The 55,857-nt window shown below is 70.0% G+C and carries 57 protein-coding genes, 1 tRNA gene and 1 riboswitch (2 of these 59 cut by a window edge); of the genes, 33 read left to right on the top strand and 25 right to left on the bottom strand.

Annotation, left to right across the window (positions count from 1 at the left end; genetic code table 11):
- The 5 genes from V6V89_RS05960 to V6V89_RS05940 all read left to right on the top strand — a co-directional run.
- Positions 1-1,625, top strand: the 3' portion of a protein-coding gene (locus tag V6V89_RS05960; RefSeq protein ID WP_334617908.1) for a (Fe-S)-binding protein. Its footprint begins 475 nt before the window's first position; 1,625 of the gene's 2,100 nt are visible here — the last part of the coding sequence; its start codon lies off the left edge, out of view; the stop codon is at positions 1,623-1,625.
- A gap of 6 nt (positions 1,626-1,631) precedes the next feature.
- Complete coding sequence (locus V6V89_RS05955; protein WP_334617907.1) at positions 1,632-2,165, top strand: VanZ family protein; 534 nt, start codon at positions 1,632-1,634, stop codon at positions 2,163-2,165.
- Between the two features lie 46 nt (positions 2,166-2,211).
- Positions 2,212-3,522 carry a hemolysin family protein gene (locus V6V89_RS05950; RefSeq protein ID WP_334617956.1) on the top strand — a complete coding sequence of 437 codons (1,311 nt, stop codon included), beginning with the start codon at positions 2,212-2,214 and terminating at the stop codon, positions 3,520-3,522.
- Positions 3,519-4,523: a hemolysin family protein gene (locus tag V6V89_RS05945; RefSeq protein WP_334617906.1), complete on the top strand. Its 1,005-nt coding sequence runs from the start codon at positions 3,519-3,521 to the stop codon at positions 4,521-4,523. The genes V6V89_RS05950 and V6V89_RS05945 overlap by 4 nt, the downstream gene beginning before the upstream one ends.
- A gap of 108 nt (positions 4,524-4,631) precedes the next feature.
- Positions 4,632-5,591, top strand: a complete 960-nt coding sequence (locus V6V89_RS05940; RefSeq protein ID WP_334617905.1) for a C40 family peptidase — start codon at positions 4,632-4,634, stop codon at positions 5,589-5,591.
- A 29-nt stretch (positions 5,592-5,620) separates the two neighbouring features.
- Here the strand turns inward: V6V89_RS05940 and V6V89_RS05935 are convergent, their stop codons facing one another.
- Positions 5,621-7,576 carry an N-acetylmuramoyl-L-alanine amidase gene (locus tag V6V89_RS05935; RefSeq protein WP_334617904.1) on the bottom strand — a complete coding sequence of 652 codons (1,956 nt, stop codon included), beginning with the start codon at positions 7,574-7,576 and terminating at the stop codon, positions 5,621-5,623.
- Between the two features lie 209 nt (positions 7,577-7,785).
- On the opposite strand from V6V89_RS05935, the gene V6V89_RS05930 reads away from it, so the two are divergent.
- Both V6V89_RS05930 and V6V89_RS05925 read left to right on the top strand, forming a co-directional pair.
- Positions 7,786-8,175 carry a LamG-like jellyroll fold domain-containing protein gene (locus V6V89_RS05930; RefSeq protein ID WP_334617903.1) on the top strand — a complete coding sequence of 130 codons (390 nt, stop codon included), beginning with the start codon at positions 7,786-7,788 and terminating at the stop codon, positions 8,173-8,175.
- Positions 8,176-8,313: 138 nt separating this feature from the next.
- Positions 8,314-8,449, top strand: a riboswitch (cyclic di-AMP (ydaO/yuaA leader).
- 12 nt (positions 8,450-8,461) lie between these two features.
- A complete protein-coding gene (locus V6V89_RS05925) occupies positions 8,462-9,433 on the top strand; it encodes a C40 family peptidase (RefSeq protein ID WP_334617902.1) in 972 nt (323 codons plus the stop codon).
- Between the two features lie 126 nt (positions 9,434-9,559).
- On the opposite strand, the gene dcd is transcribed toward V6V89_RS05925, so the two are convergent.
- Positions 9,560-10,138: a dCTP deaminase gene (dcd, locus tag V6V89_RS05920; protein ID WP_334617901.1), complete on the bottom strand. Its 579-nt coding sequence runs from the start codon at positions 10,136-10,138 to the stop codon at positions 9,560-9,562.
- Positions 10,139-10,192: 54 nt separating this feature from the next.
- Between dcd and V6V89_RS05915 the strand changes: the two genes are divergently transcribed.
- Positions 10,193-10,780, top strand: coding sequence for a pyridoxamine 5'-phosphate oxidase family protein (locus tag V6V89_RS05915; protein ID WP_334617900.1), 588 nt, complete (start codon positions 10,193-10,195; stop codon positions 10,778-10,780).
- Here the strand turns inward: V6V89_RS05915 and V6V89_RS05910 are convergent.
- Positions 10,722-11,660 (bottom strand): zinc metalloprotease, encoded by a 939-nt coding sequence (locus tag V6V89_RS05910; RefSeq protein ID WP_334617899.1) that lies wholly within the window; start codon positions 11,658-11,660, stop codon positions 10,722-10,724. The genes V6V89_RS05915 and V6V89_RS05910 overlap by 59 nt on opposite strands.
- 319 nt (positions 11,661-11,979) lie before the next feature.
- Here V6V89_RS05910 and V6V89_RS05905 point away from each other — a divergent pair.
- Positions 11,980-12,053, top strand: a tRNA-Gly gene (locus V6V89_RS05905).
- A 482-nt stretch (positions 12,054-12,535) separates the two neighbouring features.
- On the opposite strand, the gene V6V89_RS05900 is transcribed toward V6V89_RS05905, so the two are convergent.
- The 4 genes from V6V89_RS05900 to V6V89_RS05885 form a co-directional block, all read right to left on the bottom strand.
- Positions 12,536-12,799 (bottom strand): PIN domain-containing protein, encoded by a 264-nt coding sequence (locus V6V89_RS05900; RefSeq protein ID WP_334617955.1) that lies wholly within the window; start codon positions 12,797-12,799, stop codon positions 12,536-12,538.
- A gap of 6 nt (positions 12,800-12,805) precedes the next feature.
- Positions 12,806-12,940 (bottom strand): hypothetical protein, encoded by a 135-nt coding sequence (locus tag V6V89_RS05895; protein ID WP_334617898.1) that lies wholly within the window; start codon positions 12,938-12,940, stop codon positions 12,806-12,808.
- Positions 12,937-13,173: a hypothetical protein gene (locus V6V89_RS05890; RefSeq protein WP_334617897.1), complete on the bottom strand. Its 237-nt coding sequence runs from the start codon at positions 13,171-13,173 to the stop codon at positions 12,937-12,939. Before V6V89_RS05890 ends, V6V89_RS05895 begins: the two co-directional genes overlap by 4 nt.
- Before the next feature lie 215 nt (positions 13,174-13,388).
- Complete coding sequence (locus V6V89_RS05885) at positions 13,389-13,934, bottom strand: phosphoribosyltransferase (RefSeq protein ID WP_334617896.1); 546 nt, start codon at positions 13,932-13,934, stop codon at positions 13,389-13,391.
- A gap of 134 nt (positions 13,935-14,068) precedes the next feature.
- On the opposite strand from V6V89_RS05885, the gene V6V89_RS05880 reads away from it, so the two are divergent.
- From V6V89_RS05880 to V6V89_RS05865, 4 genes are all read left to right on the top strand, one after another.
- Complete coding sequence (locus tag V6V89_RS05880) at positions 14,069-14,614, top strand: septal ring lytic transglycosylase RlpA family protein (RefSeq protein ID WP_334617895.1); 546 nt, start codon at positions 14,069-14,071, stop codon at positions 14,612-14,614.
- 67 nt (positions 14,615-14,681) lie between these two features.
- The gene (locus tag V6V89_RS05875) at positions 14,682-15,809 is read left to right on the top strand and encodes a PP2C family protein-serine/threonine phosphatase (protein ID WP_334617894.1); all 1,128 of its coding nucleotides are present in this window, start codon (positions 14,682-14,684) and stop codon (positions 15,807-15,809) included.
- A 361-nt stretch (positions 15,810-16,170) separates the two neighbouring features.
- Entirely contained in the window at positions 16,171-18,111 is a 1,941-nt protein-coding gene (locus V6V89_RS05870) for an acyl-CoA dehydrogenase (RefSeq protein ID WP_334617893.1), read from the top strand.
- Between the two features lie 34 nt (positions 18,112-18,145).
- Positions 18,146-18,427 carry a DUF6458 family protein gene (locus V6V89_RS05865; protein WP_334617892.1) on the top strand — a complete coding sequence of 94 codons (282 nt, stop codon included), beginning with the start codon at positions 18,146-18,148 and terminating at the stop codon, positions 18,425-18,427.
- 48 nt (positions 18,428-18,475) lie between these two features.
- On the opposite strand, the gene V6V89_RS05860 is transcribed toward V6V89_RS05865, so the two are convergent.
- A complete protein-coding gene (locus V6V89_RS05860) occupies positions 18,476-18,973 on the bottom strand; it encodes a SixA phosphatase family protein (protein ID WP_334617890.1) in 498 nt (165 codons plus the stop codon).
- A 72-nt stretch (positions 18,974-19,045) separates the two neighbouring features.
- Between V6V89_RS05860 and V6V89_RS05855 the strand changes: the two genes are divergently transcribed.
- Complete coding sequence (locus V6V89_RS05855) at positions 19,046-19,348, top strand: DUF6458 family protein (RefSeq protein WP_334617954.1); 303 nt, start codon at positions 19,046-19,048, stop codon at positions 19,346-19,348.
- A gap of 2 nt (positions 19,349-19,350) precedes the next feature.
- On the opposite strand, the gene trhA is transcribed toward V6V89_RS05855, so the two are convergent.
- A complete protein-coding gene (gene trhA / locus V6V89_RS05850; RefSeq protein WP_442935076.1) occupies positions 19,351-19,977 on the bottom strand; it encodes a PAQR family membrane homeostasis protein TrhA in 627 nt (208 codons plus the stop codon).
- A gap of 131 nt (positions 19,978-20,108) precedes the next feature.
- Here trhA and V6V89_RS05845 point away from each other — a divergent pair, with 131 nt between their 5' ends.
- The 3 genes from V6V89_RS05845 to V6V89_RS05835 are packed head-to-tail and all read left to right on the top strand — an operon-like array spanning position 20,109 to position 22,319.
- Positions 20,109-20,720 (top strand): 5-oxoprolinase subunit B family protein, encoded by a 612-nt coding sequence (locus V6V89_RS05845; protein WP_334617888.1) that lies wholly within the window; start codon positions 20,109-20,111, stop codon positions 20,718-20,720.
- A complete protein-coding gene (locus tag V6V89_RS05840; RefSeq protein WP_334617887.1) occupies positions 20,717-21,562 on the top strand; it encodes a biotin-dependent carboxyltransferase family protein in 846 nt (281 codons plus the stop codon). The genes V6V89_RS05845 and V6V89_RS05840 overlap by 4 nt, the downstream gene beginning before the upstream one ends.
- The gene (locus V6V89_RS05835; protein ID WP_334617886.1) at positions 21,546-22,319 is read left to right on the top strand and encodes a LamB/YcsF family protein; all 774 of its coding nucleotides are present in this window, start codon (positions 21,546-21,548) and stop codon (positions 22,317-22,319) included. Before V6V89_RS05840 ends, V6V89_RS05835 begins: the two co-directional genes overlap by 17 nt.
- Here V6V89_RS05835 and V6V89_RS05830 read toward each other — a convergent pair.
- The 7 genes from V6V89_RS05830 to pdhA all read right to left on the bottom strand — a co-directional run bounded on the left by V6V89_RS05830 (position 22,290) and on the right by pdhA (position 32,251).
- Complete coding sequence (locus V6V89_RS05830) at positions 22,290-24,134, bottom strand: NHL domain-containing thioredoxin family protein (protein ID WP_334617885.1); 1,845 nt, start codon at positions 24,132-24,134, stop codon at positions 22,290-22,292. The two genes, V6V89_RS05835 and V6V89_RS05830, sit on opposite strands and share 30 nt — an antisense overlap.
- 102 nt (positions 24,135-24,236) lie before the next feature.
- Positions 24,237-25,370: a lytic polysaccharide monooxygenase auxiliary activity family 9 protein gene (locus V6V89_RS05825; protein ID WP_334617884.1), complete on the bottom strand. Its 1,134-nt coding sequence runs from the start codon at positions 25,368-25,370 to the stop codon at positions 24,237-24,239.
- A gap of 157 nt (positions 25,371-25,527) precedes the next feature.
- The gene (locus V6V89_RS05820; protein ID WP_334617883.1) at positions 25,528-28,182 is read right to left on the bottom strand and encodes an LppU/SCO3897 family protein; all 2,655 of its coding nucleotides are present in this window, start codon (positions 28,180-28,182) and stop codon (positions 25,528-25,530) included.
- 280 nt (positions 28,183-28,462) lie between these two features.
- Entirely contained in the window at positions 28,463-28,600 is a 138-nt protein-coding gene (locus V6V89_RS05815) for a hypothetical protein (RefSeq protein ID WP_334617882.1), read from the bottom strand.
- Positions 28,601-28,863: 263 nt separating this feature from the next.
- A complete protein-coding gene (locus V6V89_RS05810; protein ID WP_334617953.1) occupies positions 28,864-30,126 on the bottom strand; it encodes a dihydrolipoamide acetyltransferase family protein in 1,263 nt (420 codons plus the stop codon).
- 5 nt (positions 30,127-30,131) lie between these two features.
- Positions 30,132-31,121: an alpha-ketoacid dehydrogenase subunit beta gene (locus tag V6V89_RS05805; protein WP_334617952.1), complete on the bottom strand. Its 990-nt coding sequence runs from the start codon at positions 31,119-31,121 to the stop codon at positions 30,132-30,134.
- The gene (gene pdhA, locus V6V89_RS05800) at positions 31,118-32,251 is read right to left on the bottom strand and encodes a pyruvate dehydrogenase (acetyl-transferring) E1 component subunit alpha (RefSeq protein WP_334617881.1); all 1,134 of its coding nucleotides are present in this window, start codon (positions 32,249-32,251) and stop codon (positions 31,118-31,120) included. Before pdhA ends, V6V89_RS05805 begins: the two co-directional genes overlap by 4 nt.
- A 437-nt stretch (positions 32,252-32,688) precedes the next feature.
- Here pdhA and V6V89_RS05795 point away from each other — a divergent pair, with 437 nt between their 5' ends.
- A complete protein-coding gene (locus V6V89_RS05795; protein WP_334617880.1) occupies positions 32,689-33,228 on the top strand; it encodes a hypothetical protein in 540 nt (179 codons plus the stop codon).
- Between the two features lie 69 nt (positions 33,229-33,297).
- Here the strand turns inward: V6V89_RS05795 and V6V89_RS05790 are convergent, their stop codons facing one another.
- The 4 genes from V6V89_RS05790 to V6V89_RS05775 all read right to left on the bottom strand — a co-directional run bounded on the left by V6V89_RS05790 (position 33,298) and on the right by V6V89_RS05775 (position 38,362).
- On the bottom strand, positions 33,298-34,500 hold the full coding sequence (locus tag V6V89_RS05790) for a hypothetical protein (RefSeq protein WP_334617879.1): 1,203 nt from the start codon (positions 34,498-34,500) through the stop codon (positions 33,298-33,300).
- Between the two features lie 63 nt (positions 34,501-34,563).
- Complete coding sequence (locus tag V6V89_RS05785) at positions 34,564-34,971, bottom strand: hypothetical protein (RefSeq protein ID WP_334617878.1); 408 nt, start codon at positions 34,969-34,971, stop codon at positions 34,564-34,566.
- A complete protein-coding gene (locus V6V89_RS05780) occupies positions 34,968-36,623 on the bottom strand; it encodes a GTPase (RefSeq protein ID WP_334617877.1) in 1,656 nt (551 codons plus the stop codon). Before V6V89_RS05780 ends, V6V89_RS05785 begins: the two co-directional genes overlap by 4 nt.
- Positions 36,620-38,362, bottom strand: coding sequence for a GTPase domain-containing protein (locus V6V89_RS05775; RefSeq protein WP_334617951.1), 1,743 nt, complete (start codon positions 38,360-38,362; stop codon positions 36,620-36,622). The genes V6V89_RS05780 and V6V89_RS05775 overlap by 4 nt, the downstream gene beginning before the upstream one ends.
- A 1,284-nt stretch (positions 38,363-39,646) precedes the next feature.
- Between V6V89_RS05775 and dnaK the strand changes: the two genes are divergently transcribed.
- From dnaK to V6V89_RS05750, 5 genes are all read left to right on the top strand, one after another.
- Positions 39,647-41,548, top strand: a complete 1,902-nt coding sequence (dnaK, locus tag V6V89_RS05770) for a molecular chaperone DnaK (RefSeq protein WP_334617876.1) — start codon at positions 39,647-39,649, stop codon at positions 41,546-41,548.
- Positions 41,545-42,255, top strand: a complete 711-nt coding sequence (gene grpE / locus V6V89_RS05765) for a nucleotide exchange factor GrpE (protein ID WP_334617875.1) — start codon at positions 41,545-41,547, stop codon at positions 42,253-42,255. Before dnaK ends, grpE begins: the two co-directional genes overlap by 4 nt.
- Positions 42,256-42,287: 32 nt before the next feature.
- Positions 42,288-43,457: a molecular chaperone DnaJ gene (gene dnaJ / locus V6V89_RS05760; RefSeq protein ID WP_334617874.1), complete on the top strand. Its 1,170-nt coding sequence runs from the start codon at positions 42,288-42,290 to the stop codon at positions 43,455-43,457.
- A 27-nt stretch (positions 43,458-43,484) separates the two neighbouring features.
- Positions 43,485-43,922 (top strand): heat shock protein transcriptional repressor HspR, encoded by a 438-nt coding sequence (locus V6V89_RS05755; protein ID WP_334617873.1) that lies wholly within the window; start codon positions 43,485-43,487, stop codon positions 43,920-43,922.
- Positions 43,923-44,010: 88 nt separating this feature from the next.
- Positions 44,011-44,214 carry an antitoxin gene (locus V6V89_RS05750; RefSeq protein WP_334617872.1) on the top strand — a complete coding sequence of 68 codons (204 nt, stop codon included), beginning with the start codon at positions 44,011-44,013 and terminating at the stop codon, positions 44,212-44,214.
- An 89-nt stretch (positions 44,215-44,303) separates the two neighbouring features.
- On the opposite strand, the gene V6V89_RS05745 is transcribed toward V6V89_RS05750, so the two are convergent.
- From V6V89_RS05745 to V6V89_RS05735, 3 genes are all read right to left on the bottom strand, one after another.
- Positions 44,304-44,735: a hypothetical protein gene (locus V6V89_RS05745; RefSeq protein ID WP_281891913.1), complete on the bottom strand. Its 432-nt coding sequence runs from the start codon at positions 44,733-44,735 to the stop codon at positions 44,304-44,306.
- A gap of 117 nt (positions 44,736-44,852) precedes the next feature.
- On the bottom strand, positions 44,853-46,061 hold the full coding sequence (locus V6V89_RS05740) for a cation:proton antiporter (RefSeq protein ID WP_334617871.1): 1,209 nt from the start codon (positions 46,059-46,061) through the stop codon (positions 44,853-44,855).
- Positions 46,062-46,065: 4 nt separating this feature from the next.
- Positions 46,066-46,566 (bottom strand): cation:proton antiporter regulatory subunit, encoded by a 501-nt coding sequence (locus V6V89_RS05735; protein WP_334617870.1) that lies wholly within the window; start codon positions 46,564-46,566, stop codon positions 46,066-46,068.
- A 23-nt stretch (positions 46,567-46,589) separates the two neighbouring features.
- On the opposite strand from V6V89_RS05735, the gene V6V89_RS05730 reads away from it, so the two are divergent.
- The 8 genes from V6V89_RS05730 to V6V89_RS05695 all read left to right on the top strand — a co-directional run bounded on the left by V6V89_RS05730 (position 46,590) and on the right by V6V89_RS05695 (position 53,560).
- Entirely contained in the window at positions 46,590-47,165 is a 576-nt protein-coding gene (locus tag V6V89_RS05730; protein ID WP_334617869.1) for a DUF1707 domain-containing protein, read from the top strand.
- Positions 47,166-47,232: 67 nt separating this feature from the next.
- Entirely contained in the window at positions 47,233-49,824 is a 2,592-nt protein-coding gene (clpB, locus tag V6V89_RS05725; protein WP_334617868.1) for an ATP-dependent chaperone ClpB, read from the top strand.
- 18 nt (positions 49,825-49,842) lie between these two features.
- Positions 49,843-50,202: a hypothetical protein gene (locus V6V89_RS05720; RefSeq protein ID WP_334617867.1), complete on the top strand. Its 360-nt coding sequence runs from the start codon at positions 49,843-49,845 to the stop codon at positions 50,200-50,202.
- Positions 50,203-50,360: 158 nt separating this feature from the next.
- On the top strand, positions 50,361-51,122 hold the full coding sequence (locus V6V89_RS05715) for a hypothetical protein (protein WP_334617866.1): 762 nt from the start codon (positions 50,361-50,363) through the stop codon (positions 51,120-51,122).
- A gap of 31 nt (positions 51,123-51,153) precedes the next feature.
- On the top strand, positions 51,154-51,756 hold the full coding sequence (locus V6V89_RS05710; protein ID WP_334617865.1) for a hypothetical protein: 603 nt from the start codon (positions 51,154-51,156) through the stop codon (positions 51,754-51,756).
- Positions 51,753-52,535 (top strand): SDR family NAD(P)-dependent oxidoreductase, encoded by a 783-nt coding sequence (locus V6V89_RS05705; protein WP_334617864.1) that lies wholly within the window; start codon positions 51,753-51,755, stop codon positions 52,533-52,535. The genes V6V89_RS05710 and V6V89_RS05705 overlap by 4 nt, the downstream gene beginning before the upstream one ends.
- A gap of 50 nt (positions 52,536-52,585) precedes the next feature.
- Positions 52,586-53,119: an orotate phosphoribosyltransferase gene (gene pyrE / locus V6V89_RS05700; protein WP_334617863.1), complete on the top strand. Its 534-nt coding sequence runs from the start codon at positions 52,586-52,588 to the stop codon at positions 53,117-53,119.
- A 63-nt stretch (positions 53,120-53,182) separates the two neighbouring features.
- Positions 53,183-53,560 carry an ArsR/SmtB family transcription factor gene (locus tag V6V89_RS05695; RefSeq protein ID WP_173040617.1) on the top strand — a complete coding sequence of 126 codons (378 nt, stop codon included), beginning with the start codon at positions 53,183-53,185 and terminating at the stop codon, positions 53,558-53,560.
- Positions 53,561-53,629: 69 nt separating this feature from the next.
- On the opposite strand, the gene V6V89_RS05690 is transcribed toward V6V89_RS05695, so the two are convergent.
- Positions 53,630-54,370 carry a DedA family protein gene (locus V6V89_RS05690; protein ID WP_334617862.1) on the bottom strand — a complete coding sequence of 247 codons (741 nt, stop codon included), beginning with the start codon at positions 54,368-54,370 and terminating at the stop codon, positions 53,630-53,632.
- 51 nt (positions 54,371-54,421) lie between these two features.
- Positions 54,422-54,631, bottom strand: a complete 210-nt coding sequence (locus tag V6V89_RS05685) for a hypothetical protein (protein ID WP_334617861.1) — start codon at positions 54,629-54,631, stop codon at positions 54,422-54,424.
- Positions 54,632-54,733: 102 nt separating this feature from the next.
- On the opposite strand from V6V89_RS05685, the gene V6V89_RS05680 reads away from it, so the two are divergent.
- Positions 54,734-55,123: a phage holin family protein gene (locus tag V6V89_RS05680; RefSeq protein WP_334617860.1), complete on the top strand. Its 390-nt coding sequence runs from the start codon at positions 54,734-54,736 to the stop codon at positions 55,121-55,123.
- A gap of 86 nt (positions 55,124-55,209) precedes the next feature.
- Positions 55,210-55,857 carry the 5' portion of a class II fructose-bisphosphate aldolase gene (fbaA, locus tag V6V89_RS05675; protein ID WP_334617859.1) on the top strand. It continues 378 nt past the right edge of the window, so 648 of the gene's 1,026 nt are visible here — the first part of the coding sequence; the start codon lies at positions 55,210-55,212; its stop codon lies off the right edge, out of view.

The following is a 55,857-nucleotide window of genomic DNA, read 5'->3' as shown; positions in this document are numbered from 1 at the left end:
AGTTCGTCATCGTCGCGGTGCTGATCTGCGGGTTCCTCATCCGCGGGTTCAAGGAGGCGACCGGGCACGGCGAGTGGCCGGTGTGGGCGGCGCCGGTCTCGCACGCGCTCGGCGAGGTGCTGCCGGCCTCGGAGGCGGCGCTCAGCATCACCGCCCTAGTAAAGATCATCATCTCGATGACCTGGCTGATCACGATCGCGCTCAACGTGACCATGGGCGTGGCGTGGCACCGGTTCGCCGCGTTCTTCAACATCTTCTTCAAGCGCGAGCCCGCCCGCCCGGCCGGCTCCGGCCTCGGACCGCTGCGCCCCATGATGTCCGGCGGCAAGCCGCTGGACTTCGAGGAGGCCGACCCGGAGAAGGACCAGTTCGGCGTGGCGGCGGTCGAGCAATTCACTTGGAAGGGCCTGCTCGACTTCACCACCTGTACCGAGTGCGGCCGCTGCCAGTCGCAGTGCCCAGCCTGGAACACGGGCAAGCCCCTGTCGCCGAAGCTGCTCGTGCTCTCGCTGCGTGACCACGCGTACGCGAAAGCCCCGTACCTGCTGGCGGGGGACGATCACAGCAATGTGGACGCCCTCGCGCTGGCCGAGTCCCAGCGCCCGCTCATTGGCGGCCCCGACGACGGCGGCGTCATCGACCCCGACGTCCTCTGGTCGTGCACCACCTGCGGCGCCTGCGTCGAGCAGTGCCCGGTCGACATCGAGCACGTCGACCACATCGTCGACATGCGCCGGTACCAGGTGCTGATCGAGTCGTCGTTCCCGTCCGAGGCGGGGGTGATGCTGCGCAACCTGGAGAACAAGGGCAACCCGTGGGGCGCCCCGCAGAACACCCGCGAAGACTGGACAAAGGGCCTCGCCTTCGAGGTGCCGCGGGTCGGCGAGGTCGACGACTTCGAGTACCTCTTCTGGGTCGGCTGCGCCGGCGCGTTCGAAGACCGGGCCAAGAAAACCACCCGCGCGGTGGCCACGCTGCTGCACGAGGCAGGGGTCAGCTTCGCGATCCTCGGTGAGGGCGAGACCTGCTCCGGCGACCCCGCCCGCCGCATCGGCAACGAGTTCGTCTTCCAGATGCTCGCCCAGCAGAACGTGGAGACGCTCAACGAGGCGGGCGTGAAGAAGATCGTTGCGTCCTGCCCGCACTGCTTCAACACACTCGGCAACGAGTACCCGCAGCTTGGCGGCCAGTACGAGGTCGTGCACCACACCCAGTTGCTGGCCCACTTGGTGTCGAGCGGCAAGCTCACGCCGGTGCAGCCGGTCGACGGCGGCATCACCTACCACGATCCCTGCTACCTGGGCCGGCACAACCGCGTATTCACCCCACCCCGCGAAATCCTTCAGCAGGCCGGCACCGTCACCGAGATGCCGCGCAACAGCGAGCGGTCATTCTGCTGCGGCGCAGGCGGTGCTCGCATGTGGATGGAGGAGCGGATCGGCAAGCGCATCAACGTCGAACGCGTCGAGGAGGCCCTGTCGACGGGTGCCAAGACGATCGCCGTCGGCTGCCCGTTCTGCTACACGATGATCGGCGACGGCGTCACCGGCAAGGGCGCGGCCGACGAGGTCGAGGTCGTCGACGTGGCGACCGTGCTACTCCGCTCCGTGCAGCAGCAGGGCTGACCACCGGTGATCGGCTGGGCCAAGGCGTTCCTCGCCGAACCGTGGCCCGCGCTCACGCTCTTCTTCCTGGCGACCGCCGCGGTGGCGGTGTTCCGGCCACTCTCCCGCAAGCTGGGCTGGCCGGCACTGCCCACCCTCGGCGCCCTGCTCGGCCTGGCCGCGATCGCGACGCTCACCCTCCCACCGGCACCGGGCACCACCGAATCATCCGGACTCGCCGCCTGCGGCCGGGCACTCGCCGACCTGGAAGCGTTCGCCCGCGGATTGGTCGCCACCAACGATCGTGGCGAGCGCGTCGGCAACGTCCTGATGTTCATGCCGTTCACGTTCTTCGCCACCCTGGCGAGCCGCCGGCCCGGGCTGGTGGCCCTCGTCGGCGTCCTGCTTCCCGTGGCCATCGAGGTCGCCCAGTCGGCGCTGGATCTGGGCCGCGACTGCGCCGCGCGCGACTGGGCCAACAACGCCATCGGCGCGGTGCTCGGCATCGCCTTCGCCGTGGTGATGCTGCGGCTGATCAAGGTGGGTCGCGTGGGACAATGACGGCCGAGGTGAACCGATCATCGACGGCCTGTTACTGACCGCGCTCCTGCCGCTGGTCGGCTTCGTGGCGCTCACCGCTGGCAACGCGTTCTTCGTCGCGGCCGAATTCGCGCTGGTCACCGTCGACCGACCCGAGATCGACAAGCGCGCCGACGAGGGCGACCGGCGGGCCCGCACCGTCCGCAAGGCACTGCGGGAGCTGTCCTTCCAGCTCTCCGGCGCTCAGCTCGGCATCACCATCACCGCCCTGCTCACGGGCTACCTCGCCGAGCCCGCCCTGGCGAAGCTGTTCAGCCCGGTGATCCGGCCGCTCGCGGGCGACGCCACCGACAGCGTCACGCCCGCCCTGGCGCTCGGCCTCGCCACGCTGCTGTCGATGCTCTTCGGTGAGCTGGTGCCCAAGAACGCCGCCCTCGCCCGCCCCATGCCGGTGGCGCTGTCCACCGCAGCACCCATGCGCACCTTCTCCATAATGTTCCGCTGGCTGATCCGCGTGCTGAACGGCTCCGCGAACTGGCTGGTGCGCCGCCTCGGCGTCGAGCCCCAGGAGGAGCTGGCCAGTGCCCGCTCCCCGGAGGAGCTGGGGCTGCTCGCCGCGATCTCGGCGAGGGCAGGCGCGCTGCCGGCCGACACCGCGATGCTGCTGCGGCGCACGATCCGGTTCGGAGAGAAGCGGGCGGCCGAGGCGATGACGCCCCGTGTCGACGTGGTCGCGCTCAAGGCGGACGCCACGGTGGCCGAGCTGATCGCGGCCGCCCGGGAGACCGGCCACACACGCTTCCTCGTGTACGAGGACACGCTCGACCTGGTCACCGGCGTCGCCGGGGTGCCGGACGCGCTGGGCGTACCGCCGATGCGCAGGTCGACCACGACGGTGGCCGCGGTGGCGCGCGAGCCCGTCTACGTGCCGGAAAGCCTGGACCTCGACAGCGTGCTGGCCGCCCTACGCGCGGCGGACGCCGACCTGGCGATCGTGGTCGACGAGTACGGCGGCACCGACGGTGTCGTGACCCTGGAAGACCTGGTCGAAGAGCTGGTCGGGGAGATCGCCGACGAGTTCGACCCGGACTTGGTCGAAGACACCGGCCCGGTCGAGCTGACGGCCCTCGGCGGCCAGCAGAGCTTCCTGGTCGACGGTGTGCTGCGCGAAGACGAACTCCAGGAGCAGACCGGCTTCCGGCTGCCCGAGGGCCCGTACGAGACGCTGGCTGGCTTCCTGATGGCCCGGCTCGGCCACATCCCGGTCGTGGGCGAGACCGTCGAGGAGAACGGCTGGGAGTTCACGGTCGTCGAGATGGACCGGCACCGCATCGAGCAGGTCCGCGTGGTGGCTTCCGAGGAGGCGCACGCACTATGAGCGGCTTAGTGATCACCGTGGCTCTCCTGCTCGGCAACGCTTTCTTCGTCGGGAGCGAGTTCGCGCTGATCGCGTCCCGGCGTACCGTCATCGAACCGCTCGCCGAGACGTCGCAGCGGGCTCGCTGGGCCTTGTCCGCGATGAACCAGATCCCTTTGATGATCGCCGGCGCGCAGCTGGGGATCACGGTATGCGCGCTGCTGCTCGGCGCGATCTCCGAGCCCGCGCTCGCCCACTTCCTGGAAGGGCCGTTCCACGCGCTCGGCATCCCCGACGGCGCGCTGCACCCGGTGGCGTTCGTGCTGGCCCTCGGCGTGGTCGTGTTCCTCCACACGGTGATCGGCGAGATGGTGCCGAAGAACATCACGCTCGCCGGCCCAGAGGTGTCCGCGCTGTGGCTCGGCCCGGCGATGCTGGCGTTCTGCCTTGCGACCAAGCCGCTGCTGGTGGCGATGCGCTGGGCCTCCCGGATGGTACTGCGGATCTGGCGGATCGAGGCGACCGACGCGGTGAAGACGGTGTTCACCGCCGAGGAGCTGGCCGGGCTGGTCTCGCAGGCGCGCACCGAGGGCCTGCTCGACGCCGAGGAGCACGCCCGGATCACCGGCGCGCTGGCGCTCAACGAGCGCACCGCCGCCGACGCGATGCGGCCGTGGTCGAGCGTCACCACGGTCGCCGACGACGTGTCGCCCGCGTCGCTGGAGGTGCTCGCCACCCGCACCGGCCGGTCGCGCTTCCCCGTCGTACAGCGCGCCAACCGCCGGGTACTGGGCTTCGTGCACATCAAGGACGTCCTCGGGTACGAGGGCGCGCAGCGGATCGCGCCCGTGCCACCGGAGATCTTCCGCCCGCTGCCGGTGGTGCCGCCCGACCGCACTCTCGCCGAGCTCCTGCTGGCGATGCGGCGCGAACGCCGTCACATCGCACTCGTGAGTGACGGCCGCACTCCGCTCGGTGTGGTGACGCTCGACGATGTGCTGACCGCCGTCGTCGGCGCTTGATTTCTGTCGCTGATCTTCCATAGGGTGGCCAGCGGCCGATGTGGACCCGCTCGCCTCCCTTCCCCCCTCCGGAGGCTCCCTCGGCCACACCCCCAAGGAGCCGGACTCTTGTCTCTGCGCGGCCTTGTACTGCTGGCAACCGCGGTGTTCGCCGGACTGTTGCCCGCCACCGCGGCGCACGCCGCACCCACCGTCGACGAGATCGAAAAACAGATCGACACCCAGTGGGAGCAGCTAGAACCCGTCATCGAGCAGTACAACAAGGTGCACAACCAGCTCAAGGCGAACCAGAAGAAGGCCGCCGAGCTGGAGAAGAAGATCCAGCCGCTGTCGCTCCAGGCCGACCTGGCGATGCTGCGGATCGGCTCGATCGCCTCCCGGTACTACATGACTGGCCCGGGCTCCGACCTGAACGCGCTGCTGACCAGTGGCTCGACCACCACGTTCGTCGACCAGCTCACGATCCTCGACCGGCTGGCCGCGCAGGAGCACGCCCAGGTTGCCGACGTGATGGAAGCGCGCGACAAGTACGCGTCGGAGAAGGAGAAGCTCGACGCGCTCATCGAGCAGCAGAAGCAGCAGGACACCGAGCTGGCCGCCCGCAAGAAGAAGATCGACGGTGAGATCGGCCGGCTTCAGGACCTGCGCGAAAGCGCGTACGGATCCTCGTCGTCCGGCGGCGCGCTGCGGATCGGGCCGTGCCCCGCCGAGTACATCGGTGGGAAGGCCGGCACGGCGGTCAAGACTGCGTGCGCGCAGATCGGCAAGCCGTACGTGTGGGGCGCCGACGGGCCGGGGTCGTTCGACTGCTCGGGGCTGACCCAGTTCGCGTGGGGCAAGGCCGGGGTTGGCCTGTCGCACCACGCCGCCACCCAGTGGAAAGAGGGTGCGGTGGTGAGCCGCGCCAACGCCCGCCCCGGCGACCTCGTCTTCTTCTACAGCGATCTGCACCACGTCGGCATGTACGTGGGCGACGGCATCATGGTGCACGCGCCGCGTACCGGCAAACCGGTGCAGATGGCGCGCATCGACACTATGCCCGTCGTGGGCTTCCGGCGCCCGAGCTGAGGGGGTGGGGCCTCGCGGCCCCACCCAAATCAGAGGAACGACGGCAGGATCTGCACGTCCGCCAGGTTCACGAACATGATCCGGTGCCCGAACTGGATCTGCACATACTTCGTCTCGCCCCGGATCACCGTCCAGTCACCAGGTGACGAGCCGTCGAACGTCACCGCCCGGTAGTACTCGCTCGGCAACACATTGCCGACGGCGTACCGTTGCCCGGCCGCGAACGTGTACTGCAAGGGTGTGATCGCCTGGTAGGGCACGCCGGTCGGGTACGCCGCCTGCTCCGGGTACGCGCGCCCGTAGACGGGGATCGTCGCCTTGCCCGGCTTGGGTGTCACGACCAGGCCGGTCGACCACTTCGCCGCGGGAGCCGAGGGCGGGTTGTAGAACCAGCCCTTCTGCCCCAGGTACCAGATTGCCGTCCAGTCGCCCTGCCGGTCCGCGACCGCGTACGTCTGCCCCGCCGACACACGCGACCCGTGGTCCGACACCTGCATCGTCGTGTCGGCGCCGTTCGGCCGCAGCCCGATGTCCCTGAGCAGTGGCGCAGCCGGGTCCGGGGCGGTGTGCAGGATGACGGCCGAAGAGCCGCGTACCGGACACGGGTTGTTCGCCCCACCGGAGCATCCGGTGAATGCCGGCTTGTTCGTCGCGAAGTGCGGGTCGATCGTCACGAGGCCGGTCCGCGCCGTCCCGAACTGCCGGAACGGCGCCTTGAGCAGGTCGAAGTAGTGCGACCAGTCCCAGTACGGGCCCGGGTCCCAGTGCATGCCGCGCACCGTCGACGGCAGCGTGCCCGGCACGTTGTCGTGGCCGATGATGTGGTTGCGGTCGAGCGGGATGCCGAGGCGCGTCGCCAGGTGCCGCACGAGCTTGGCCGACGTGCGGTACATCGCTTCGGTGTACCAGGTGCCCTGCGCCGCGAAGCCCTCGTGCTCCAGCCCGATCGCCTTCGCGTTGACGAACCAGTTGCCCGCGTGCCAGCCGACGTCCTTCGCCTTGATGTGCTGCGCGATGTGCCCGTCGACCGACCGCAGCGTGTAGTGCCAGCTCACGTACGTCGGGTCGAGCACCAGGTCGACCGACGGCTGGAAGTAGCCCTCGGTGTCGTGGATGACGATGTACTCGATCTTCTGCTGCTTGGGACGGTTGCCCTTGTCGTGGTTGCCGTAATCGGGGTTGCCGTTGGCATCCGTCCACGCCTCGTACGGCGCCGGGATCCACTCGCAGGAGATGTCGACCGGGCACTCCAGGCCGTCCGGCCGTGCCAACTTGCGCAGGTGGAGCCGGTCCAGCCAGCCGCGCGCCGGCGTGATGCCACGGCCGGCGAGCGTGACGCGGTGGCCGTCGTCGGTCACCCTGGTCGCGCCGTCGCGGATCGTCGTGTAGACCTCGTCGGCGAAGGCCGCCGCGGCGTCGGCGCTGTCCGCGCCGCTGTACTTGGCCACGGCGCCATACCAGGCCGCCGGATCGCTCGCGCTCCCCGTCGGTCCAGCTATGGCTTTCTGGTACGCGGACAGCAGCGCCGCGCCACCCTTGATATTCGTGTTCGGGTCGGCGCGCAGGGCTTCCTCGGCGGCGCCGGTGAGCGCGGCGGCCCGGTCGAGGCTCTGGAGCGCCTCGGTCGCTGGCGGCGCGACACCACCGGAGTCGACCCGCTTCACTGGCCGTGCCTCGTCGCCGCGCGGGTCCTCCTCGTCGGAGTCGTGGTGATTGCCCGGCAGCGAGGACACGTACGCCGCGTCGGTCAGGTGCATCGGGCCGAACCCGCCGCTGGTGCTAGGTGTGCCGGCGTTGGTGTCCCACCGCGACTCCAGGTAGGAGACGCCGAGCAGCACCGCCTCCGGTACCCCGTACTCGGCCGCCGCGGCGGCATACTGTTCCTGCCGGATGCTCCCTGGTGCCGCCGTGGCGGGCGACGGGCCGGTCGCCACCAGCGTCGCGGCGCCTACCATCACCGCGCCTATCACCGCGCCTACCATCATTGGGCCTACCACCATTGGGCGTACCACCACTGGGCTGACCGCGATCCGCGTTGCTAGACGGTGCATCGAACCTCCTATCGATGGCCTTGCGATCACACTGGCCCGGCCGGCCGTTGGCGTCAATAGGTTCCGTCACGTGCAGCGCAGACGTAAAAAATCTTCACCGAGTGGGATTGCCGTCGGTCTTCGCAAATCTCCACAATCGAGCGATGTCGCCCAAGATACACGTGCTACTCCTGGCCGGTGACGGCGCCAACGTGATGCAGAAGGGGTACTCGACCGGCGGCGTCACGCAGCTCAAGCTCCAGGTTGACGGGAGCGCGGGCCACCCGAGCTGCGTCGTGGCCAGCAAGGCCCAGATCTACCGGGTGATCGCCCCGGTCACCGTGGCGGACGGCCGATGGCATGTGCTCGCCTGCACCCGTACCAGCACCAATCTGTCCATTTCGGTGGATGGTGCCGCGCTCGGCCGCATACCGGTACCCGCCGACGTGTCCATTGTGAATTCCGAACCACTTCGAATCGGTGCGAAGAACTTGTCGCCTAACAACGATCAGTACGCCGGGCTGCTCGATGACGTATTTCTAGTCATTGACTGACGTCGTTTCGATATACGTTCCGCTACGGGGTCGTATACGCACCGAAGAAACACGCCGTTCCGCTTGCGCACGCCGACACGCCGCTCCTACCCTTGGGGATCGTCGAGCCGGAGGCTGGCCTTCCACCGTGGAAGACCACGGTTCGATCCGTCGAATCGGTCGTCTCCGAGCCGGGGACCCAACCGCACCTCGGGGTGAATCCGCAGTCATGCGGTAGGGCGTTCTTCCCGCCCGAACCCGTCAGCTAACCCGGCAGGCGGTTCAGGGAGAAGGAGTGCGGACTCCGGTGGCTCGTCATGCCGCACGTCGTTCCGTCGTCACCATTCTCGTCACCTGCGCCGTCGTGCTCGGCGGCGGCACCGTGGCTCGGGCCGAGCCTTCCGCCGCGGAAATCGAGAAGCAGATAGATGTCGCCTGGAACCAGCTCGAACCCGTGATCGAGCGGCACAACGCCACCCGACTCGACCTTGACAAGAAGAAGCGGCAGATCGCCGCGCTCACCAAAAAGATCGAGCCGCTACAGGTGCAGATCGACGTCGCCATGGCGCGCGTGGGCGAGTTCGCCGCCGAGCAGTACAAGGGCGGCAACCTCTCGACGATCAACGCGCTGCTGACCACCGGCTCGCCCACCACCTTCGGCGACCACCTGGTGATGCTCGACCAGTTCGCGCGGCGCTCCCAGGCCGACATCCAGGCCGTGGTCGACCTGCGCAATCAGTACTCCAAGCAGAAGGAGCCCCTCGACCAGCTCGTCGCCCAGCTCAGCACGACCGAAGCGGAGCTGGCGGCGCGGAAGAAGCAGATCGACGGCGAGATCGAGAAGCTGGAAGACATGCGCCTCAGGGCGTACGGCAGCGGTGGCACCACAGGCGCGCTCGCGCCTGTGCCCTGCCCGTACACCTACCCGGGCGGCGCCGCAGGCACGGCGGTCAAGTTCGCCTGCGCTCAGATCGGCAAGATGTACCAGTACGGTTCCGGCGGCCCCGGCACCTTCGACTGCTCCGGCCTGACCTCCGCGGCGTGGGCGAAGGCTGGCGTCTCGCTGCCGCACAACGCCGCTGCGCAGCGGCGCGCGACCGACGACGTGAGCCGAAGCAACCTACGAGCCGGCGACCTCGTCTTCTACTACAGCGACCTGCACCACGTCGGCATGTACGTCGGGGGTGGATGGATCGTGCACGCCTCCCGCACGGGTGAGCCGATCCGGATGCGCAAGCTCGACGCCGCGCCGGTACACAGCTTCGGTCGCCCTGGCTGACATCGCACCCCGTGGCCGCGCCGTCGCGTGTTCCCCCGTCACGCGACCGCCCCGGCCAGTAGAGGCGCCCTCCCATCCATCCGGGATGGGAGGGCGCCCCTCTTTCCGCTTTGCGGGGGTGGCGTACTACCGGGTCGGCCAGACCCGCCAGCTCCGCCACGACCGGCTCGGGGTCGGCCCGCGCTGCCCCTGGTAGCGCGATCCGTACACCTCGGCACCGTACGGGTGCTCCGACGGCGACGAGAGCCGGAAGATGCAGAGCTGGCCGATCTTCATGCCGGGCCAGAGTGTGATCGGCAGGTTGGCGACGTTGGATAGCTCCAGCGTCACGTGACCGGAGAAGCCCGGGTCGATGAAGCCGGCCGTCGAGTGGGTGAGCAGCCCCAGCCGGCCGAGGCTGGACTTGCCCTCCAGGCGGCCGGCGAGCTGGTCGCCCAGCGAGATGACCTCGAGCGTCGACGCGAGCACGAACTCGCCGGGGTGCAACACGAACGGCTCGCCGTCCGGCACCTCCACCTCCGAGGTGAGGTCGTCCTGCTGCACCGACGGGTCGATGTGGGTGTATAGGTGGTTGTTGAACACCCGGAAGTGGCGGTCGAGGCGCACGTCGATGCTGGACGGCTGGATCAGCGCCGGCTCGAACGGTTCGAGCGCGAGCTTGCCCGCCTTGATCTCGGAGACGAGGTCACGGTCGGAGAGCAGCATTGACACACCATAGGGGACTACCTTGATCGAACATATGTTCGATACAATGGTGGCATGGCATCCTGGTCCGAATTCGTCGCCGACGAGCCCCGCCTGGCCGACTCGATCCGCGCTCTCATGCAGCAGTACGGTCCTGGCCTGGGCTACCTGGCCACCGTCCGATCCGATGGCGGGCCACGGGTGCACCCGGTGTCCCCCGTGATCACCGACGACGGCCTGTACTGCTTCGTGATCGACTCGCCGAAGCGGCGTGACCTGGAGCGCGACGGGCGATACGCACTGCATTCGTTCCCGCCTGAAGACAGCGACGACGAGGCCTACCTGGCCGGCCGCGCCCGCGTCGTCACCGACCGGGCCAAGGTCGCCCGCCTGGCCGACCACCTGCGCGCCGCCTCGCACGTCGACTGGCGGCTGTTCGAGTTCACGGTCGACGTCGCCATGCTGGCTCGCCACGGCCGTAACGGCGCCACTCCGTTCGCCGAGCCGGTCGAGCGCCCGGCCGTCCAGGTCTGGCTCGACCCGGACGGCGTCGTGCCACCGACGCCCCGAGGCCGAGGCCGCCACCGCCGCAACGCGCCGACGGCTACGCTGCGCGATAAGCAGCCCATGCACTCGACATGCGGGTCGCCTGACCCGGTGTGAATTCGAACATGCACGAGTCCGCCGTGTAGTCCATGAAGTTGTGGATCGGATCCTCACCTGGATCGTCCACACACGTGTCCCGCCCGACGGGGCAATTCGACGCCCACGTGGCCTCCGCTGGCGTGTCGGCCACCTGGTCGCCGCCCGCGCACCCGTCCTCGAAGGTGTGGTACAGGTTCAGCCAGTGCCCGATCTCGTGGGTGGCGGTGTCGCCCTCCGCGTAGATCCCCGCGGTGCCACCCGGCAGCGACTCGGCGAGCAGCACGACACCATCGCTCGGGTGCGGGGCCGCCTGCGGATACGTCGCCCAGCCGAGCAGGCTGTCGCTCAGGTCGCCCGTGTAGATGTTGAGCGTCTCCATCCCGCCCTGTCGCAGCGCGCTCTTCATCTCGAACTCGGCGGTCGACTCATACACGATCGGGTACCACGCCGGGTTGACCACCCGATTGATCTCCATCAACTCGAACGCGAACGCCGTCTCCGCCCCACCCGTCGCCCCGGAGTACGCGTCGTTGAGCACCTGGATCTGCTGCTGGACCATCGAATCCGGCACACTGCCGCCGGCACGCGTGCTGTCGCTGGAGATCACATGCACCACGGTCGGCACCGTCACCGTCGCGAAGGTGAGGGCCTTGCCCGACTTGGCCCGCTCCTCCAGTCTGGCGATCAGCTCTCGCTCCCGCTCGGCCACCTGCCCAGGCGCCAGATCATTGGGATCCTGCGCACCAGGCGTGCCCGGCCTGATCCGCGCGTCGCCGCTCTGGCCACACGTCCCGCTCCCGGCCGTGCCGGCCTCGGCAGAGGTTGGTGGTCCGGCACTGACGAGCAGGGCGAAGGCCGCAAGCCCAGCCCAGATCGGCGAAGATCGATGTAGCGGCATTTGCCGACTATATACTCACATCAATCAATGACCAATCCTCCGCCATCACCCACCCATCCACCCACCCACCCACCCACCCCGCCTCCCCGCCTCCCCACCCACCCGCCTCCCCGCCGAGTCTCCCCGCCGATCAAGGGCGAATGCACTTGCTTTGATCTCAAAACCACGTGCATACGCCCTTGATCGACGCAATCTCCCTTGATCGCCCCCCACTGGAACGCCCCTTGTGGCGTCCGAAGCTGGCGTGGGCGCGGGTGGCTCGCCGCGCGGCAACCTGCGTGCGGGTCGGTTGACCAACCAGGTACAGTGGTGTCCGCTTGCGGGTGTAGTTCAATGGCAGAACATCAGCTTCCCAAGCTGACAGTGAGGGTTCGATTCCCTTCACCCGCTCCACCATGAAGGCCCTGGTCAGGACGTCGGTCAGCCAGAGCCTTCGATGTTCCAAGATCTACGATCACGATACGTTGCCATTGACGTGCCATTAGCTCCGGTGCACCGCGAGCACACCGGTCGCGCCGTCGTCCGCATCGTCGGGCCGGATGCCGCCTCCTTCCTCTTGCTCGCGCCCTTCTTTCCGCCTTCCGGGTGGCCTTCTTCGACTTCTTCCGCTCGGCCCGGCGAGGTTGCCCGCCAGATCGGCCGCCCGATCTCCGTCGTGAACACGAACGCCTCAGTATCGTCGTCGACCTCGGCGGCGAGGTCCTGTCCGTCCCGCGGACCGACGCCCCAGGCATAGCCGAGCAGACCGGCACCGGGACCGCCAGCGTTGGTCGGGTCAGTCGCGGTCTTACGTCGTGGCGGCCCCGGTGCCGGCCCGCTCCCTGGTGGGTGGGTCGACGGCACACGGGACGGACAGGCGGGAGGCGTGTACGTGGCTACGCCACGTCGACGAGCTGGAGACCGTCATATGCCGCGAAGTCGGCGAAGTCCTTGGTGTTGAAGGTGGCCAGAGGCAGGCCCTCCGCCAGACAACAGGCGGCGATCCAGGTGTCGTTTACCGGCCGGGGACGACCGCGGAGTTGAGCGCGCGCCTGAAGGTCACCCCAGGTTGTGGCGACCCGCTCGTCGTACTTCAGGACCGTGACGTGCCGCCGCCAGGTCACGAGCGCCGCACGTCGCTGTGGTCCCCAGCTTCGGATCGCGGTCTACTTGGTCAGCTCACCAAGGGTCACGAACGTCATGCAGGGCGTGCGGGTCGCCAGCCAGGCGTGCAGGCGATCAGGAAGGCGACCGAGGAAGCTCGCGGACGCGACGTCCGTGTCCAGGACGACGAAGCTCACGCCATGCCGGCCCGGCGGGACGCGTACAGGTCGGCGAGGAACTCGTCCAGCTCCTCGTCCGACTCGAACATGCCGGGCACGATCAGTTCATCAGCCGAGGTGAGCGGTCGGACGCCCTGTCGGTGAGCCTGCTCCTCCACCGGAACGTGTTCCTCGTCGGCCGGTCGCTGGGGCAGCCACTCGGCGTTGCTCGACGTCATGACGCTCACCTCCGCCGCTGGACGCTCGTCCATCTTCTCACCTTCGCCGGCTGGCGACAGTCCCCCAGTGGCGGACCCGATCGGATCAGCGCCGTGCCATTGGCGTGCCATTAGCCCAGGCCAGGCGAGGTCAACCCAGGCCACCCAGGACCACCGCGACCAGGTGGTCACCTCATCCAGGGGCCGGTTTCCGACGATTCCCAAGCTGACAGTGAGGGTTCGATTCCCTTCACCCGCTCCAGTTTTCGTTACAGCGACTCCGCGTCCACGAGGGCGCGGAGTTTCAGTTTTGTGGCCAGCGCGGGCGCGCACTCCGACACGATCGCGGCGCAGCCGACAGGCACCGCACCCAGGGTGCGTGCCAGGTCGTACAGCGCCTTTACCTGGGCGCCAGTCGAGACCCAATCGTCGATCACCAGTACCCGATCATCTGGGCCGAGGTGGCGGCTGCGTACCCCCAACTCGAGCTTGCGCCCCCGGTAGTCGCGGCCGGCGCGTGCCCACGTCACCGGTTCGGCGATCAGCCGGTCTGCCTCCGACTTGACCGCGGGCACGAAGCCGACACCCAGCGAAACGGCTACCAGTGGCCCGAGGAGATAGCCCGTGACCTCGGGGGAGACGACGGCGGTGGGACGGTCGGCGCGAAACAGGTCGGCGAGCGCGGGGCCGAGGCCGTTGAGGGTCGCCGGGTCGCGCCACCAGGCGGAGGTGTCGCTGACCAGGTGGGTGCTGTCCGGGCCGACGTCGATCCAGCGGAACGAGTCGATCAGGCGTTTCTTCAGGTCGTCGTGCACTACTCCATCCTCCGCCAATGGCATAACCGATCCACACGGCGTCGTTCGATCGGATGAACGTTTCCCAACATAACCGCACCAAAGGGATAGATCACTTTGACAGCTCAAGCCGGGCAACCGCTACGGTCCGCCGGGTGACCGGAAGGCATCACCGTAGATCCCGGCGTGCTCCCCTCGTCGCAGTGGCCGCAGTCGTCGGCTCGCTGCTGGTCGGCGGAGGGCTCGGCGCGGCCAAGCTGACGGCATCGAACGGGGCAGCAACCCCGCCGGCGCTGGCGACTTCCCCACCCACCGCCGCCGCACCGGCAACCCCAACACCGACCAAGGCGCCACAGCGTGCCTCCCGAGGCAGCGCGCGCGGCGCGGAAAAGAGCAGCCCAAGCCCCACGCCGAAGGGTGTGACGGGCACCTGCGGGGCCTCTTACTACGACGAGCCGCAACCCACCGCGAACGGCGAGCAGTTCGATCCCGAGGCGCTCACCGCCGCGCACAAGACGTTGCCGTTCGATACCCGGGTGCGGGTCACCAACCCGTCCAACGGAAAGTCGGTCGTAGTCCGGATCAACGACCGCGGTCCCTACATTGACGGCCGATGCATTGATCTTTCGAGGGCGGCCTTCCGGACGATCGCCCCCCTCGGTCTGGGCCACGTCACGGTGGCGTACGAGATCCTCCGGTGACCACCGCCCGGCCAAATCCGAATCAGACGACGGGTCAACTTCGTTCAGTCGTGGCCGTCGATCAGGCATGCTGTTCGGCGTACCCATACATTTTCTGCCGCCGGGCCGCCGCCCGCTGAGCCAAGGATCCCGCGCCGGTCTCGGCGCGGCCCTCGTGCTGCTCGCGCTCGTGGCGGCGATCGAGTTGGCCGACGGCTCCGAGGCCCGTTATATCGGTCTCATCGTGGCCGCGCCGTTCCTGACGGCGGCGTTCGCGTCGTGGCGGATCGTGCTCGCGATCGGCGTGCTGGCGACGGCGCTGGGCGGCGCGTTCGCCCTGATGGGTGAGCAGAACAGGCTGGCCAACGCGATCATCGTCGTGGGCATCGCGGTGGCGACGGGCATCGCGTCCGCGGTCGCGGTGATCCGGGAACGGCAGGCGGAGCGGATCGCGGAGCTGTCCCGGCTCGCGTCGGTGGCACAGCAGGCGGTACTGCGACCGCTGGGTCCCAAAGTCGGCACGCTGGCTGTGGCCGGCCGGTACATCTCGGCGACCGCCGCGGCCGACATCGGCGGTGACCTCTACGAGGCGCTCGACACGCCCTACGGCGTTCGCATGATCATCGGAGACGTGCGCGGCAAGGGGCTCGACGCGGTGCGTCTGGCCAGCATCGTGCTCGGTTCGTACCGGCACGTGGCGTACGAGCGGGCCGATCTCCGCGCGATCGTGGCCGACCTGGACCGGGCGGTGGCCCGCAGTGTCGGCGACGAAGACTTCGTCACAGCGGCTCTCGTGGAGGAGCGCGGCGGCACCCTCACGATCGTCAACTGTGGGCACCCGGCTCCCCTGCTGCTGAGGCGGGGTGAGGCGATTCCGCTGGAGCCGCCGGCCCCCGCGCCGCCGCTGGGGTTCATGCCGGTGGTCCGGCCGCGCGTGGAGCGGTTGGAGCCTGGCGACCGGTTGCTGCTCTTCACGGACGGTCTGGGCGAGGCGCGCCAGGAAGGGGAGTTCTTCCCTATCGCGGACCGGGCGTGGCGGTTGCTCGGCCACGGCACGGTCGGCGACGGGCTGGTCTCCCTGGAGACGGCGCTGGTCGAGTGGGTGCATGGGCGCCTCGACGACGACATCGCGCTGGTGCTGATGGAGTACGCCGGCGCCCGACCTGTCACCGCGGCCGCGGTGCCAAGCTGGGAACTCGGGGCGTCCGATACGTAAGGGACGCAGCTGCACTGTTGGCGCTCGCTCCGCCCGCGCGGTGGCGGCCGATGTAGCGGCGTGGCATACGCGGTTCGGGGGCGAGCCTGTGCAAAACGGTGGCGAGTGACATCGATTCCTCCCCGGTCTTGGCCCGTGATCGGTCGGGCATCGGTCCCAACGACAGGGGTCCATGGCGGTGACGGCAACTGTCGGCGTGCCGACTTGATCTGGTCCGGATTACCGACTATGTGGCCTTTGTCCGTCGGGTTGTGGTCACGGTCACTTCCGCGATTACCTTGTCGCTGTCTACTGGCCGGTAATAGAATGAAAGTTACTGACCGGTAACACCTGCCCGAAAGCGATGCGGGGGCCAGCGAGCATGACGCACTACAAGAGCAACGTCCGGGACCTGGAGTTCAACCTCTTCGAGGTCTTCGGTGCGGATCAGATCATCGGCCAGGAGCCGTACGCTGATCTCGACGTGGACACCGCGCGGAGCATCCTTTCCGAGGTCGACCGGTTGGCCAGGGAAGACCTGGCGCCGAGCTTCGTCGCCGGCGACCGGACGCCGCCCGTCTTCGATCCGGCCACCCACTCGGTGACCGTTCCCGAGGAACTGCGCAAGTCCTTCAACGCGTTCATGGACGCTGAGTTCTGGCGGCTCGACCTGCCCGAGGCGCTCGGCGGCACCAACGCTCCCCGCGCGCTGTGGTGGTCACTCGCCGACCTGGTGCTCGGCTCGAACGCGCCGATCTGGATGTACGCGTCGGGCCCCTCGTTCGCGCACACGCTGTGGCGCGAGGGCACGCCGGAGCAGCAGGAGTGGGCGAGGCTCTTCGTCGAGAAGCGCTGGGCGTCCACGATGGTCCTGACCGAGCCCGACGCGGGCTCCGACGTCGGCGCTGGCCGCACGCGCGCGATCCCGCAGCCCGACGGCAGCTACCACATCGAGGGCGTAAAGCGGTTCATCACGAGCGGCGAGCACGACCTCTCGGAGAACATCATCCACTACGTGCTCGCGCGCCCCGTCGGCGTCGAGGGTGCCGGCGGCCCGGGCACGAAGGGCCTGTCGCTCTTCGTCGTGCCGAAGTTCCACTTCGACCCGAAGACCGGCGAGCTGGGCGAGCGCAACGGCGTCTTCGCCACCAACGTCGAGCACAAGATGGGCCTCAAGGTCTCGACGACGTGCGAGCTCACCTTCGGCGAGCACGGCACACCGGCCAAGGGATGGCTGCTCGGCGACGTGCACGACGGCATCCGGCAGATGTTCCTCATCATCGAGTACGCCCGCATGATGGTCGGCACGAAGGCGATCGCCACCCTCTCCACCGGCTACCTGAACGCGCTCGAGTACGCCAAGAACCGTGTCCAGGGTGCCGACCTGCTCCAGATGACCGACAAGGCAGCGCCTCGGGTCACCATCACCCACCACCCGGACGTGCGCCGTTCGCTGCTGCTGCAGAAGGCGTACGCCGAGGGCCTGCGTGCGCTGGTCTGCTACACGGCCACCTGGCAGGACCGGATCATCATCGCCGAGGCGGCCGGTGACGAGCAGACCGTCAAGCGCGCCAAGAGGATCAACGACCTGCTGCTGCCGCTCGTCAAGGGCGCCGGCTCGGAGCGGGCGTACGAGCTGCTGGGTCACGAGGCGCTGCAGACCTTCGGCGGCTCCGGCTACCTGCAGGACTACCCGCTCGAGCAGTACGTGCGCGACGCGAAGATCGACACCCTCTACGAGGGCACGACCGCGATCCAGAGCCTCGACCTGTTCTTCCGGAAGATCGTGAAGGACGGCGGCAAGGCCCTGATGACGGTGGCCGGTGAGATCCAGTCCTTCATCGAGTCCGAGGGCGGCGTCGAAAACTCCGAGTCGCGGGCGCAGGCTGGTAGTGAAGCCGGCGGAACCGCCGCAGCGCAGGGTGGGCGACTCGGAGCATTCGACGGCCAGCTCAAGGAGGAGCGCCTCGCGCTGGGCAAGGCGCTCGCCGAGGTGCAGCAGATCCTTGGCGTGATGACCGGCTGGCTCGGCGAGGCCCAGGGCGACGACCCGCGGGCGCTGTACAAGATCGGCCTGAACTCGCGCCGCCTGCTGCTGGCCCTGGGCGACCTCGTCGTCGCCTGGCTGCTGCAGCGCCAGGCCGAGGTCGCGCTCCGCGCGCTGGCCGGTGAGACCTCCGCCGCCGACAAGTCCTTCTACGAGGGCAAGGTGGCTGCGGCTCGGTTCTTCGCCCACGAGGTGTTGCCGCGTATCGGCGCCGACCGCAGGATCATCGAGTCCAGCACCCTGGACGTGATGGATCTGGCGGAGGACGCCTTCTGATGCGAAGCCGCCCGTCCGGGGTTCTAATGGGACCGTGGGCATCGGTGGCGGCATCTTTTTGATCGCGCTCGGCGCGGTCATGACGTTCGCCTTCGAGGTCGAGCCCTGGTGGCTCGACCTCGATGTCGTCGGTGCCGTGCTCATGCTGGCCGGCGCGACGGTGTTGCTCGTCACGCTCTGGTATTGGCAGCGGCGCAGGACTTCGGCGGCGGTCGTGCCGCCCACGGCTCAGGAGAGCCGCCTCCCGACACCGCCCGACCCGATCGCGAATCGCCCGACGCCGCCGGAGCCACCGCTCCCGCCGCCGCCCCTGTGAGCGCTACAGGGCGCGCGAACAGCGAGGCATAGGACTTCGGCGTGACGCTCAGCCTCGGGCGGTGTGGGTGCTCGTGAGGGGGGCTGAGCCCGGGTCACACTCGGCCCACGATCCCTCGAACCGGTGAACCGCCAGCCCGCTGGTGCGCAACCCGTCAGAGTCGGTGTCCGCGCCGGGGTCCAGCAGTTCGGACAGCTGCGACACCGTCGGGTTGTGCCCGATCACCAATACGGTCGAAACGCCGTCGTCGGCGGCGCGGATCAGGTCGAGCAGGTCAGCCGCGCGCCCGTCGTAGGCGCGCCCCTCGTACCGCACTTCGGGTGAGGTGTCGCCGAGGGCCACCGCCACGCCGTGCCACGTCTGCCGGGTGCGCTTGGACGGTGAGCAGATCACCAGGTCGGGCAGGAGCCGGCGGTTGAAGAGCCAGGCGCCCGCCGCGTTGGCGTCCGCGTGCCCGCGGGCGGTGAGTGGCCGGTCGACGTCGGCGGTGTGGTTGGGGCGGTCGGCCTTGGCGTGGCGCAACAGCACGATGGTGCGTTCCGTCATGCCCACAGCTTGCCTGATTGAGGAGCAAAACCCGTGGGTAAGCAGATTGCGACACCAGTCAAGGAGGACGACATGGGTATCGGCGGGAGCATCTTTCTTATCGCCTTGGGTGCGATCTTCGCGTTCGCCGTCGAGTTCGATCTGGGTTGGCTCGACATCAACGTCGTCGGCTGGGTCCTCATGCTGGCGGGCATTTTCGGTTTGATCCTGACCCTGTGGTTCTGGCAGAACCGCCGCCGCGCCGTCGTGACCCCACCGGCCACCGTCGTGCAGGACCGCGTCGTCGAGGACCGCCAGGTCGTCCCGCCGGCGGACGCGACCCGGATCGAGGAGCGCCGGGTGGTGCGCCGCCCGACGGGTCGGCTGTACGAATAGACCTACGAAGCGAACAGGGCGAAGTAGATCCCGATGTGGTGGGCGATCGCGGCGACCAGCGTGCTGGCGTGGAAGAACTCGTGGTGCCCGAACACCTCCGGCCACGGGTTCGGGCGGCGCAGCGCGTAGAAGATGGCCCCGAGCGTGTACGTCACGCCGCCCACCACCAGCAGGACGAGCGCCGCGCCACCGCCGTTGCGGTAGATGTCGGGCAGTACGGCGACGGCGACCCAGCCGAGCCCTATGTAGAGCGGCGCGGACGCCCACCGCGGCGCGTGCGGCCAGACCAGCTTCAGCGCCACCCCGATGACCGCTCCGATCCAGACGGTGGCGAGCAGCATGCTGGCGAGCCGCGTCGGCAGGAGCAGCGCGCAGAACGGCGTGTAGGTGCCGGCGATGAACACGAAGATCATGGAGTGGTCGAGGCGCCGCATGATCGCGTACCCGCGAGGAGACCAGACCCTCCGGTGGTAGAGCGCGCTGGTGCCGAACAGCCCGCACACCGTCAGGCTGTAGATGGCGCAGCTCACGAGCGGCGCGATGCCCGGGCGGGTCGCGGCGATCGAGGTCAGCACGATGCCGCAGGCAGCGGCCACGAAGAATGCGTACGCGTGCAGCCAGCCGCGCATCCGCGGCTTGCCGAGGTCGACAGGCTTGAGGCGAACGGGCACGTCGGCGGTCACGCAAACTAGGTTACGACACCGTAGGTTACTTGTGGGTAGTGAGCTTGCCGATATTCGCTGATGCCAAGATGACGGGCATGCGGATGACCGAGGTGGGCCGGGCCGCTTTATTGATCGAGTGCGCCGACGGGGAGCACGTCGAAGCGTGGCGAGCCGAGCTGTGGCGGCGCCGGGAACGCGGCGAGCTGTCGGCGATTGAAATCGTGCCGGGCGCCCGCACCGTGCTGCTGGACGGCGTCACCGATCCCGCCGAGACCGCGCGCCGGATCGCGCAGTGGCCGCCACCCGCTGCCACCGCCTCGGCGGGCGGGCCGCAGGTCACCATCCCGGTCGTGTACGACGGAAGCGACCTGCCGTGGGTCGCCGAACAATGGGGGCTGTCCGCCGAGGACGCCGTCGACCGCATCGCGAGCACCGAGCTTCGGGTGGCGTTCTGCGGCTTCTCTCCCGGGTTCGCGTACCTCGCCGGGCTGCCCGCCGATTGGGCGGTGCCCCGGCTGTCCGACCCGCGTCCCAAGGTGCCGGCCGGCTCGGTGGGACTGGCTGGGGAGTACGCCGGGATCTACCCGACATCCTCGCCCGGCGGCTGGCGCCTCATCGGCCGCACCGAGCAGGTGCTCTTCGACGTCGACCGCGACCCGCCCGCGCTGCTCGTCCCCGGCACTCGCGTGCGGCTGGTGCCCGCGTGATCGACATCCTGCGCGCCGGGCCGCTGACCACCGTGCAGGATCTCGGCCGCCCCGGCTGGGCGCACCTCGGCGTGCCACGCTCCGGCGCCCTCGACGCGCCCGCGCTACGCCTGGCCAACCGGCTGGTCGGCAACGCCGAACACGCCGCCGGGCTGGAGATCACCGCCGCCGGCTGCGCCGTGCGGCTCCGGGCGGCCGGCACGGTGGCGCTCACGGGAGCGTTCGCGCGGGTCACCGTCGCGGGGCGTCCAGCTGGTTATGGGGTACCGCTGGCGGCGCCTGCCGGAGCGGTGGTGAACGTGGGGCGGGCCGAGTACGGCGTCCGGTCCTACCTGGCCGTGGCGGGCGGGATCGCGGTGCCGCCGGTGCTGGGCAGCCGGTCGACCGACACGCTCTCCGGGCTCGGGCCAGCGCCGTTGCGGGACGGCGACGTGCTTCCGGTCGGCCCGGCGGCCGCACCCTCCACCGTGGACTTCGTGCCGTGGCTGCCGCCTCCCGCCGCGCTGGATCTTCGGGTGCGGCTGGGGCCGCGGCGGGACTGGTTCACATCGGGCGCCGTCGAGGCGCTGCTTGGCACTCAGTACACGGTCAGCGCGGTGAGCAACCGGGTCGGAGCGCGACTGGCGGGCGCGACCCTGCCCCGCGCTCGCGAGGGCGAGCTGCCCAGCGAGGGCGTGGTGCTCGGCGCCGTGCAGGTACCGGCCAGCGGCCAGCCGTTGATCTTTCTGGCAGATCACCCGACTACCGGGGGTTACCCGGTCATCGCCGTCGTGGACGATGTTTCGCCCCTCGCGCAGGCCGCTCCCGGTACTACGGTGAGGTTCCATGGATCTGAACGCTGACCTCGGCGAGGGCTTCGGCGTCTGGCGGCTCGGCGACGACGAGGCCCTGCTCTCGGTGGTGACCTCGGCGAACGTCGCCTGCGGCTTCCACGCCGGCGACCCGCCAGCCATGCGCCGGGTGTGCGCGGAGGCGGCCGCCCGCGGCGTAGCGGTGGGGGCGCAGGTCGGCTACCGCGACCTCGCGGGCTTCGGGCGCCGGCGCATCGAGTACGCGTTCGGCGACCTGCGCGACGACGTGCTCTACCAGATCGGGGCGCTGGACGGGTTCTGCCGCGTCGCCGGCTCCCGGGTGCGATATGTGAAGCCGCACGGAGCGCTCTACAACGTCGCCGCGGTGGATGAGGTGCAGGCCGCCGCGGTGGTGGCGGCTGTCGTCGACTACGACCGGTCGCTACCGGTGCTGTGCCCGCCCGGTTCGGTGCTGGCCCAACTCGCGGCCGGCGCGGGGCTGCGCGCGGTCGGGGAGGGCTTCGCCGATCGCGGCTACCAGTCCGCGGGCACGCTGGTGCCCCGGTCGGCGCCGGGCGCATTGGTCACGTCACCGGACGAGGTGGCCGAGCGCGTGGTCCGGATGGCGACCGCCTCCGAGGTCGTCGCGGTAGACGGCACGGTCCTCCGCCTACCGGTCGAGTCCATCTGCCTCCACGGCGACACCCCAGGTGCGGTAGACCTGGCCCGCCACGTGCGATCCGCTCTGGCCGCGGCGGGCGTCGCGGTCACGCCCTTCTCACGGGGTGTCGAGGCCCCTCAGGATTAGGGGGAGGCGAGCTGCGGCGCCCTCGATGACGCGTACGGGGACGCCCCAGTCCTGGCGGGTCAGGTGGCAGGCGGCGTGCTCGGCCTCGGCGTCGCACGTGGCCGCCTGGGCGACCACCTGGAGCACGCCGGTCGGAACCGCCTCGTTGAGCACCAGCGTGCGGCGCAGGCCGGTGGTGGTGCCCGCGCCGTCCAGCAGCAGCTCAGGCGGCGAGGCCGACACCACCAGCCGGGTCGACGGGCCGAACGACTCGTCGAGCTTCTGCCCCGGCGGCGGCGTGAACACGACCTCCAGGGTCACCTCGCCGGGCGCCAGGTCGGTTGGCGGCCGCTCGGTGCGGTGCCGCTCGCCGGCTACCGTGACCGCCCCGGACGACGACACCGCGCCCGGCGCCAACCGGACCAGCCGGTGCGCGGCCGACTCCACCACGATCACGCCGCCGTCGGCGTCCAGCACCACGTCGCTGGGCTCGGCCAGCCCACTCGCCACAGTGGACACCCGTGCGGTCTCCGGGTCGTACCGCCGCACGGCCCCGTTGTAGGTGTCGGCGACCAGCGCCGAGCCGTCGGGCAGGGCGCAGACGCCCAGCGGGTGCTGGAGCAGCGCCTCGGCGGCTGGCCCGTCCACGTGCCCGAAGTCGAACAGGCCCTGCCCCACCGCGGTGTGCAGCGCGCCGCCTTTCACGTAGCGCAGCGCGGAGGTCTCGCTGTCGGCCAGCCACAGTCGAGTGCCGTCAGATGAGACGGAGAGGCCGGACGGCTGCGCCAGCCACACGTCAGGCAACGGCCCGTCGCGCAGTGCCTCGACGGTGGTGCCGGCGTACACGCCCACGGTCCGCTTGATCGGGTCGAACCACCAGAGCTGGTGGATGCCTGCCATCGCGACGATGACGCGGCCGTCGTACCAGGCCACGTCCCAGGGGGACGACAGGTCGGCGGCCAGCGCGTCGTGCGCGTGGTCGTCTACTGTGGACCGCCACGGGCGGCCACTGCCGGCTATCGTGGTCACCTCGCCGGTGTCCAGCCGCACTCCGCGCAACAGGTGGTTGACGGTGTCGGCGACAACCACGTCGTACCCGGCGATGTCCGCCTCGTGCGGGGGTAGCAGGCACAGGCCCTGCGGCTCGGAGAAGCTCGCGCCGCCGGCGGGACCGTCCGCCCGGCCCCGCTCCCCGGAACCGATCCGGCGCACCACCGTCTCGCCGTCCGCCGCCAACTCGACCAGCGAGTGCCGCGCCGAGTCGGACACCAGCAGGTTGCCGCTCGACAGCCGCATGGCCTTACCCGGGAAGCGCAGCGCTGTCTGCGCGTCGGCGGGCGGCACGTACGGGCCGTCGCCACGGTGCAGCGTGCCCTTGGCATCGTGGGTGGCGATCAGCTCGTCGATCAGCCGGCTCAGCCCTTCGGCGTGACCCTCACCGGCCATCGAGGCGACGACGTAACCTTCCGGGTCGATCACCGCGAGCGTCGGCCACGCCTTGGCGGCGTACTGCTGCCACGTCACCAGATCCGGGTCGTCGAGCACCGGGTGCGCCACCCCGTACCGCTCGACGGCCGCGGCCAGCGCGGCGGCGTCCCGCTCGTGCTCGAACTTCGGCGAGTGCACCCCGATCACGACGAGCACGTCGCCGTACTTGTCTTCCAGCGGACGCAGCTCGTCGAGCACGTGCAGGCAGTTGATGCAGCAAAACGTCCAGAAGTCGAGGATCGTGATCCGCCCGCGGAGGTCGGCGAGGGTCAGCTCCTTGCCGCCAGTGTTCAGCCAGCCGCGTCCACGCAGCTCAGGTGCTCGGACCCGGGATCGTGGTGATGCCATCGGACCATTGTTCCCTATGCATGGGGAAGCAGCGCTTTGCGTGGATCGAGGGCAAAGGCGGGTGCGCCTTTGCCCTCGATCACAGGGGGAGGGTGAATCTGGTCAGGTGGCGGTGCAGGAAAGGGTCGGGGCCGCGTTGCTGCCGTTCCACGAGCCCAGGAACCCGAATGTCGTGCTTCCTCCGGCGCCCAGGTTGCCGTTGTAGCCGACGTTCCGTGCGGTCACCGCCGATCCGCTACTGGTGATCGTGGCGCCCCACGACTGGGCGATCTGCTGCCCGTTGCTGTACGTCCAGTTCACCGTCCAGCCGGTGATCGCGGACGAGCCGGCTGTGACGCGTACCTCACTCTGGAAGCCGCCGGTCCACTGGCCGGTGATCGCGTACGTGGCCGAGCAGCTGCGGGTGCCGGGTACCCCGGTCGTGGGCCCGTTGGTCGGCGACGCCGGCGGGCTCGATGGCGGTGTGGTGGGCGGCGTGGTCGGCGGCGTGGTCGGCGGCGTGGTCGGCGGCGTCGTGGGCTCCGAGGACCCGCCGGGGAAGCGCACGTCGCTGCAGAAGTAGTACGACTGGTCGGAGTGGCTGGCCTGCCAGATCGCGTACACGATGTGGCGACCGGTGCGGCCCGGGGCGCTCACGCTCGTCGAGATCGAGACGCCGTTGAGCACCGGGTCGGTCTCGGTCTGGCCGACGCCCGGCAGGATGCGGCCGGTATCGCGTACCAGCTCAAGATCGGCCCAGCGCAACCGTTGGGTCAGCGGGTTGAAGCCCTGCCGGCTGACGTAGATCCGGATGTAGTCGGCGCCGTGCCTGGCCTGGTCGTGCATGGTCCAGGTGAACGTGTTGTTCAGATCCGTGGCGCGCCAGTTGCCGGGGTTGTCCAGCGCGGCGTATCGGGTGCCGCCGGTCTGGCCGCCGCTGCACAGCTGGCCGTCGGGGATGGCGCCCTGGTGGTTACCGGCGACGCCCTCCCGGTACAGCGAGTTCCAGTTCCACATGGCCGTCGAGTCGGCCTGCCAGGCTTGCCAGCACATCGGGTCTTGGGTGGCCATGTTGGGGTTCTGGAAGTCGTTCCCCCACCGTTTCCAGCAACCGTAGTTGCGTGACATCGGGTTGATCGTCGAACCGTGTGCGGACGCCACGTTCGCCATGAACGTGGTCAGGAGCACGATGACCGCGGCCGCGATGGCGAGCGTGCGGTAGATGAGCGGTCTGCGTGCGTGTGCGAGGGCGGACATGTGACCTCCAGCGCGATGGCAGCAACGAGGAGCGAGGTGCGCGGGGCTTGCCCTGGCTCCCGCGCCCGGCTACGTGGCTCCCGCACCGGTCTGTCCAGAGATTCACATGTGCGAATTCATGTTGTCAATAGTTTGGCAACACAACTAAGGAATCCTTTTAACTCCCGGAGGCCGGCGCCAGGCAGAGCACCTGATCCTTCCCGCCGTCACCGGCGATCACGATGTGCGGCTGGCTCTGGTCTTCGCACTTCGCCTTGCTGTCCACCTTGGACACCACCTTGAAAGCGCTGGCATCGCCGCACTGGGCGGCCACCGCCCCGTTGCCGGACTGCTTCACGCACGAGCCGACCTCCGGGTTGAACGCCGAGTCGGACCCACCACTGAGCAGCCACACGAGGCCGAGCGGCACCGCGAGGATCAGCACGGCCGCGACCAGCACCATGGCCAGCACCCTGCCGTTGCGCTCCCGGGCCGGCGCGGGCGGCGGCTCGGCGGGCGGCTCCTCCGACTTGAAGACGTCGAACCGGCCCTGATCGGCCTCGGCCTCGGCGGGCGGGAAGCCCTGTGCAGGCCCCATCTGCGCGGTGCCGTGCGGCAGGCTCATCTGGCTCGTCGCGTTGGGCCCGGCCTGCGGGCCGAAGCCCTGAGGCCCACCCTGCCCGAACCCTTGCGCTCCGCCAGCCTGCGCCGGGCCGTCCGGTCCGAAGCCCTGCTGCCCGAAGCCCTGCTGCCCGAAGCCCTGCTGCCCGAAGCCCTGCTGCCCGTACGGCGCGCCGTACTCCTGAGGGACCCCGTGCGGCTGGGCGTACGCGGCTGGCTGGCCGGCGCCGAACCCGCCCTGCTGCATGCCGGACTGCGGGCCATGGCCCTGGCTGGGCGGCGAGACAGGGGCAGGTGCGAAGCCGGACTGCGGGTACGGCTGGCCGGCGCTCCGGTCTTCGTTGGGCGGTGGGCCCTGGAAGATACCGGTCGGCTCGGCGTACGGGTCAGCCGGTGAATGCGGCACCTGGGGCGGTGAGACCCGCGCGCTCGCGGCCGTGGCGATCGGCGGGGCAGCCGGCGGGTACGCGTCTTCGGGTGGCTCGGCTGCGGCCGGACGCCCGTACACCCGGGGCTGTGGGGTGCTCATCGGCGGCGGCGGTGCCAGGTCTGACGGCGGGGAAACCCGGCTGGTGGTCGGGACCGACGCGCTGGCCGACACCGGCCGGTGCCCGCCCGCCTGCTCCGAGACCTGGGGTGACGGTGCGGCTGGCTGCGGCACCGAGACCCGGCCGCTCGCGGACCCTTCCTTCGGCGTGCGCGGCTGCGGCACCGGTGGGGCGACCTCCGGCGGGGCATCCTGGCCGCCCTGTGCGGAAGGACCGCCATGGCTCACGTAGTCGAAACCGTTGGCGAAAGCCGGGCCGGCCGGGGCGGCCGGTGGCGAGCCGTACGGGTCGGCGGCGGCGCGGGGCGTGAAGAGGCTGCCGCTGCTCGGCTCGTCGAAGTCGGGCGGCGGTTTGCCGAGGCTGGCGCCCGGGACCCTGACCTGCTGGCCGGCGAACGGGCCACCCGGACCGGTCGGGTCCGACGGCGGCGGGGCCTGCTCGTACCGCTCGGGCTCGTAGTGCTGGGGCCGCTGCTGAGGCTCCGGCTCGTGGGGCTGCGGGTAGCCGGCCTCGTTTGGCGGTGGCGGGTAGGCCGCCGGGAAGTTCTGCTGTGGCGGAGGCGGCCACGCGCCGGCCGGTGCCCAGGCCTCTGGGGGCAGGCCAACCGGCTCGCCGGCCGGCGTCGGGGGAGCCACCGATGCCCGGGCGCCATACGTCGGCGCCTTGGCCGGCGGGACCTGCGATGCGGGCGGGCCGGTGTCGAAGGAGGGTGGCTCGGCGGGTGACTGCGGCCGGGCGGCGAAGGGCTGCTCGTCTGCGAACGTGCCAACCTGCGGGTGCCCGCCGAAGGGCGCGGGCTCGTCGCTCGGCTGCTGACGGCCGAGGGACGCTCCGTAGATGCCGGGCTCGCCGCCGCTCTGCGGCCGGGCGGGCGACACGGGCTGCACCGGGGAGCCGGTCGGCGCCGAGGCGCTGAAGCTGGCCCGGGAGCCGTAGCTCGGTGGCTCGGCTGGCGACTGCGGCCGTGCGGCGAACGGCGACTCGCTCGGGAAGGCGGAGTCCGCGCCATAGGGGGGCGGCCCGGCTGGGCTTTGCGGCCGTCCGGCGAAGGGCGTCTCGGCCGGGAAGGCCGAGTATTCGTTGCCGTAGGCGGGCGGTTGTGCGGGGCTCTGTGGCTGGGCCGAGAACGGCTCCGCTGGGCTCTGCGGGCGCGCCGCGAACGGGGGCTCACCTGAGAAGTCGGAGGACTCCGAGCCGTACGCGGGGGGCTGGGCAGGAGACTGCGGCCGCGCAGGGAAGGGCGGCTCGCTGGGGTACCCGGAGGGCTCGCCGCCGCCCTGCGGGTGCGGCTGCGGGTAGGGCGACGCCGAACCGCTGGCTGGCGGGTAGGGCGAAGTGGAGCCGCTCGCTTGCGGGTACGCCGGGGACACCGGCTGTGCCGGAGAGCCGGATGCCGGCGGATAGGCCGTTGGCGGCGGGTAGGCCGTTGGCGGCGGGTAGGCGGCGGGCTGGGACGACCAGTCCGCGGAGAAGGCGGGTGCGGGAGACGCCGGCTCATTGCCGTTGCTCGCGGGAGCGGGGCCCCAGGGGGTCGGCGGCTGGCCGGGGGGCGGCGGGGCGCCCCACTCGCTGTCGTGCGCCACGCCGTACGGGGCGGTTCCGCCGGTGCCCGGGGCAGCGTCGGCCGGCTCCGGGGCGTGGTGCTGCGGCCCCTCGGACGTCATGGTGCGCCTCCTCATCGCATCTCGGCCGTACCGCCCCCTTTGTGGGGGCGCGGCTGGCCTGGCTGCCGGTGCGGCGAGACCGGCCGGTGCAGGTGGTGCAGCCCCTGACCAGCGGCCCGCCGGCGATCTCCTCGATCGACACCGGCGGGTGCGCTGCGCGAGGGCGGCGACCCCGCCAACCGTACCGGGCGCTCAGGGACGTAGGAATCCCGGTGTGCGACGCCATAGACACGAAAGACCCGCCCGGAGCAGCCGGGCGGGTCGCGAGGTAGTGGCGGCGTTACCCGTAGTAGCGCTGCGCCATGATGCGGATCTCATCGCGGACGGCCGGCGAGTTCGTGGCGCGCAGTGCGCGCTCGATGGCTCGGTTGCGGCGCGAGGCCTCGCGGCGGCTGCGGTACCGATCGATCATCTTCATGGTGGTCTGGTTGCTCCCCTCCTGGTTCGTTTCAATTAAACCCCGCAGCGGGGAGCATCGCCAACGATTATAAGGTGAGTTGAGCCACGTGCCGAAGGATCGAAGGTTAGCGAGCGGGAACGTCGATCAAGAAAATCCCGCCGATCAAGGGCATATGCACGTGGATCAGAGATCCAAGCACGTGCGTTTGTCCTTGATCGGCGGGACTCGGTGGGGCTCGGTGGGGCTCGGTGGGGCTCGGTGGGGCTGAGGCGGAGCGGCGGCTAGGTCCAGGCCAGCAGGGCGGCCTCGGGGTCTTCCAGGAACGTGCCTATGTCGCGCAGGAACAGGGAGCCGAGCTCGCCGTCGATGATGCGGTGGTCGAACGACAGGCCGAGCGTCGTGACCTGGCGCACCTTGATCTTTCCTTTGTGCACCCATGGCATATCGCGGATCGCACCAAATGCGAGGATTGCCGATTCACCCGGGGGAAGTATCGGCGTGCCCGTGTCGACGCCGAACACCCCCACATTCGTGATCGTGAACGTGCCGCCGCTCATGTCGGCCGGCGACGTCTTGCCCGCTTTGGCGGTCTGCACCAGACCGGTCAGCGCGTCGGCCAGCTCGCGCAGCGACAGCTGCCCGGCATCCTTGATGTTCGGCACCACCAGGCCGCGCTCGGTGGCCGCCGCGATGCCCAGGTTGACGTACGGCTTGACGATGATCTCGTCGCCGGCCCAGGTGGAGTTGACCATCGGGTGGCGCCGGATGGCCAGCAGCACCGCCTTGGCCGCCAGCAGCAGCGGCGAGACCCGCACGTCGCGCCAGTCTCGCAGCGTGCGCAGCCGGTCGAGCGCCTTGACCGCCCGGGTCACGTCGACGGTCAGGAACTCGGTGACGTGCGGCGCGGTGAACGCCGAGGCCACCATGTTGTCGGCCGTGAGCTTGCGCACGCCCTTGACCGGTATGCGCTGCTCGCCGCCGACCGTGACCGGTGCCGGACGCGCCGGGGTGGCGGCCTGCTCCACGTCATCTCGGGTGATCGAGCCCTGCGGGCCGGTGCCGGCGAGCGTGGCGAGGTCTACGCCGAGATCGCGAGCAAGCTTGCGCACCGGTGGCTTGGCCAGGATGAGAGGCCGTTCGGGCACGGATTCCACGGTGGCGGGCTGGGCGGTGGGCGTACCATTTGCGCTTTTTCTCGGGCGTCTTGTGGCCGCGCCCGAGCGCGGACCGTAACCCACCAGGACCGGGGTCCGTGCCGGCGCTTCCGCCGGCGCCGGCTCCTCCGCGGGCGGCGCCGAAGGGTCGGTGTCGATCGCGATGATCGGGGTGCCGACCTCGACGGTCGTGCCCTCCTCATGGAAGATCGCCTGCACCTTGCCGGCCCACTTCGCCGGGATCTCCACCGCCGCCTTGGCGGTTTCGACCTCGACGATCGGCTGGTTCAGCTCGATGGTGTCGCCGACCTTCACCAGCCACTTGAGGATCTCGCCCTCGGTGAGACCTTCACCGAGGTCGGGCAGGTTGAACTCCTTGATCCGGGACACGCCGCTCACCACCCGAAGGTGCGGTCGACGGCGTCGAGCACCCTGTCGAGGTCGGGCAGGAAGTCCTCCTCCAGCCGGGCGGCCGGGTAGGGCGTGTCGTAGCCGGTCACCCGCAGCACCGGCGCCTCCAGCGAGTAGAAGCACTCTTCGGTAATGCGGGCGGCGATCTCGGCACCGAGGCCCACATTGGACGGTGCCTCGTGCACGACCACGCAGTGGCCCGTGCGGCGCACCGACTCGAAGACCGCGTCGAGGTCCAGAGGCGAGAGCGAGCGCAGGTCGAAGACCTCCAGCTCACGGCCGTCGCCAGCCGCGGCGTTCGCCGCGTCGAGCGCGGTGCGGACCATCGGCCCGTAGGCGAGCACGGTCGCGTCGGTGCCAGGGCGTGCGAGGCGGGTGGCGTGCAGCGGGTACGCGCCAGCGAGGTCGGTATCGACCTCGACGTCACCCTTTTCGTAGTACCGGCGCTTGGGCTCCAGGAAGACGATCGGGTCGTCGGAGGCCACCGCCTGCTGGATCATCACGTACGCGTCTTCCGGGGTCGCGCAGGCGACGACCTTGAGGCCGGCGGTGTGCGCGAAGTACGCCTCGGGCGACTCGGAGTGGTGCTCGACCGCGCCGATCCCACCGCCGAACGGGATGCGGATGACCATGGGCATCTTGACGCGGCCCTGCGAGCGGTAGTGCATCTTCGCCACCTGCGACACGATCTGGTCGTACGCGGGGTAGACGAAGCCGTCGAACTGGATCTCACACACCGGCCGGTAGCCCCGGATCGCGAGGCCGACAGCGGTGCCGATGATGCCGGACTCGGCGAGCGGGGTGTCGATGACCCGCTCCTCGCCGAAGTCCTTCTGGAGGCCGTCGGTGATGCGGAAGACGCCGCCGAGCTTGCCGACGTCTTCGCCCATGATCAGTACCTTGGGGTCCGCCTCAAGGGCGCGGCGCAGGCCCAGGTTGAGCGCCTTGCCGATGGTGAGCTTCTCGGCCATCAGTGTGCGCTCCCCTCGAACGACTCCATGTATTCGGCGAAGCCCTTCCGCTGCGCGTCGACCAGGGGCGACCCGTGCGGGTAGACGTGCTCGAAGATGGAGAGCGGGTCGGGATCCTCCATGGCGAGCACGCGTTCACGCAGGGCAAGGGCCTCGCGGCGCGCCAGCTCGTCGACCTCGGCGAAGAAGTCGTCGCCGGCGATCTGCTGCTTGGTCACGAACGCGCGTACCCGGGCGATCGGATCCCTGGCCTGCCAGGACTCGACCTCACCGGCCATCCTGTACCGGGTCGGGTCGTCGGTGGTGGTGTGCGCGCCCATCCGGTACGTGTACGCCTCGATCAGGGTCGGGCCCTGGCCGTGACGCGCATGGTCGAGAGCGGTCCGGGTGACCGCGTACGAGGCGAGCACATCGTTGCCGTCGACCCGTACGCCCGGGAAGCCGAAGCCGGAGGCCCGCTGGTACAGCGGCACCCGGGTCTGCTTCTCGATCGGCTCCGAGATCGCGTACTGGTTGTTCTGGCAGAAGAAGACGACCGGCGCGTTGAAGACGCTGGCCCAGATGAACGCCTCGTTGACGTCACCCTGGGCGCTGGCGCCGTCGCCGAAGTACGCGATCACCGCCTCGCCGTCGTCGTTGCCGACCTTGCCATCCTTGGCGATGCCCATGGCGTACCCGGTCGCGTGCAGCGTCTGCGCGCCGATGACGATCGTGTACATGTTGAACCGGAACTCGACCGGATCCCAGGCTCCGTGGTCGACGCCCCGGAAGAGGCTCAGCGGCATGATCGGGTCGATGCCACGGCAGTAGAGCACGCCGTGCTCGCGGTAGGTGGGGAAGGCCATGTCTTGCGGGCGCAGCGCCCGGCCGGATCCGACCTGCGCCGCCTCCTGCCCGAGCAGGCTGGCCCAGATGCCCAGCTCACCCTGGCGCTGGAGCGCGGTCGCTTCGGAGTCCAGCTTGCGGACCACCACGAGATCGCGGTACAGCCCCCGGTATTCGTCGTCGGTGAAGTCGACGGTGTACTCGACGCCGTCGGCGCCCGTCACCTTGTCGATCCGCTCGCCGTCCGGGGTGAGTAACTGGACGAACTCCGGCGCGGATTCCCCGCCGGCGCCCCTGCCCTTCGTCATTGGTCTCTCCCTGTCGTCGGTGCGGCGCCGCCGGGGGTGTCCCGGACCGCGCAGCCTGTCGCGCCTGCCTCGGCAGGCCCCTATTTGCCGCGTCTAGCCCGGGTGTGGGTTGCCGCGCGGCGATCGTGCGTGGGGCCGACGCCAGCGCGGCCTGCTCACCGCTGGTGGGCGGAGATTACGGCCGCGTTGCCGTCGCGTCCATATTCGCAGAGGTGGTGAGGGTGGCCACAGTGTGACCTCGACAATCCCCGAGCGCGGTGGGTCGGAAACTTGGCATTCCGACACGCTCTGCGGCGCTAGCGAAGTTTGGGGTATTACGCCACGCTACCGCGGTGCCTGAGTACGCACGCCACCGTTGGACGGCCGGTCTCCATCGAGGGCCTGGGCTCGTCGGACCCGTTCGCCGGGACGCGGTGGTTGTGATCATGCTCGCAACCATGGCCTCCCTGCCCATACTGGTCGCGATCGGTGCGGGCACCCCGACGGACGTCGGGCGAGCCGCGGGCTCCGGCGCACCGGAGAGCGCCATGCCGTTCATAGCCCTGCCGCCGACCGGGCCGGTGATCGTCTCCCCGGCACCGACGCCGAGTGCGGAGCCGCCGGCGGTTGGCGCGGCGCCCGGTGTGGTCGCCGATCGGCGCTCGGGCGACCGGCACCGCCGGCGGTCGGGCGACAACGGGAGGCGGTCCGACGGCAGCCGGCCACCCGCCCGCCCGGTGGCGCCGACGGAGTCCGGTCCCGCGCCCCGCCCGCCCGTGCCAACCTCGCCCCCGCCCGAGCCGACCTCGCCCCCGCCCGTGCCAACCTCGCCCCCGCCCAAGCCCACGCAGCCACCGTCGCATCCGCCGACGTCCTGGTGGCCGCCGGTGCCGCACCCGACGCTGCCGCAGCTGCCCCGGCCACCCCGCCCGCCCTCCCACGTCCCACCGTGGCCGGTGGAACCCGTATGGCCGGCCTTTGTCGTACCGGCCGGCTAGCGCCCCGCAGTATGGACGTACATTTTCAGGTCACCTACGAGTTCTGCGTGGCTTGATCCCTCGCTTCGCTCACTTGTCGCGGTGCGCTTCGATCCACCTGTCGAGGGCATCCGGGTCGTTGGGGTCGACGCCGTCCGCGATCAGCTGCGCCACGGCCGCCGTCGCGGGGCTGCGCCGCTCGCCGGTCGTGTACAGCCGCACGAACTCGGGGATCATCTCCTCGATCGCGGCGTCTGTCTGCGACTGGGCGATCATCGGGAGCCCGCGCTGCCGGCTCGCGTACGCGGCCCATGCGCGCGTCACCCTCGGCAACATCGCCGCGTCGTCCATGTCGAGCACGGCGCGACGGTGCACCCAGTCAAGCAGGAAGAGGCTGGCCACGGCCGGGCTCCACCGCATCGGGTCGGGCTCGGCGAAGCTGGCCGCGTAGTCCAGCACGAGGCTGAGGCAGAAGTGCAGCGAGGGCAGCTCGGCCTCGCTCACATGCGTCAGGCCGAAGCGGGCCGCCTCCGACGAGTCGAGAAACCGTCGCACGAGCGCGGTGCGCTCGTCCGACGAGAGCGGCTCGGCACTCACAGGCGCCAGGGAGGGAGCCGGCAGCAGCGCGAGCCGGGCACCGGCCAGCGCACGGTCGGTGGCGAGCGAGCCCTCGTCGGGCAGATTGGTCAGCCCGTCGGTGATGCGCAGGTGGCGGGCCACCTCGGCGCGCAGCCGTCGCGGATCCTCCTCGCGAAACCAGGTCAGCTCGTCGCCCGCGCACATCTCCCGCACCCGCTCGACGATGCCTCCGGCCGGCCCGCCCACGAAGACGTCTTTGGTAATGCCGATGTTGTGGTCGACGAGGGCCACGACGGCGTGCTCGGGCCCGCCGGCCTCCCGGTCGTCGTACGCGAACGTGGCCAGGTATGACGTCTGGTCGCCGTACACATCGCCGTAGGCGTAGCAGCCGGTCACCTGTACCCGGCCGATCTCGCCAACCCACGCCGGCGCCTGCGCGCCGCGTTTGACCCCCGCGGCGCCCGACGCATCGGGCACCAGCCGGGCGAAGACCTCGCGGATCGTGGTCGCCGCCGCGGTGCGGCGGCGCGACGTCGCGGTCAGGAACTCGGCCACGAACTCGCGCACCGCCTCCGCCCGGTCGTCCTCGGCCACGGCGTAGACGCTGCCGAGCAGCGCCGTCGCCAGCATCTCCGCGTCGAGCGCGCAGTCGAGCTTGGTCACGTCGCGCGCGGCCTGGAGCACCGCGTCGTAGGGGGTCGTAGGCGTGGCCATGTGCAGACCCTACGCCCGAACTGTGTTGGTTGGCGCTCGCTCCGCTCGCGCGGGCCCAGCGCCTTAGAGGGGGCGCCGCCGATCGAGTACGAGAAGCGCGATCGGCGCGAGCACGCCCATTACCAGAGTGGCGAGGCTCGCGGTCAGATCTCCGCCCCTCAGATCGCCATGGTCGCGTGCGTGGAAGGCCAGGTGCAGGGTCGAAAACACCAGCACCCCGGTCAGGACCACCGCGGTTACCCTGCGGTCCGCGAGCCACGCCGCCAAGAGAAGGAGTACGCCCAGCGTCAGGAACGTGGCACCTAGATCCGTCATGAGGTGCTCGTTGTAAGGCGGATACGCCGCTGTCCAGGCGTGCCCGAACCCGGGGAAGGTGTCGAAGAACCACCTCGGCGCCAGCGCGGCCGGCACACCCCACGAGAGGTGCAGGCCGCCGAGCAGCAGCAGACCGCCGCGGACGAGCCGGTTCATGATCTGGCGGTCGCCAACGCCTCCCGCGCCTCGGCGTACGCGTGCAGCACCGACCGCACCGGCGCCACCACGTACTCCCGTGCCACCCCGGTGATCGCGGCGCGCAGGCGGTTTTCGGCGCGGCGGCGAGCCCGCCGGGCAGCGTGCCGGATCAGCGGCTTGACCAGGAAGTTCAGGACGAGCCCGGCGAGCAGGCCACCGAGCAGCAGCACGGTCGGCAAAGGCACGGAGCCCACCTTCGGGTACTCCAGCGCGGGCAGGCCGAGCGCCCGCACCACGTATCCCGTGACCAGCCAGCCCAGCCCGACCACCGCCGCGAGCGTGACCAGCCACTGGAGCCCGCCGATCAGGCGCCACCAGGCCGGGGTGTGGTCCATCCGCAGGTCGGTGCCGGCCACCGCCCGGTCCAGCGCGTCCGGCACGTCGCCCAGGCGGGAGCGGGCTGCCGCGTTGAGCGCGTTTGCCCACGGATCCGGCAGCGAGGCGGCCGCCCGGTCAGCCACGGTGCGCACCGCCAGTCCGACGGCGGCGCGCTGGGCGGCCGTCGGGTCGGGCACCGAGGTGGCGCCTATCGGGGTGTTCGGGGTGACCGGACCGCTCGGCAGGTGCAGCCGGCGCAGCGGGTCGGGGCGCAGCCGGCGCCAGCCGCGGATCAGCGGCCAGCCGGTGGTCTGCGCCGCCCGGTGCCGGTATGCCCGCTCGGTCGCCTCGGCCACCGCCGGCACTCCCGCCGAGGCGGCCAGCGCGTCTGTGAGCGTGCGCACGGTCGCGCGGTCGATCTCGTCTTCGGCCACCGCCGGTCCGACCACATCAGACAGCTGTTCGGCGACCCCGTCGACGTCGCCGGCCAGCCGTCGCAGCGACGCCTGCCGCTCCGCGACCGTGTGCTCAAGCAGCGAGCGCAGCTCGCTCATGGCCGCCTGGTTGAGGGCGGTCGTGGCGAGCATCGGCACGCCGTCGAGCTCGTCTTGGTCGAGCAGCCGGCGCAGGTCGTCGAGGACCGGCTCGATCTCGTCGGGTGGCAGCCGGTCGACCTGGTTGAGCACGACGACCGTGACGTCCTTGTGCCGCCGGAACTCCTGCAGGTACCGGGTGTGCACCACGCGGTCGGCGTACTTCTGCGGGTCGACCACCCAGATCACCAGGTCGACGAGGCCGAGCAGCCGGTCGACCTCCAGCCGGTGCGAACGCTCCACCGAGTCGAAGTCGGGCAGGTCGAGCAGCACCAGGCCGCGCAGCGCCGCCTCGTCGTCGCCGTCCAGCGCGCTCTCCCGGATGAACCGGTGCCGCGGCAGCACGCCCACCCAGTCGAGCAGCCGGTTGGCGCCCTGCAGGTTGCCCCAGACACAGGCGTGCGCCATGCCCGTCGTGGGGCGGCGCACGCCGACCGGCGACAGGTCGAGCCGGGCCAGCGCGTTGAAGAGGCTCGACTTGCCGCTGCCGGTGGCGCCCGCGAGCGCCACCACGGTGTGGTCGCGGGAGAGCGCCAGCCGGGCGCCGGCCCGTTCGACGACGGTGTGTGCCGCGATCAGGCGCTGCTCGGGCAGGTGACCGTCGACCACCTTGATGAACCGGTCGATCGCGTCGATCCGGGCCGCCAGCCGCTCGGCGTCGATGCGCTGCTCCCCGCGAAGCCTGCTCAATACGCTCATGACTTGATCTCCGGCAGGGCTAGCGGGGCACCCTCGGTGAGCGCCGCTTCCTCACGCGCCCGCTCCACGCGCGACGCGGCGTCGCGCAGTGCCTGGCCCGGGTCGGCACCGATGCCGGCACCGGCGATCCGGTCGCCGTACCGCGCGGCCTCCGCGTCCAGCAGGGCGTGGACCCGGGCGAGCAGGTCTTCGCGGGCCTTGGCAGCGAGGGCGCGGATGGCCTGGTCCCCGAAGATCGCTTCGAGTACCTTCTGAGCGGCCACGGTCGTGCCGCCGGCCACCGCCACCTCGGCCCCGGTAGGGATGAACGCGGTCGACGCGAACACCCCGATCATCACCAGCAGGCCGGTGGCGTTTACCGCGTAGGCGGCGCCGCGCGCCACGGCCCGCTTGCCGCTCGCCTCCCGCCGGATCAGCTCCAGCACCCCGCGCTGCCAGTCGCGTACCAGCCGCTCGGCGCGCTCGGGCAGGTCCGGCGACGGCCGGCCCAGCGACGGGTCGAGCAGCGCGGAGCCGGCCGGGTGCGCTAGCCAACCCGTGTACGCCTGGTCGGTGGCGTCGGCGGCGGCCCCTCGGATCAAGGTGACCAGGTTGGCCTCGATCGCCGACTGGAGCTGCCGGCCCGGCGCCGGGCGCCCGGTCAGCGCCGCTATCACCCGGTCGCGCATCCGGCCCACCCGGGCCTCCAGCGTGCGCATCAGCTCGCCGGTGCCGACGAACTCCTGCCACCGCGCCAGTACTTCGCCGCGCAGTAGCCGGCCGTCCTGTACGCCGTTTTCCACCGTGCGACGGGCGGTGCGGTACGCCGCTCCCACCCGGTCATGCAACACCGTGGCCGCTTCCACCTGCTCGTCGGCCGCCCCGGCCAGCTCGGCAACCACCGGGGCGAGCGCCGCCAGCGCACCGTCGAGCGTCTGCCGCACCACCGTCGCCCGGGCGGCCACGTCGGTTGCCAGGCGATCGAACCAGTCTCGCAGCGCCTCGGTCACCGACTCGGGCAGCAGGCCCTGCCGGTCGATCTCGGTCTCCGGCAGCACGAACAGCGGGGCGGTCGCCAGGTGGTGCGCGGCCAGCATCTCCGCGAGGTGGGCGGTGACCTCGACGGCCGCCTCTGGTGGCACCCGGTCGAGCACCAGCGCGACCACCGTGCCCCGGAACTGGGCGGTCTCCAGCAGGTCCCACGGCACCGCGTCGGCGTACCGGGCCGCCGTCGTGACGAACAGCCACAGGTCAGCTGCCGCGAGAAGCTGGGCGGCGAGCGCCCTGTTCTGGTCGACGACCGAGTCGATGTCGGGCGCGTCGAGAAACGCGAGCCCCGGCATGAGCGCGGGCGCGACGACGATCTGGAGGCTGTGCGGGTCGTCGGTCGCCTCGGCGGTGCGGGTTAGGCCGGGCAGCAGCTTGCCGCGGCGGAACCACTGGGCGTCGATCGGGTTGCACACTAGTACCGGCGTGCGGGTGGTCGGGCGCAGCACGCCGGCCGGGCTCACGGAGGACCGGACAAAGCTGTTGACCAATGTGGACTTGCCCGCGCCCGTGGAGCCGCCAACGACCACAAGGAGCGGGGCGTCCAGCCTCGCCAGCCTCGGGATCAGGTAGTCGTCGAGCTGCGCAACCAGCGAGCCACCGACGGTGCGTGCGGCGTCGGCCGACGGTACGGCCAGCGGGTAGGTGGCGGAGGTGATGGCGGCACGGAGGCTCTGGAGAGCGGTCGTGAGCGCGCCGGCCGTCTCGGACAGCGGACCGAGTGGCGACGCTCCCGCCGGCCGCGTGTCGCTGTCCTCTTCAAGGGCCTCTTCAAGGGCCTCTTCATGGGCCTCTTCGGGGGTGCCGTCCGGCTCGGCGCCGCCGGTTTCCGCGATTGGCGCGGTGGTGGCCTGTTCGGCCTCGGTCTGCGCGGGCCCTTCCACGTCGGGCAGCGTGGGGTCGCTGTCGTCGGCGGCCTGCGCGGCGCTCGTGTCCTCAGCCGCGGCGTCCGGTCCGTCTGGGGCCGGGGGGTCTGCGTGCGGCGGGTCTGCGTCCGACCCTTTGGTGTCTGTGTCTGTGTCTGTGTCTGTGTCTGCGTCGGTGTTCGGCGCGTCGGTGGGAGGCTTGTCGGCGTCCGCCGCCTCGGAAGATTCTTCGGAGGGCGACCCTTCGGTCGGGGAGGCGCTGGTCGCGACCGGCGAGGTCGCGTCCGTCGCTCGGTCAGGTCGTGAGGCGCTGGTTTCGGCTTCCGGTAGTGCGGTCGACAGGTCGACGGTGCCCAACTGCTCGGTTGCCGGGTCGGCATCCTTGGCCGCCGGATCGGCCGGAGCACCGGCCGGCTCTGTTGCCGCTGCGGCGGTTGCGTCGTCGGCCGTCGCGTCAGTCGCGGCGGGTCGCGGGGCCTTGGCCGCGGTGCCGTTTGTGGGAGCGGCCGGCACCTTCGTAGAAGGGGCCGCCGGGGTGGGCTCGGGCGTCACTGAGGCAGCATCTTGCGGCTCGGGGGCAGGAGAACCTGGCCGAGCGTCCATGTCGGACTCCGACTCCGGGTCGGCCGGCGGCTCCTCGGGAGTCACGGTGGGCGTGCCAGATCTGCCCGCCGGCATGTCACCGTGCGACGTCACGGGTAAAGACTGCCCGATCCACGCATCGCAGACAACAGGAACCGTGCGGGTTGCGCCGATCAAGGACAGATTCCCTGATCAAGGGCAAAGGCCGTGGATCGGAGAGAGGGCAGCTCCTGACCGTCGTCCCCGCGCTACAGGCAGTAGAAGATCAAGTCCCGCCGATCAAGGGGGATTGCATCGATCAAGGGCAAATGCAGTGGATTGGAGATCAAAGCACGTGCCTTTGTCCTTGATCGACGAGAAGGGGAGCGGGCGGCGCGCGGGGCGTGATGAGGGGCGAGGGGGTGGGGGTGGGGTGGGGGGTCGGCTGTGAGTTGCGTGTGATTGGCTCAACCCTGGCTTGACGGCCGGGGTGATCGTGGCAGTATTGAGTCTGGTTCACTCAACTTGACTGAAAACGCAGAGTCTCCCAGGAGAAGCGAGGAAGCGAACATGGCACGTGCGGTCGGCATCGACCTCGGCACAACCAACTCCGTGGTCAGCGTGCTCGAGGGTGGCGAGCCCACCGTCATCGCGAACGCCGAGGGATCGCGCACTACGCCGTCGATCGTCGCGTTCGCCCGTAACGGTGAGGTGCTCGTCGGCGAGGTTGCCAAGCGCCAGGCGGTGACGAACCCCGATCGGACGATCCGGTCGGTGAAGCGGGAGATGGGCTCCAACTGGTCCGTCGACATCGACGGCAAGAAGTACACCCCGCAGGAGATCTCCGCCCGGGTACTTATGAAGCTCAAGCGCGACGCCGAGGCATACCTTGGCGAGCGGATCACCGACGCGGTGATCACCGTCCCGGCGTACTTCAACGACGCCCAGCGGACGGCGACCAAGGAGGCTGGCGACATCGCCGGCTTCAACGTCCTCCGGATCGTCAATGAGCCCACCGCGGCCGCGCTGGCGTACGGGCTGGACAAGGGCTCCAAGGAGCAGACCGTCCTGGTCTTCGACCTCGGCGGCGGCACCTTCGACGTGTCGCTGTTGGAGCTAGGCGAGGGCGTCATCGAGGTCAAGTCGACCAGCGGTGACAACCACCTCGGCGGCGACGACTGGGACGAGCGCGTCATGGACCACCTGGTCAAGACGTTCCGCGGCCAGCACGGCGTCGACCTGTCGCAGGACAAGATGGCGATGCAGCGCCTGCGTGAGGCCGCCGAGAAGGCCAAGATCGAGCTGTCCGCGGCCACCACGACGAGCATCAACCTGCCCTACATCACCGCAGGGCCGGCGGGCGCGGACGGCAGCCCCTCCGCGCCGCTGCACCTTGACGTGACGCTGAGCCGCGCCGAGTTCCAGCGGATGACGCAGGATCTGCTCGACCGCTGCAAGGGCCCGTTCGAGCAGGCCATCAAGGACGCCGGCGTCAAGGTGGCCGACGTCGACCACGTGATCCTGGTCGGCGGCTCGACCCGGATGCCCGCGGTGTCCGACCTGGTCAAGCAGCTCACCGGCAAGGAGCCCAACAAGGGCGTCAACCCGGACGAGGTCGTCGCCGTCGGCGCCGCGCTGCAGGCCGGTGTCCTCAAGGGTGAGGTCAAGGACGTCCTGCTGCTCGACGTGACCCCCCTGAGCCTGGGCATCGAGACCAAGGGCGGCATCTTCACCAAGCTCATCGAGCGCAACACGACGATCCCGACCAAGCGGTCCGAGGTCTTCACCACCGCCGACGACAACCAGCCGTCCGTGCTGATCCAGGTCTTCCAGGGCGAGCGCGAGATCGCGGCGTACAACAAGAAGCTCGGCACGTTCGAGCTCACCGGCCTGCCGCCGGCGCCACGCGGCGTGCCGCAGATCGAGGTCACCTTCGACATCGACGCGAACGGCATCGTCCACGTCCACGCCAAGGACCTGGGCACCGGCAAGGAGCAGTCGATGACGATCACCGGCGGCTCGGCGCTGCCGAAGGACGACATCGAGCGGATGATGCGCGACGCGCAGGACCACGCCGATGACGACAAGCGTCGCCGCGAAGAGGCCGAGACACGCAACCTCGCCGAGCAGCTCCAGTGGCAGACCGAGAAGTTCCTCGCGGAGAGCGGCGACAAGCTGCCATCCGACTCGCGGGAGGCGATCAACGAGGCGCTCGGCGAGCTGCGCAGCGCGCTGGGCGGCACCGACATCGAGAACATCCGGGCCGCGCACGAGAAGCTGGCCACGGTGTCGCAGCAGGCCGGCTCGCTGCTGTACGCGCAGCAGCAGGCCGAGCAGCCGGACCCGACCGCCGGCGCCGCTGGCGCGACGGGTGGCGCGGGCACGGCGGGCCCCGGCGGGTCGGCTGGTTCCGCTGGTAAGCCGGATGACGTGGTGGACGCCGAGATCGTCGACGAGGACGACAAGAAGTGACTGCACGAGACGATGACCAGCCCGCCGAGCGGGTCGTCATCCGTGACAAGCGGAGGATCGACCCGACCGGCGGCAAGGTGAAGTCGGAAGCCGACGACAAGGACAAGCCGGCCGAGACGCCCGAGCAGTCCGAGCCCGGCACCGCCAAGGAGCACAAGCCGAGCCACGCGGCGCCGGAAGAGGCGGTCGAGGGCGAGATCGTCGAGGCTGCCGAGGCGGCCGAGTCCACCGAGGCGGCTCCGGAGGCCGAGGAAGGGGCGGCCGGTCCGCTGGGCGCGGAGCTCGAGGCGCTGCGGTCCGAGCTGGAGGAGCGCACCAACGACCTGCAGCGCGTGACCGCGGAGTACGCGAACTACCGCAAGCGGGTCGACCGCGACCGGGGTCTCGCCGCTGAGCAGACCACCGGTACGGTGCTCGGCGCGCTCCTGCCTGTACTCGATGACCTGGACCGTGCTCGCGAGCACGGTGACCTGGTGGGCCCTTTCGCCGCGGTGTCCGAGCAGTTGGTGGCGGCGCTGGGGAAGTTCGGGCTCACGGCATTCGGGGAGAAGGGCGACCCCTTCGACCCGACGCGGCACGAGGCGGTCGCGCACCAGACCTCCGCGGAGGTCAGCGAGCCAACCTGCGTACAGGTCATGCGCCGGGGCTACCTGCTCGGCGACCGCCTGCTGCGCCCGGCTCTCGTCGCGGTCGCCGACCCTGAGTAACCAGCCGATCGATCTGGGAGGAGGTGGATGACGTGAGCTCCAAGGACTGGCTGGAGAAGGACTTTTACGCCGTACTCGGGGTGCCGAAGTCCGCCTCCTCCGACGAGATCAAAAAGGCGTACCGGAAGCTCGCCCGCGAGCTGCACCCTGACCACAATCCGGGTAATTCGGAGTCCGAAGACCGCTTCAAGGCCGTCTCCGAGGCGTACGACGTGCTCTCCGACGAGCGCAAGCGCAAGGAGTACGACGAGATGCGCACGCTCTTCGGGTCGGGCGCGTTCCGGCGCGGCGCCCGTGGCGGGTTCGACCCGTCCGACCTCTTCGGCGGCTTCGGTGGCGGCACTGCCGGCCCGGGCGACCGCCGGTTCGGTGGCGCGGGCTTCTCCGACCTGTTCAGCACGATCTTTTCGGGCGGGGCAGGCGCGACCCGCACCCGTGGACCGGTGCGGGGGCGCGACGTCGAGACGGAGGTCGTGCTCAACTTCGAAGACGCGATCCGGGGCGTCACGCTGCCGCTGTCGATACGCGCGCCGGGTGTCTGCGACACCTGCCACGGCTCCGGCGCCAAGCCTGGCACCCAGCCGCGGGCCTGCCCGGTGTGCCTGGGCTCGGGGATGGTGACCCGCAACCAGGGGTCGTTCAGCTTCTCCGAGCCCTGCCGCGAGTGCCAGGGCGTGGGCACGATCGTCGACGAGAAGTGCCCCGAGTGCCGGGGCACCGGCGGGGTCACCAAGACCCGCACGATCAACGTCCGCTTCCCGGCTGGCGTGGCCGACGGCCAGCGGATCAGGCTGGCCGGGCGGGGCGAGCCGGGCGAGCGCGGCGGGCCGGCCGGCGACCTGTACGTGTTGGTGCGGGTGCGTCGCGACGACCTGTTCGGCCGGTCCGGCGACGACCTGACGCTGACCGTACCGATCACGATCTCGGAGGCCGTTCTGGGCACCGACCTTCGGGTGCCGACGATGGACGGCGCGGTGACCCTGCGGGTGCCGCCGGGCACCCCGAGCGGCCGCACCCTGCGGGCGCGCGGCAAGGGGGTGAGCCGCCGCGACGGCGCCGCCGGCGACCTGCTGGTGACCGTCGAGATCGTGGTGCCGAAGGAACTCTCCGACAAGGCCCGCGACGCGCTGGCGACGCTGGCGACCGAGGTCGCACCGGCACCGCGGGAACACCTGGACGCACGGGTGCGTCGATATGGTTAGTCCAATGGTCTGCTGGAGGTGAGCGTGGTGGACGAGGAGTTTCAGATCTCGGTCGAGGTTGCCTCCGACGCCAAGGTGCTGATCATCTCGGTCGCGGCGAAGCTGGCCGGGATGCACCCGCAGACGCTCCGGCAGTACGACCGGTTGGGGCTGGTGCAGCCGGGGCGGGCGAGCGGCGGTGGCCGGCGATACAGCGTGCGCGACGTCGCGCTGCTCCGCGAGGTGCAGCGGCTCAGCCAGGAAGACGGCGTCAACCTGGCCGGCATCAAGCGGATCATCGGTCTGGAGCAGCTCGTGGCCGAGCTTCAGGAGCGCCTCGGCGAGCTCGAGGCCGCGCTCACCGACGCCTACCAGCGGATCGCCGAGATGGAGGCGACCGGCTACCCACGCCGCGACCTCGTACCCATGAGTAGGACATCGAACGCGCTGGTCGTGTGGCGTCCGAGCAGGCGTACGCAATCTTGATTCCGGCCCGCTGGGCCGGGCCTGTCGACTAACCTGACTTTTGGTTCGGACGGCACATTCCGGACCACCAGTCAGCGAAGGAGGATCGATGGGGATCGCCGACTCGTTCAGGGAGAAGGCCGACCAGGCTGTTGACAAGGTCGGCGCCGATCGCGTGAAGGACGGCGTCGAAAAGGCCGGCGACAAGGTCGACGACGCGACCGGCGGCAAGTACGCCCAGCACGTCGACAAGGGCCAGAACGCGGCCAGTGACTACATCGACAGGACGGACGACGACGGCACGCGACAGTGACCGACGTTGGCGTGAACATGGCGACACACGCGGGGCGGGGATCCACGGGGGATCCCCGCCCCTGTTCGTGGCGTCAGCTCTGAGCGGGGTCAGCCCAGACGGCGGGACTGGCGCACGAGGCCGCCCTCGCACCAGTCGTGGTAGTCGAAGAGATCGGGCCGGGCGAGCAGCACGCGCGTGTTGTGCGCCCAGGTGACCATCAGCTCGTCGCCGTACTCCTCGGCCTGCTCCACCAGCTTGCGCAGCCGGCGCTTGGGGTGTGCCCGGAAGTTGGTGCGGATGCCGTCGGCGGCGTAGATGTACAGGCAGTGCAGGGCGAACCGGCGAGCTGGGCACGAGCGGTCCATAGCCAGGTCGAAAAGGGTGCCGATCAACCGGTCGCCGGAGACCAGCAGGTCCCAGTCTTGCGGCATGGACTGCAATGGCACCGAGTCGGGCTGGTACGCCCAGGCACGCAACTCGGCGGCCGAGGGGTCGACCGGGTTGGCGAATCCTCGGAACGTCGACTGCTGCAAGGTCACCCGCCTACTCCCCTCGCGAGCTACCACCCTCCGGGCCGGACCCCCGGATTGCTGCGGCGACACCGTAACGCGTAACGAGGTACTTACGGAAGTGGCGGAATGTGTCATCCGACGGAATTAGTCGGGAGAGGGAACCGGCTCTGGGCGTGGAATGGATCTCTGTCGCGCTCGCAAGATGCTCTTAAACCACGCAAAGTCGGGCAAGCGAGCCAGCATCGGGCCGGTCACGACTGTGATCAGAACGTAAGCAGTCGCGAGCGCCGCCAACCCGGACTCGATGCCCGGCGTCGCCACGGCCAGCCCGGCGATGACGATCGAGAACTCGCCTCGGGGCATCAGAGCCAGGCCGGCACGCCACCGACCCGGTATGGCAATGCCGGCGCGCCGGGCGGCGATGTACCCAGTAATGACCTTGGTCGTCATGGTGACGACCGCGAGTGCCAGCGCGGGCAGCAGCACCGGCGGCATGTCGCGCGGGTCGGTCGCCAGACCGAAGAACACGAAGAACACCGCCGCGAAGAGGTCGCGCAGTGGGGAGAGCAACTGGGTCGCGTGGTGGGCGACGGGGCCGGAGAGCGCGATTCCGACGAGGAACGCGCCCACCGCGGCCGAGACCTTGAGCTGCGCGGCGGCTCCGGCCACCAGCAGCGTGAGACCGAGCACGCCCAGCAGTAGCGCCTCGGGGTCGCGCGCCGAGATGAAGGCGGAGATGGCGTGCCCCCACCGGATCGCGACCACGAGCACCACCCCGACCGTGGCAACCGCGATGGCGAGCGACTGCGCGCCGGCCACCAGGCCGGTGCCGGCCAGCACCGCCGTGAGCAGCGGCAGGTAGAGCGCCATCGCGAGGTCTTCGATCACCAGCACGGACAGGATGACCGGCGTCTCCCGGTTACCGAGGCGGCCAAGGTCGGCAAGCACCTTGGCGATCACTCCGGACGACGAGACCCAGGTGATGCCGGCCAGCACCAGCGACGCCTGCCAGCCCCAGCCGAGCAGCATCCCGAAGAGGGCGCCGGGCACGGCGTTGAGCACCCCGTCGAGCAGGCCGGCCGGCGCGTTGCTGCGCAGGTTGCCGACCAGTTCGCTCGCCGAGTACTCCAGGCCGAGCATCAGCAGCAGGAGGATCACGCCGATCTCGGCGCCGACGGCGAAGAACTCCTCGCTCGCCGACAGCGGCAGCAGCCCGCCGTGCCCGAAGGCGAGCCCGGCGAAGAGGTACAGCGGAATGGGCGACAGGCCGAAGCGGCGGCTGAGCCGACCGAGCATTCCGAGGCCAAAGAGCAGGGCGCCGACCTCGATGAGCAGGACGGTCGTGTCGTGCATCCGATCAGCCGTCCGGGTCGCCGTTGGCGAGGATCTCGGTGAGGCCGTCCAGCCCTTGGCGGGTGCCGACGGCCACCACCACGTCGCCGGCCTCGAAGGCGAATTCGGGACCGGGCGACGCGATCACCTCACGGTCCCGGAGGACAGCCACGATCGACGCGCTCGTGCGGGTGCGCGCCTTGGTCTCGCCGAGGCGCCGCCCGACCCAGCGCGAGCCAGCGGGGATCGGCACCTGCTCGGTGAGGAGCCCGGCGGCCTGCTGGCGCAGCCCAGCGAGCTGGCCGAGCATCAGCGAGGCGCCGAGCACATCGGCGAGGGCCTCGGCTTCGTCGTCGGTGAGCGGGATGGACGCGACGCACGCGTCTGGATCATCCTTGTCATAGAGGACAAGATCACGTTGACCGTTTCGATGCGACACCACGCCTACCCGGCGGCCCGAGGTGGTCACTAGCTCGTGACGTACCCCTATGCCCGGCAGCGTGGTCTGCTCCACCCGTACACGCACGGGGAACACGGTACCTTCTGGGCGTGAGCGAGCTTTCTCCCCAGCATCGTGATCTCCGGATGTCCGATGCGGACCGGGAGCGCGTCGTCCAGCGGCTCAACCAGGCGGCCGCCGACGGCCGGATCACGCTCGACGAGTTCGAGGAGCGGGTCGCGGGCGTGCTCGCGGCGCGGACGTTCGGCGAGATCGAGCCGTACCTGGCCGACCTGCCGGTGGCACCCGGTACGCCGGTGCCGCGCGAGGTCGTCAAGTTACGGTCGGTGGCTGCCGAGCTGAAGCGCAAGGGCGCCTGGGTGGTGCCGCGGCGGATCGTGGCCAGCAACAAGGCCGGGTCGGTCAAGCTGGACTTCACCGACGCGGTGATCAGCTACCCGGTGGTGGAGATCGTGCTCGACGTGGTCGCGGGCAGCACGGTGCTGGTGCTGCCGGCAGGCGCCTCGGTGGACGCGACCGATGTACAGACCGTCGCGGGCAGCGTGAAGGTGCGTGGAAACCTGCCTGAGGTCGGCGGTCAGCCGCACTTCGTGGTGACCGGTCGCCAGTCGATGGGCAGCCTGGTCGTGCGCCGGCAGTACCGGTTCTGGGGATGGTGCTGGTAATCGGTCTGGCAATTGGGTGCGGCCGCGCTAGAGTTGAGCCAGACACGCTCAACTCTGGGGAGCAAGATTGAACGCCGAACGGTTGACCACCAAGAGCCGGGAAGTGATCACTAGCGCTGTCGCGACCGCGAGCCAGCGCGGGCACGCCACCGTCGAGCCCTGGCACCTGCTGCTCTCGCTGCTCGACACCGGGGGTTCCACCGCTGGTGGCCTGTTGCGCGCGGTCGGCGCCAACCCCGCCGACATCCGCCGCGCCGCCGCCCGCGCCGTCGAAAACCTGCCCTCCGCCCGGGGCTCCAGCCTCGCCGAGCCCAGCCTGTCGCGCGAGTTCGTCAACGCCGTGGGGGCCGCCGAGCAGATCGCCCGGCCGCTCGGCGACGAATACACCTCCACCGAGCACCTGCTCGCCGGCCTCGCCCGCGTGGGTGGCGTGGTCGCACAGGCACTCAGGGAGGCCGGCGTCACCGAAGACAACCTCGTCGCCGCGTTCCCGACCGTGCGGGGCGGCGACCGCCGGGTCACCACCGCCGACCCGGAGCAGACGTACCAGGCGCTGGAGAAGTACGGCGTCGACCTGACCACGCGCGCCCGCGACGGCAAGGTCGACCCGGTCATCGGCCGCGACTCGGAGATCCGTCGGGTCATCCAGGTGCTCTCCCGGCGTACCAAGAACAACCCCGTGCTGATCGGCGAGCCCGGCGTCGGCAAGACCGCGATCGTCGAGGGCCTCGCCCAGCGCATCGTCGCCGGCGACGTGCCCGAGTCGCTGCGCGACAAGCGGCTGGTCGCGCTCGATCTGGCCGCGATGGTGGCCGGCGCGCAGTACCGCGGGCAGTTCGAGGAGCGCCTCAAGTCGGTGCTGGAGGAGATCAAGAACTCCGACGGCCACGTCATCACGTTCATCGACGAGCTGCACACCGTCGTGGGCGCGGGCAAGGGCGAAGGCTCGATGGACGCGAGCAACATGCTCAAGCCCATGCTCGCCCGCGGCGAGCTGCGCATGGTCGGCGCGACCACGCTCGACGAGTACCGCCAGCACATCGAGAAGGATCCGGCCTTCGAGCGGCGATTCCAGCCCGTACTGGTGGGCGAGCCCACGATCGAGGACACCATCGGCATCCTGCGTGGCCTCAAGGAGCGCTACGAAGTGCACCACGGTGTACGGATCACCGACGCCGCCCTCGTGGCCGCGGCCTCGCTCTCCGACCGGTACATCACCGACCGGTTCCTGCCGGACAAGGCGATCGACCTGGTCGACGAGTCGGCGTCCCGGCTCCGTATGGAGATCGACTCCCGACCCGTCGAGATCGACGAGATCGAGCGGGCCGTGCGGCGCCTGGAGATCGAGGAGATGGCGCTCGCGAAGGAGCCCGACCCGGCCTCCGCGCAGCGGCTGGAACGGCTGCGCAAAGAGCTCGCCGACCGGCGAGAGCAGCTCACCGCGCTCTCTGAGCGGTGGCGCCTGGAGAAGGAGCACATCACCAAGATCTCCACGGCCAAGGAGGAGTTGGAGCGGCTCGGCGGCGAGGCCGACCGCGCGGAGCGCGACTCCGAGCTGGAGCGCGCGGCCGAGCTTCGATACGGCCGCATCCCGCAGCTGCGCGCCGAGCTGGCGAGGGCCGAGGCGGAGCTGGCGGTACTGCAAGCGGACGGCGCGATCCTCAAGGAAGAGGTGGGAGCCGACGACATCGCCGCGGTGGTCGCCTCCTGGACCGGCATCCCGGCCGGCCGCCTCATGGAGGGCGAGACCGCCAAGCTGCTGCGCATGGAGGAGTCGCTGGCGTCCCGGGTGATCGGGCAGGCGGAGGCGGTCGGTGCGGTCGCCGACGCGGTCCGCCGGGCCCGTGCGGGCGTCGCCGACCCCGACCGGCCCACCGGGTCCTTCCTCTTCCTCGGCCCCACCGGCGTCGGCAAGACCGAGCTGGGCAAGGCGCTCGCCGAGTTCCTCTTCGACGACGAGCGGGCCATGGTGCGCATCGACATGAGCGAGTATGGCGAGAAGCACTCGGTGGCGCGGCTGCTCGGGGCCCCGCCCGGCTACGTCGGGTACGAGGAGGGCGGCCAGCTCACCGAGGCGGTGCGGCGCCGGCCGTACTCGGTCGTGCTGCTCGACGAGGTCGAAAAGGCCCACCCGGACGTCTTCGACGTGCTGCTCCAGGTGCTCGACGACGGCCGGCTGACCGACGGCCAGGGCCGCACCGTCGATTTCCGCAACGCGATCCTCGTCCTCACGTCGAACATGGGTTCCTCCGTGATCGCCGACCCGACGCTGAGCGAAGACGAGCGGCGCGAGGCGGTGCTCGCGGTGGTGCGGTCGCAGTTCAAGCCGGAGTTCCTGAACAGGCTCGACGACATCGTGGTGTTCCACTCGCTCACCGGCTCCGACCTCACCTCCATCGTGGACATCCAGCTCGAGCGGATGCGGCGACGGCTGAGCGACCGTCGGCTCACCCTGGAGGTGAGCGACGCTGCCCGGGTTTGGCTGGCCGAGCATGGGTATGACCCCATTTACGGCGCCCGGCCGTTGCGCCGGCTGGTCCAGTCGGCTATCGGCGACCGGCTGGCCAAGGGGCTGCTGGCCGGCGAGATCCGAGACGGCGACACGGTGCGTGTCGACCTGGCAGACACCAAGGACGGGCTGAGCGTGGGCACCGGTTGATCGGAACGAGGTGGCCTGATGACCGACTCGATCGCTACAGCGGTGCACGACCTGGCGGCCGCCGCCGTCGTCGCGTTCGGCGGCGTCGGCCTGGCCGCGCGGATCCTGCCCGCCACGGCCGCGTACCAGACGGTCCGCGCGGCGCTGCCGGGTCAGGCCGACGACCTCCGGCCACACTTGGCCTGGCTGCTCGCGCACGGCTCGCCCGCTGGCAAGGTGTACGCGGCGACGCTCCTGGAGCGCGTCGACCCCGAGGCGGCCCGCGCGGCCTGGGGCGCGATGAGTCACGACCGCTCGGAGCTGACCACGTTCCAGGGCTGCGTCATGGACCGCACCACCCTGGCCGACTACGCCACGTCCCGCCCAACCCTTCCCTGACCCGCGGCGGCCTTGGCGGCCCCCTTCCCGTCGATCAAGGCCGGATCTTCTCGACCGAGGCGCCCTTGGCGCGGCCCTCGCTGGCCGGGGCACCGTTTGTGTCGGCAGCGTGGCAGGGTATCGATACCGTGTTCATTGCGATCTAGGGAAGGAGCGTCGTGTCCGATCCCACGACTCCGGACGCCAGGGTGCGTCCGGGGAGTGTCACCATCTCCAGCTATCTGCTGTACCTGTGCGCCGCCATCGGAGTGATCGGTGCGGTGACTCAGCTCGCCACCATCGGCACCGTGAGCGACGTCTACACCGAGGCCTACGAGGGCACCACAGCCGAGGGGACCGAAGGGATCGCGACCGCCTCAGTGGTCGTCGCCTCCGTGCTCGGCCTGCTCTTCGCGGCGGGCTTCGTCGTACTGGGCATCCTGAACAGCCGCGGCAAGAACGTCTCCCGGATCGTCACGTGGGTGGTCGGCGGCATCTCGCTGTGCTGCACGGGCTTCGGCATCGTGGGCACGGCGGCCAGCAGCTCCTTGAACATGTCCACAGGCGACGGTCCGGACCCGGCCGAGATCCAGGACCGCATCAATAGCGAGCTGCCCTGGCTGACGCCGCTGAGCCTCACGACGTCGGTCATCACGCTGGTAGCGCTGCTCGTCGCGCTGATCCTGCTGGCCCTGCCGCCGTCGAACGAGTTCTTCCGCAAGCCGACCCAGGCGTGGGAGCCTCCGGTGCCGGGTGGCGCCTACCCGGCGTACCCGCAGGTGCCGCCGGCCGGCCCGAGCCCGTACGCGCCGCCGGCCACCGACGCTGCGCCGCCATCGCCGTCTACGCCGCCATCGGCTGGGGATGCCACCGCGCCGCCGGCCCAGCCGCCGTCGGAGAACCGGCCGTCCGACCCACCGAGCCCGCCGCCCGCTGTCTGATCCGAGCGCTACTCATGGTGTCCTGTACGCCATGAGTAGCGCGCAGACCATCGAGCCGGCCCGGCGCCCGGCGGTCGTCACCGCGGCCGCCGCGATCATGATCTCCATGGCGGTTGCCGGGCTGGCCTACGCGGTATTCGGGCTCGCCGGCACGGTTGGAGTCGTCGACCGGTACCGGCAGGCGGCCGAGGCCACCGGGGCCAGCGACGGTGTCATCGACGTCCTGGCCAACCTCGCCTGGGGCACCGTGATCGTCGCCGCGGTGCTCGCGGTGGTCGTGGGCCTATTGCTGACGGCTCTGGCCTTCGGCAATCTGCGCGGCAGCTCCGGTGCCCGGATCACCACCTGGTTCGTCAGCGGCCTGGGGCTGCTCTGTGGCGTCTTCAGCCTGTTCGCCGTGCTCATGCAGGCCGCTCTGACGTGGAACGTCTCCGACGATCGCATCACGCAGGAGCTGACGCGGGCGCTGACCGACGCCTACCCGGCGTGGTGGTTCGCGCTCAGCGGGATGGCCGCGACCGGCCAGGTGCTCGGCTACCTCGTGGTCGCCCTGCTCCTCGCCCTGCCGGCCGCACACCCGTACTTCCGCGAGCGGCGGCCGGCGACGACACCGGCTGTGGGTGGCGACGCATGACCGCACCGACCGCCCTGATCACGGGAGCGACGGCCGGCATCGGTGCCGCCTTCGCCCGCCAATTGGCCGAGCAGGGGTACGCCCTCACGCTGGTGGCCCGCGACGCGGAGCGGCTCGCCGGGTTCGCCGCGGAACTGGCTGAGCGCCACGGTGTACCCGTAACGCCGCTCGCCGCGGACCTGGCCACCGACGACGGCTGCGCGGCCGTGGAGCGGAAGCTGGCCGGGCCGCACGACCTGCTGGTCAACAACGCCGGCATCAGCCTCAACCAGAAGTTCCTGAAGTCGACGGCCGCTGACGAGACGCGGCTGCTGCGGCTCAACGTGCACGCCGTGATGCGGCTGACGCTCGCGGCGCTCCCAGGTATGACGGAAAGGCGTCACGGGGGAGTGATAAATGTCTCTTCGGTTGCCGGGTTCGCCGCCGTAATGCCTGGTTCTACCTACTCGGCCTCCAAGGCTTGGGTCACCAATTTCAGTGAATCCGTAGCGCATTCTGTGCGTCCGTACGGTGTTCGCGTAATGGCTCTGTGTCCCGGATACACGCGCACCGAGTTCCACCAGCGGGCAGGCATCAACGTGTCTAAAACCCCTGAATGGATGTGGCTGCGCGCTGACGACGTGGTCCGCGACGCTCTGCGTGACCTGGGTAGGGGCAAGGTCGTGAGTGTGCCGAACTGGAAGTACAAGCTGGTGGTCTTCGGACTGCGCCACGCGCCTCGGCGACTCCTCCAGGGCGCCTCCCGAGACGTCCGAGGCCGCATCGGTCGCGAAGGGTAGTGCCGGATCCACCGTTCATCCCCATCATTTGACAAGTACGCTTGTGCGCCATGGGGGACCATGACGACCTGCGTAAATTCATCACTGAACTGGCCGTGGTTCACGGCCGGGTCGTGTTGTCATCAGGTCGTGAGGCGGACTGGTACGTCGATCTCCGTCGGGTGACGCTGCACCACGCGGCGGCCCCGTTGGTTGGTCGGGTCATGCTCGACCTCACGGCAGACTGGAGTTTCGATGCGGTTGGCGGCCTGACGTTGGGTGCGGACCCGGTGGCGGCGGCGATGCTGCACGCCGCTTCGGCGGCGGGGCGTCCGCTCGACGCCTTCGTGGTTCGTAAGGCCGAGAAGACGCACGGACTCCAGCGGCGGATCGAAGGGCCAGGGGTGGCCGGCCGCAGGGTCCTCGCTGTGGAAGACACCTCGACCACGGGCGGCAGTGTGCTGACCGCGGTCGAGGCACTTAAAGAGGCTGGGGCAGAGGTAGTGGGTGTAGCGGTTATCGTGGATCGCGGTGCCGGCGAGGCGGTGCGGGACGTGGGACTCCCGTATCGAGCGGCCTACACGTTGGGCGACCTCGGCCTTTAGGCCTAAAAGTTTGCCGATTCGGACCTGCTGATATGCAGGCGGATCGATGGTGTAGGTGGAAGGATGGAGTACGTGGGAACTGCGTTGGCTGAAACAACCATGCCTCAGATCTCGCCGCTTGGCGGCGAGCCGATCGAGCGCGCTGATGCTGAGCGACTCGCTGGGGTCCTGAAAGCACTCGCTGACCCGGCCCGGCTGCGGCTCTTGAGCCTCATCCAGTCGGCGCCGGAAGGCGAGGCATGCGTCTGCGACCTCACGGCACCGCTCGGCCTCTCGCAGCCGACCGTGAGCCACCACCTGCGCATCCTTACCGAGGCCGGCTTGCTGGAGCGGGAGAAGCGTGGAGTGTGGGCTTACTACCGGCTGGTGCCGACCGCGATCGCAACGATCGCGGACCTGCTCACCCCGCCGCGTAAGCGAGCCACTAAGAAGGCTCGCTGAATTAGCGAATCGCCCGGCGTCGCTGAGCAGTGCTCCGCGACACCGGGCGATGTCCCTTGCCTTGGGACGTTATCGGGGCTCGGTGGCCCCGACCTCCTCCATGACTTCCTTCGCGCGGCGCTTGGCCCGACGCTCCCGGATGATCTCCACGAAGATCGGCATCACCGAGATCAGGATGATCAGAGCCACTACCGGGAGGATGTACCGGTCAATGTGGTCACCGACGGCGTCGTAGATGCTCTCTGCCAGCAGATAGCCGACCAGCAGGATGCCGTCGGTCCAGAGGATGCCGCCGATCACGTTCCAGAGAAAGAACTTCTTCGCGGGCATGCCTAGCGTGCCGGCCACCGGGTTGAGGAACGTGCGCACGATCGGGATGAAGCGTGCGAGCACCACGGCCTTGGCGGGTCCGAACTTCTCGAAGTAGTACTCGGCCTTCTCGACGTACTCACGTTTGAAGAGCCGGGAGTTCGGACGCTCGAACATCTTCCGGCCGTACCGGGCGCCCAGGAAATGCCCGAGCTGAGCACCGGTGATCGCACAGATCGGCGCCCCGATCAGCAGGCCAGCGAGCGAGAGCTTCGTGCCGTCGCCGAACATCGCGTCGGCCACCGGAGAGGCGGCGACGCCAGCGAGGAAGAGTAGCGAATCGCCCGGGAAGAAGAAGCCGACGAGCAGGCCCGTTTCGGCAAAAAGGATCGCCCACACGCCTACCAGTCCGAAGGTCTGTAGCAGTTCCTTCGGATCGAGCGGGTTGACGGCCAGCTGCTCGGTGAGCGCGCGGGTCTTCTCGGCGGTGTCCACGGGCACACAGAGTACCGGTGCACACTGTGTCACGGCGGTGCCCTGCGCCAACCCGCCCTATCGGTAGTCGTCGTCCAGATCGACGACCCTCGCCTGCTCCAGCGCGTCCCAGTCGTTCACCTCGAAGCCCCGGTGCACCTCCGGCTCCTGATCGGCCGGTTGGGCAAGGGTCGCCTGCTCCACCGCGTCGTCCGCCGGCGCCTCGATGTCGCGCTCCTCGGCGGCGAGGTGGTCGCCGTGTGTGAAGTCTTCGTCGGGCTCGGTCATCGTGCCTCCCTTCCGCTGATCTTCCGCTCAGTCTGGTCTGCCCCAGGAGTTCCTCAGGAAAACCCGGCGTATAACCCGGTACTGCGGTGTCACGATGTGGTGGTGGGATTCCTCGTCCGGCTTGTGATCAACGCTATCGCGCTGTGGATAACCACGCTCGTGGTGTCCGGCATCGAGGTGACCGGCAGCTCGACCGGTCGAGACGTGCTGACCGTGATCCTCGTGGCGTTCATCTTCGGCATCGTGAACGCGGTACTGAAGCCCATCATCCATGTCGTCGGGTGTGTCTTCTACATCCTGACGCTGGGACTCTTCGCGCTCGTGGTCAACGCGTTGCTGTTCCTGCTGACCGACTGGATCGCCGACAAGATCGACCTGCCTTTCTCGATCGACGGATTCTGGCCCGCCTTCTGGGGTGCGATCGTGATGGCCGTGGTCAGCTGGCTGATCGCCCTCGTGGTGCCCGACCGGTGGGAAGGCAAGGCCGACTGAGAGACGCCAGCCGGGCTGCGGGATACTTCGGGCTGGAGGACAGCGCGGTCCGGCGCACTCAACCTGCATACCTAGGAGCGTTTGATATGCCTATCGCTTCCCCCGAGGTCTACGCCGAGATGCTCGACCGCGCCAAGGCCGGCGCGTTCGCGTATCCCGCGATCAACGTGACGTCCTCGCAGACGCTGAACGCGGCGCTGCGCGGCTTCGCCGAGGCCGAGAGCGACGGCATCGTCCAGGTCTCCACCGGTGGCGCCGAGTACCTCTCCGGCCCCACGGTGAAGGACATGGTGACCGGTTCGGCGGCGTTCGCCGCGTTCGCCGCCGAGGTCGCCAAGAACTACCCGGTCAACATCGCGCTGCACACCGACCACTGCCCGAAGAACAAGCTCGACGGCTTCGTACGCCCGCTGCTCGCCATCTCCAAGGAGCGGGTGGCCCGCGGTGAGGCGCCGCTGTTCCAGTCGCACATGTGGGACGGCTCCGCTGTGCCGCTCGACGAAAACCTTCAGATCGCCGAGGAGCTGCTCGCCGAGGCGGCAGCCGCGCACGTCGTGCTGGAGATCGAGGTCGGCGTGGTCGGCGGCGAGGAGGATGGCATCGTCGGCGCGATCGACGAAAAGCTGTACACCACCGTCGAGGACGGCCTGGCCACCGTCGCCGCACTCGGCCTGGGCGAGAAGGGCCGCTACATGGCGGCGCTCACGTTCGGCAACGTGCACGGCGTCTACAAG

The sequence above is a fragment of the Micromonospora sp. CPCC 206061 genome (genome assembly GCF_036906915.1).
Lineage (GTDB): Bacteria > Actinomycetota > Actinomycetes > Mycobacteriales > Micromonosporaceae > Phytohabitans.
The sequence above is the reverse complement of the archived record's forward strand: the minus strand, read 5'-3'. Positions and strand labels throughout refer to the sequence as shown.

Bases quoted from the DNA above. Each gene is read 5' to 3' on its own strand.
- dnaK (WP_334617876.1), top strand. From the start codon at position 39,647: ATGGCACGTGCGGTCGGCATCGACCTCGGCACAACCAACTCCGTGGTC.
- V6V89_RS05685 (WP_334617861.1), bottom strand. From the start codon at position 54,631: ATGACCGAGCCCGACGAAGACTTCACACACGGCGACCACCTCGCCGCC.
- V6V89_RS05695 (WP_173040617.1), top strand. From the start codon at position 53,183: ATGGAGTACGTGGGAACTGCGTTGGCTGAAACAACCATGCCTCAGATC.
- V6V89_RS05915 (WP_334617900.1), top strand. From the start codon at position 10,193: ATGGCATCCTGGTCCGAATTCGTCGCCGACGAGCCCCGCCTGGCCGAC.
- V6V89_RS05860 (WP_334617890.1), bottom strand. From the start codon at position 18,973: ATGACGGAACGCACCATCGTGCTGTTGCGCCACGCCAAGGCCGACCGC.
- V6V89_RS05825 (WP_334617884.1), bottom strand. From the start codon at position 25,370: ATGTCCGCCCTCGCACACGCACGCAGACCGCTCATCTACCGCACGCTC.
- V6V89_RS05750 (WP_334617872.1), top strand. From the start codon at position 44,011: ATGGGGATCGCCGACTCGTTCAGGGAGAAGGCCGACCAGGCTGTTGAC.
- V6V89_RS05795 (WP_334617880.1), top strand. From the start codon at position 32,689: ATGGCCTCCCTGCCCATACTGGTCGCGATCGGTGCGGGCACCCCGACG.
- dcd (WP_334617901.1), bottom strand. From the start codon at position 10,138: ATGCTGCTCTCCGACCGTGACCTCGTCTCCGAGATCAAGGCGGGCAAG.
- V6V89_RS05705 (WP_334617864.1), top strand. From the start codon at position 51,753: ATGACCGCACCGACCGCCCTGATCACGGGAGCGACGGCCGGCATCGGT.
- trhA (WP_442935076.1), bottom strand. From the start codon at position 19,977: ATGCGCGGCTGGCTGCACGCGTACGCATTCTTCGTGGCCGCTGCCTGC.
- V6V89_RS05945 (WP_334617906.1), top strand. From the start codon at position 3,519: ATGAGCGGCTTAGTGATCACCGTGGCTCTCCTGCTCGGCAACGCTTTC.
- V6V89_RS05835 (WP_334617886.1), top strand. From the start codon at position 21,546: ATGGATCTGAACGCTGACCTCGGCGAGGGCTTCGGCGTCTGGCGGCTC.
- V6V89_RS05855 (WP_334617954.1), top strand. From the start codon at position 19,046: ATGGGTATCGGCGGGAGCATCTTTCTTATCGCCTTGGGTGCGATCTTC.
- V6V89_RS05875 (WP_334617894.1), top strand. From the start codon at position 14,682: ATGCTGTTCGGCGTACCCATACATTTTCTGCCGCCGGGCCGCCGCCCG.
- V6V89_RS05820 (WP_334617883.1), bottom strand. From the start codon at position 28,182: ATGACGTCCGAGGGGCCGCAGCACCACGCCCCGGAGCCGGCCGACGCT.
- V6V89_RS05815 (WP_334617882.1), bottom strand. From the start codon at position 28,600: ATGAAGATGATCGATCGGTACCGCAGCCGCCGCGAGGCCTCGCGCCGC.
- V6V89_RS05910 (WP_334617899.1), bottom strand. From the start codon at position 11,660: ATGCCGCTACATCGATCTTCGCCGATCTGGGCTGGGCTTGCGGCCTTC.
- V6V89_RS05930 (WP_334617903.1), top strand. From the start codon at position 7,786: ATGTCGCCCAAGATACACGTGCTACTCCTGGCCGGTGACGGCGCCAAC.
- V6V89_RS05935 (WP_334617904.1), bottom strand. From the start codon at position 7,576: ATGATGGTAGGCGCGGTGATAGGCGCGGTGATGGTAGGCGCCGCGACG.
- V6V89_RS05740 (WP_334617871.1), bottom strand. From the start codon at position 46,061: ATGCACGACACGACCGTCCTGCTCATCGAGGTCGGCGCCCTGCTCTTT.
- V6V89_RS05710 (WP_334617865.1), top strand. From the start codon at position 51,154: ATGAGTAGCGCGCAGACCATCGAGCCGGCCCGGCGCCCGGCGGTCGTC.
- V6V89_RS05845 (WP_334617888.1), top strand. From the start codon at position 20,109: ATGCGGATGACCGAGGTGGGCCGGGCCGCTTTATTGATCGAGTGCGCC.
- V6V89_RS05720 (WP_334617867.1), top strand. From the start codon at position 49,843: ATGACCGACTCGATCGCTACAGCGGTGCACGACCTGGCGGCCGCCGCC.
- V6V89_RS05790 (WP_334617879.1), bottom strand. From the start codon at position 34,500: ATGGCCACGCCTACGACCCCCTACGACGCGGTGCTCCAGGCCGCGCGC.
- V6V89_RS05785 (WP_334617878.1), bottom strand. From the start codon at position 34,971: ATGAACCGGCTCGTCCGCGGCGGTCTGCTGCTGCTCGGCGGCCTGCAC.
- V6V89_RS05780 (WP_334617877.1), bottom strand. From the start codon at position 36,623: ATGAGCGTATTGAGCAGGCTTCGCGGGGAGCAGCGCATCGACGCCGAG.
- V6V89_RS05890 (WP_334617897.1), bottom strand. From the start codon at position 13,173: ATGGACGAGCGTCCAGCGGCGGAGGTGAGCGTCATGACGTCGAGCAAC.
- V6V89_RS05830 (WP_334617885.1), bottom strand. From the start codon at position 24,134: ATGGCATCACCACGATCCCGGGTCCGAGCACCTGAGCTGCGTGGACGC.
- pyrE (WP_334617863.1), top strand. From the start codon at position 52,586: ATGGGGGACCATGACGACCTGCGTAAATTCATCACTGAACTGGCCGTG.
- pdhA (WP_334617881.1), bottom strand. From the start codon at position 32,251: ATGACGAAGGGCAGGGGCGCCGGCGGGGAATCCGCGCCGGAGTTCGTC.
- V6V89_RS05870 (WP_334617893.1), top strand. From the start codon at position 16,171: ATGACGCACTACAAGAGCAACGTCCGGGACCTGGAGTTCAACCTCTTC.